Here is a 57,671-nt window from a genome sequence, read left to right as displayed (position 1 = left end):
TCCATCAGCACCGCGGGCACGCCGTCCAGCCGCCGGTTGACCAGGACGAACGGCACCTGGCGGCGCAGCCGGGCCAGGGTCCGGTCGCCCAGGCGCGGCGCGCACAGCAGCACCCCGTCCACCTGTTTGGTGAACGCCTGGATGAGCTCCTCCTCCACCCGCGGGTCCTCGTCGGTGTCGGCGACGAACACGTGGTAGTCGCGGGCGCGGGCGTGCGCCTGGGCGGCCTTGATCAGCGGCGGGAAGAACGGGTTGGCGATGTCGGCGACGATCAGGCCGAGGTTGTGGGTGCGGCCCGTGGTCAGCCCGCGCGCCGCGCGGTTGGGCCGGTAGCCGAGCTGCTCGGCCACCGCCAGCACGCGGTTGCGCGTGTCGGCGTTGACCAGGTGGGGGGCCGAGAAGGTGCGCGACACCGTGGAGACGTGCACGCCGCTGGCGCGCGCGACGTCCCGGATCGTTACGGCCACGCTCTCCCCTTCCTGGGCGTTTGACGCCTCATTAATACAAACGATTGCAGGTCCGTCAACCGCAGCCGTCAGGGGAAGATCGCTAGCCGTCCCCCAGCATCGGCCCGGTCATCTGCGTTTTATCAGGCGCGACGCATCTGGGTCACGCCGACCCCTTGACGTTTCGTCCGGATGACGCGAGTGTTTCTGCAACCGGTTGCTGTGTGACCGGTAGCACATCACCGCGACCCCCAGCCCACCCCGACCCGGCGGCGGCCGGCGGCGTGCGGACAGGCGGTAAGCGCTTTCACCTCTGCCTGCGCGTGCCGTCCCCAGCCCGATCGCCCCCATCCCTAACGACCCATCCCGCACGACCCCGACGACCCGAACGACCGACCCGTAAGGAGGCGCTCGTGGCCATCGCCGAGGCGACCACGGCCGGGCGCGGCACCCCGCGGCCCCGGCGCGGACGGCGCCGCCGGCCCGCCCGCGGGCCGCGCACCCCGTACCTGCTGATCGCGCCGTCGGTGCTGCTGATGCTGGGCTTCCTGGTCTATCCGGTGGCCGGCGTCTTCTACTACAGCCTGCGGCGCTACAACATCACCAAGCCGTGGGACAACGGGTTCGCCGGGCTCGGCAACTTCCGCGACATGCTCGGCGACGACCTGTTCTGGCAGAGCCTCGGCTTCTCCGCCAAGTGGGTCGCCGCGACCGTCGGGTTCCAGCTGCTGCTCGGGCTGGCGCTGGCGCTGCTGGTGAACGAGACGTTCGTCGGCCGCGCGCTGTCGCGGGCGCTGGTGTTCTCGCCGTGGGCGATCTCCGGCGTGCTCACCACCAGCATCTGGATCCTGCTCTACAGCCCGACCACCGGCTTCACCCCGTACCTGGCCGACCTCGGCCTGGTCGAGCACGGCTCGTCGCCGCTGTCGGACACCGGCAGCGTCTTCGCCGCCGCCGTGCTCACCGAGCTGTGGCGCGGCGTGCCGTTCTTCGCGATCCTCCTGCTGGCCGACCTGCAGAGCATCCCCAGGGACCTGTACGAGGCGGCGTCGGTGGACGGCGCCACCCGGCCGCGGCGGTTCTGGCACATCACGCTGCCGCACCTCAAGGACGCCATCATCCTGGCGACCCTGCTGCGGGCGGTGTGGGAGTTCAACAACGTCGACCTGCTCTACACGCTCACCGGCGGCGGCCCGGCGCACCAGACCACCACGCTGCCGCTGTACGTGGCGCAGAAGGCGACGGTCGCGCACGAGTTCGGCTACGGCTCGGCGCTGACCACGGCGGCGTTCCTGATCCTGCTGTTCTTCTCCATCCTCTACCTGCGCCTCAGCAAGTTCGGAGGTGAGCGGTCTTGAGCCGCCGTCCCACCACGACACTGGACGACGACCGCGCGGCCGACGCCCCGGCCGCGCCACCGGCCGGCAGGGGGCCGGACGAGGCGGCCCGGCGCCGCCCCGCCGGGCGCGGGCGGCGCGGCGGCGCGGGCGGCCCGCGCAAGTGGGAGATCTACGTCCCGCTCGGGCTGTACCTGGCGTTCACGCTCGTCCCGTTCTACTGGATGCTGCTGTACGCCTTCCGCCCGGCGGGCAGGACCGGCTTCCTGCCCTGGCCGCTGACGTTCGAGCACTTCACCACCGTGTGGAACAGCGTCGGGTTCGGCGTCTACTTCCAGAACAGCCTCAAGGTCGGCGTGGTCGCGCTGCTCACCACGACGGTGATCGCGCTGGCGGGCGGGTACGCGCTGGCCCGCTACCGGTTCCGCGGCAAGACGCTGTTCATGGTCGCCATGCTGTGCACCCAGTTCATCCCCGGCGCCATGATGCTGATCCCGCTGTTCGAGATCTTCCGCGAACTGCGGCTGGTCAACTCGCTGTGGAGCCTGGTGATCGCCGAGACGGTGTTCCAGCTGCCGCTGTCGCTCATCCTCATCAGCGGGTTCGTCAGGAACGTGCCGGTGGAGCTGGAGGAGGCCGCCTGGGTGGACGGCTGCTCACGGCTGCGCGGCTTCTTCACCGTGGTGCTGCCGCTGCTGCGGCCCGGCCTGGTGGCGGTCGGCTCGTTCGCCTTCATCCACTCCTGGAACAACTTCCTGTTCGCGCTGATGTTCCTCAGCCAGCAGGAGAAGTACACGGTCCCCGTCGGCCTCAACTACATGATCGGCGAGTACGGCGCCGACTTCGGCGCCCTGGCCGCCGGCGGCGTGGTGGCCGCCCTGCCCGTCGTGCTGGTGTTCGCGGTCATCCAGCGCTACCTCGTCCAGGGCCTGAGCGCGGGCGCGGTGAAGGGATGAGCGAGCCGGAGGCAGGGATGAGTGCCGAGGTGACGACGACGATCGCCGGGAGCGCGTTGGAGCCGGGGACGCGGATCCTGGTCACCGGCAGCGCCGGACGGCTGGGACGCAGCGTCGTGACGGCGCTGGCCGAGGCGGGGCACGAGGTGTTCGGCGTGGACCCGGCGCCGGGCACACCGGCCGCCGCGGCCGCCGTCCTGCCCGCCGACCTCACCGACCTCGGCGAGGCGTTCGAGGCGATGGCGCGGTTCCGGCCCCGGGCGGTGGTGCACCTGGCCGCGATCGCCACGCCGTTCAGCCGCACCGACGCCTACACCTACCGGGTCAACACGCAGCTGGCGTTCAACGTGTGCGAGGCGGCGGCGCACTGCGGCGGCGTGGAACGCGTTGTGGTGGCCAGCAGCCCCACCGTCATCGGGTACGGCGCCCCGCACGGCTGGGCGCCGTCGTACCTGCCGCTCGACGAGGACCACCCGGTGGCGCCGTGGAACGCCTACAGCCTGTCCAAGCTGGCCGCCGAGCACACCATGCGGATGTTCGCCGCCGCCCACGGCGACCGCGTCCGGTACGCGGCGCTGCGGCCGTGCTTCGTCGTGGCGCCCGAGGAGTGGCACGGCGCGCCGACGCAGAGCGGCCACCGCATCGGCGAACGTCTCGACCGTCCCGACCTGGGCGGGACGTCGCTGTTCAACTACATCGACGCGCGGGACGCCGCCGAGTTCGTCCGGTGCCTGCTCGACGGGCTGCCCGCGCTGCGCAACGGCGAGGTGTTCTTCGCCGGGGCGGCCGACGCGCTGGCCCGCGAGCCGCTGGCCGAGCTGCTGCCCCGCCACCTGCCCGCCACGGCGCCGCACTGCGCGGCCCTGGACGGCACCGCCCCGGCGTTCTCCTCCGCCAAGGCCGAGGCGCTGCTCGGCTGGCGGCCCAAGCGCAGCTGGCGCACCGAACTGTCCACGGAGGTATGACCATGCGGCTGGACGGAGTGCTGTTCTTCCCGGTGACGCCGTTCGGCGCGGACGGCGCGCTGGACGAGGCCGTGCTCGCCGAGCATCTGCGCGCCGGGCTCGCCCACGGGCCCGGCGGGGTGTTCGTCGCGTGCGGGACGGGCGAGTTCCCGTCGCTGTCGGCCGCCGAGCACGACCGCGCGGTGCGGACGGCGGTGCGGGTCGCCGGCGGAGACGTCCCGGTGGTCGCCGGGGCGGGCGGACCGCTCGGCGCCGCCCTCGACCAGGCCCGGGGCGCGGCGGCGGCCGGCGCCGACGGGCTGCTGCTCATGCCGCCGTACCTGGCCCAGGGGCCGCGGCACGGCCTGCGCGCCTACGTCGAGACGGTCGCGCGGGCCGCCGGGATCCCGGTGATCGTCGCCGCCTACCACCGCGCCCAGCGCGACGACCCCGGGCTGGCCGAACGGCTGCTCGCCGAGTTCTACGCGCCGCTGGTGGAGCTGCGCAGCCGCGTTCCCGGATACGCGGTGTCGCTGGCCAAGGCGGGGGTGCGGCTGCGCGGCCTGGACGCCGGCGCGGTGCGCCCGCCGCTGGCCGAGCCCGCGCCCGAGCACCTGGACGAGCTGTCCCGCCTGGTCAAGACCGGGCTCGCGCTGGTGGAGGCGGCCTCATGAGCGTCATCGCCGAGGTGCGCAGCAGCGTCCACCGGGTCCCGCTGGTGCGGCCGTGGGGACCGAACACCACGCACATCCACCTGGTCGTCACCCGCGTCATCACCGACGACGGGCGGGCCGGCACCGGGTTCAGCTGGGCGCCCAACGTCGGCGGGCGCGCCGCGCACACCCTGCTGGAGTCCGACATCCGCGACGCCGCGATCGGCCTGCCCGCCCATCCGGCCGTCGCCTACGACCGGCTGTGGTGGCACCTGCACGAGGCCGGGCGCGGCGGGCTCACCACGATCGCGCTGGCCGCCGTCGACCTGGCGCTGTGGGACCTGCGCGCCCCGGCCGGCCTGGTCGAGTCGATCGGCCGCCGCCGCGACGCCGTCCCCGTCTACGGCAGCGGCGTCAACCGCCACTACGGCGTGGACGAGCTGGTCGACCAGGCCCGGCGCTGGGTCGAGCGGGGCCTGACCGCCGTGAAGATCAAGGTCGGGCTGGCGGACCTGGACGAGGACGTCGCCCGCGTCGCCGCCGTCCGCCGCGTCGTCGGCCCCGGCGTGCGGCTCATGCTGGACGCCAACCAGCTGTGGGACCTGCCCCGCGCGCTGCACGCCATCGAGGCGTTCCGCCCCCACGACCCGTACTGGATCGAGGAGCCGCTGCCCGCCGACGACGTGCAGGCGTACGCGCGGCTGCGCGAGGGCGCCCCCGGCGTGCCGATCGCGCTCGGCGAGAACACCCACACCCCCTGGCAGTTCCGCGACCTGCTCACCGCGGGCGCCTGCGACATCCTGCAGCCCAACGTGGTGCGCGTCGGCGGCGTCACCCCGTTCCTGCGCATCGTCGACCTGGCCCGCGCGTTCAACGTGCCCGTCCACCCGCACCTGCTGCCCGAGCTGTCCGGGCAGCTGGCGTGCTGCCTGCCGCTGCCCGCGATGGTCGAGGACGTGGAGGACGCCTCGTTCGCCGCGCTCGGCCTGCTCGACACCGCCGCCCCGCCGCCCGTGCGGATCGGGGCCGACGGCCTGCTGCGTCCCGGCGACGGACCCGGACTCGGGCTGCGCTTCGACGTGGACCTGCTGAAAAGCACCCGGCTCGACGACGACGGAGGAAACTCGTGAAGCTCACCGCGACGGTCGTCACGTCCGCCCTCGCCCTCGGCGGCGTCCTCACCGCGCCGGCCGCCCACGCCGCCGCGTCCCGTGCCGCCGTCTCCCAGGGCGGCGGGCACCGCACCGACCTGGGCCGCCAGACGCTCGCGCCGAACGACGGGTGGGCGGCCGCCGAGGGCGGCACCACCGGCGGCGCCGCGGCCGTCCCCGCGAACGTCGTCACCGTCCGCACCCGGGAGGAACTGGCCGCCGCCGTCGCCGGCGACACCCCCAAGGTCGTGTACGTGCGGGGCCACCTCAAGGGCGGCGACGACTGCGCCGCCTACGCCGACCCCGAGTACAGCCTCGACGCCTACCTGCGGGCCTACGACCCGGCGCACTGGAGCGGCCCCGCGTCCGGGCCGCTGGAGGAGGCCCGCAAACGCTCCAACGCCAACCAGCGCCAGGAGGTGATCGTCCGCGTCGGCTCCAACACCACGCTCGTCGGCGCCGGCAGGGGCGCGCGGCTGACCGGCATCAATCTGATGGTGCAGAACGCCGAGAACGTCATCATCCGCAACCTGGACGCGCAGGACGCCTACGACTGCTTCCCCGGCTGGTCGGGGGAGGACTGGAAGACCGAGTTCGACAACATCACCGTCTCCGGCTCCCGGCACGTGTGGGTCGACCACGTCACGCTCGGCGACGGCGACCGTCCCGACTCGGCCGAGCCCGCGTACTTCGGCAAGGTGTGGCTGCACCACGACGGCCTGCTCGACGTGGTGAACGGCAGCGACCTGGTGACCGTCTCCTGGTCGAAGTTCGCCGACCACGACAAGTCGCTGCTGTGGGGCAACAGCGACGGCGCCACCGGCGACCGCGGCAGGCTGCGCGTCACCCTGCACCACAACGAGTTCCGCGGGCTGATCCAGCGGGTGCCGCGTGTGCGGTACGGGCGGGTGCACGTCTACAACAACTCCTACGTGTGGTCGCCGCGGTCCCTGTACGCGTGGGGCGCGGGCAGGGAGTCGGCGATCTACGCGCAGAACAACCACTTCAGCGCCGGCACCCCCGCCGAGAAGATCATCTACAACTGGGGCGGGACCGCGATCCACGCCGAGGGCACCTACGTGGGGCACCGCCCCGTCGACGCCCTGGCCGCCTTCAACGCCGCCAACGACCCCGACCTGTCGGGCGACGTCGGCTGGACGCCCACCCTGCACGGCCGCGTCGACCCCGCCCCCGCCGTCCCGGGCCTGGTGCGCGCCAGGGCCGGAGCGGGCCGCGTCTCATGACGGGCGTCATCCTCGCCGGCGCCCACGGGCACGGACGCCGGCACCTGGACAACCTGCGCCGGGCGGCCGCCACCGGAACCGTCCGCCTGGCGGGCGTCTGCGACCTGCGGCCGGTGGACGAGGCGTCGCTCACCGGGTTCGACCCGGCGCCGGAGCAGTCGCCCGACCTGCCCGGGCTGATCGACCGCACCGGCGCCGAGATCGTCATCGTCGCCACGCCCATCCCCACCCACGCCGACCTGACATTGGCGGCGGTGGCGCGCGGCGCGCACGTCCTGCTGGAGAAGCCGCCCGCCGCCACCTACGCCGACTTCGAACGCATCGCCGCCGGGGTGCGGGACGCCGGACGCGCCTGCCAGATCGGCTTCCAGAGCCTGGGATCCGAGGCGATCCCCGCGGTGCGCGCCCTGATCGCCGACGGGGCGATCGGCCGGGTGCGGGGGATCGGCGCCGCCGGGGCGTGGCAGCGCACGTCCGCCTACTTCGCCCGCGCCCCCTGGGCCGGACGGCGGCGCGTCGACGGCACCGACGTCGTCGACGGCGCGCTGACCAACCCGTTCGCGCACGCCCTGGCCACCGCCCTGGCCGTGGACGGCGCCGAGGGCCCGGACGACGTCGCCGACGTCGAGCTGGAGCTGTTCCACGCCTTCCCGATCGAGAGCGACGACACGTCCTGCCTGCGGCTGCGCACGTCGCACGGCACGGTCGTCACGGTCGCGGTGACGCTGTGCGCCCCCAGGCGCAACGAGCCGTACCTGATCGTGCACGGCGACGAGGGCCGCGTCGTGCTCACCTACACCCGCGACGAGGTGCGCCTGGAACGGCCCGGCCGCGACCCGCTGGTCTCCGTCCACCCGCGCACCGACCTGCTGGACAACCTGCTCGCCCACGTGCGCGGCGGCGCCGGGCTGCTCGTCCCGCCGCAACGCACCGCCGCGTTCATGCGCGTGCTGGACGCCGTGCGCACCGCGCCGGACCCGCTGCCCATCCCCGACGGGCGGCAGCGGGTCAGCGATGTGGACGGGGTGCGGCACCGGGAGCTGCCCGGCATCGAGGCGCTGGTCGCGGCCAGCGCCGAACGACTCGCCCTGTTCTCGGAACTGGACGCGGCGTGGGCCGTGCGCGAGGAGGTGGCGGGATGACCGCCGCACCGGTGGAGCTTGCCTGCGCGGGCCGCACGGTCGCCGAGTACGTGACGCGGCCGGACCTGGAGGCCGCCCTCTCGCCCCGCCCGTACTTCCACCCGGTGCGCACGTTCGCCGGGACCGAGGTCACCGAGCTGACGCCCGCCGACCACCGGCACCACCTCGGCGTCAGCATCGCCGTGCCCGACGTGGGCGGACGCAACTTCTGGGGCGGCCGCACGTTCGTCCGCGACCAGGGCCCCACCTGGCTGGACGACCACGGCGTGCAGAGGCACCTGAGCTGGACCGGCCGCGCCGCCGGCGCCTTCACCGAGACCCTCGCCTGGATCGGCGCCGACGGCGAGACGGCCCTGCGCGAACGGCGGGACGTGCGCGCGGTCGCGGCGGGCGACCACTGGGCGCTGGACGTGGCGTTCACGCTCACCAACGTCACCCGCGAGCCGCTGCGGATCGGCAGCCCCGCCACCAACGGACGGCCCGGCGCCGGATACGGCGGGTTCTTCTGGCGGGCGCCCGGCACGTCCACCGGCATCCGGGTGCGCACGCCGCACGCCGAGGGCGAGCGGGCCGTGCACGGCGCCCGCGCCGGCTGGCTGGCGATGACCGGCACCGCACCCGACGGCCGCGCGTGGACGCTCGCCTTCGTCCCCGCCGACGCCGCCACCGCCGCCGACCCGTGGTTCGTGCGGGTCGGCGAGTACCCGGGGGTGGGCTCCTCGCTGGCCTGGGAGCGCTCCCTCGACGTGCCCCCGGGCGGCCGCGTGACCCGGCGCGTCGTGACGGTCGTCGCCGACGGGCACCTGCCGGCCGCCGAGATCGACAAGCTGCGGGAGGCCCCGTGGCCGGCTCCCTGACCCCGCTGCCGTGGACCGCCGACCTGGGCGACGGCACGTACCGCAACCCGGTGCTGAACGCCGACTGGTCCGACCCCGACGCCATCCGCGTCGGCCGCGACTACTACCTGACCGCCTCCAGCTTCCACCGCGTGCCGGGCCTGCCCGTGCTGCACTCCCGCGACCTGGTCAACTGGACGATCATCGGGCACGCGCTGCCCGAACCCGAACCGGCCGAGGCGTACGCGGCGCCGCGCTGGGGCTGCGGCGTGTGGGCGCCGGCGCTGCGCCACCACGCGGGCCGGTTCTGGATCTTCTACCCGGACCCCGACCACGGCATCCATGTCGTCACCGCCGACGACCCCGCCGGGCCGTGGACGAGGCCGCGCCTGCTCAAGCCCGGACGCGGCCTCATCGACCCCTGCCCGCTGTGGGACGAGGACGGCTCGGCCTACCTCGTGCACGCCTGGGCCAAGAGCCGCGCCGGTTTCAACAACCGGCTCACCCTGCACCGGATGAGCCCGGACGCCACGCGCCTGCTGGACGACGGCACGGTCGTCGTGGACGGCGACGCGATCCCCGGCTGCCGCACCCTGGAGGGCCCCAAGCTGTACCGGCACGGCGGCCACTACTGGATCTTCGCGCCGGCCGGGGGAGTGGCCACCGGCCGGCAGTACGCCTTCCGCGCGCCCGGCGTGTTCGGCCCGTACGAGCACCGCGTCGTCCTCGAACAGGGCGACAGCGACGTCAACGGCCCGCACCAGGGCGCCTGGGTGGACGCCCCCGGCGGCGGGCACTGGTTCCTGCACTTCCAGGACCGGGGCGCCTACGGCCGCGTCGTCCACCTGCAACCCATGCGCTGGCGGGAAGAGGACGGCTGGCCCGTGCTCGGCGCGCACGGCACGCCCGTCGCGCGTCACCGCAAACCCGTGACGGGCGAGCCGCCCTCAGCCCCCGCCTCAAGCGACGACTTCACCGGCGGGCGCTTCGGCCCGCAGTGGACCTGGCAGGGCGTCCCCGACCCGGCGTGGACCGGGCGGGCGACCGGCGGCGGGCTCCGCCTGGCCTGCGTGCGCCACGCCGACGCCGACGACCTGCGCCGCCTGCCCAACGTGCTCGGCCAGCGGCTGCCCGCCGAGACCTTCACCGCCACCACCGACCTCACCCTGACCGGCGGCGAGCCGGGCGCCCGCGCGGGCCTGGCGGTGCTCGGCGACGCCTACGCCTGGATCGGCCTGGAACGCACCGCCACGGGCGTCGACCTGGTGTACCGCGTCGCCCACCCGGACGGCGCGGAGAAGGACGCGGCCGCGCGGCGCCCGCTGCCCGACCCGGGGCGTTCCGTCCGGCTGGCCGTGCACGTCGGCGCCGGAGCCGAGTGCCGCTTCACCGCCGACGCCTCCGGTGAACCGGGGGGGCGCGGGGGGTCGTCCCCCCGCGAGAACAGGGCCGGGCCGCGGCGGTTCGGCGACCCGTTCACCGCGACCGGGGCGCGCTGGGTCGGCGCCACCCTCGGCCTCTTCGCGGCCGCCCCGCCCGGCGCGGGCCCGGCCGCCGGTCACGCCGACTTCGGGGGCTTCCACGTCGACGGAGAGGAGCACCCATGACGACCCCACCCCAGACGAGAAGGGCAGGAACGACGATGACGCGACGCGGTCCCGAACCGGGGTGGAGAACCCCGAGAGTGTCGCTGGCGGCCACCGCGATCGTCGCGGGCGGCGCGCTGGTGCTCGGCGCATGCGGCGGCGGCGACTCCGGGTCGTCCGGCGGCACCACCACGATCACCTACTGGGACACCAACGCCAGCGCCGCCAACAACCCCCGGTGGAACCACACCATCGCCGAGTTCGAGAAGCGCAACCCCACGATCAAGGTCAAGTACGTCGGCATCCCCATCGCCCAGGTGCAGCAGAAGCTCGACACCGCCATCGCCACCGGCGGGCTGCCGGACGCGGGCGGCATGACCACCGCGCTGCTGGCCGGGGTGGCGGGCCAGGGCGCCCTGGAACCGCTGGACGAGCGCCTGGCCAAGAGCCCGCTCAACGGGAAGATCAACAACACCTTCCTGCAGCTCACCAAGCAGGCCGGGCCGGACGGCAAGCTGTACGAGCTGCCCAGCAACGCCAACATGGGCGTGCTGTGGTACCGGCCCGACTGGTTCAAGGACAAGGGCCTCAAGCCGCCGGAGACCTGGGACGACTTCTACACCGCGGCCGAGCGGCTCACCGACGCCGGCGACAACCGCTACGGCTACACCATCCGCGGCGGCGCCGGGTCGATCGCGCAGGTGCTGGAGTTCATGTACGCCCAGTCCGGCATCACCCAGATCTTCGACGCGCAGGGCAAGGCCACCCTCAACGACCCGCGCAACGTCGCCGCCCTGCAGAAGACCGTCGCGCTCTACAAGAAGAACACCCCGAGCGCCGACGTCAACAACGACTACATCAAGATGACCGCCCAGTTCGACGGCGGCACGATCGGCATGATGCAGCACAACCTCGGCTCCTACGGCGACCACAAGAAGGCGCTGGGCGAGGGCAAGTTCGCCGGCGTGCCGATCCCCGCGCTGCCCGACGGGACCCGCGTGGTGATCTCCAACCCGATCGGCGGGACGGCGGTGTTCAAGTCCAGCAAGCACAAGGACGCCGCCTGGAAGTTCGCCGAGTTCGTCTCCTCCAAGGAGATGACGTCCTACTGGAGCCGGCAGCAGGGGCAGATCCCGGCCAACACCGACGCGGCGGCCGAGCCGTGGATCAAGGAGAACCCCACCCTGGAGAACGCGATCAGGGCGACGAACGACCCCAAGACCAGGATCGTCCAGCTGCCGTACCACCTGCCCGAGTTCAACGCCATGACCAAGGCCGAGGCCGAGCCGCAGTTCCAGAAGGTGCTGCTCGGGCAGCTCACGCCGCAGGCGTTCCTGGACGAGCTGGCCAAGAAGTTCACCGAGGCCGAGGCCGAGTTCCGCGAACGCAAGGGCAACTGAGGCCCCACGGTCGCGTCAACGGCCCGAGGCGGGAGAGAGCGTCGACGACAGCCACCCGAACGCCTGCTCCTGCATCACCACGTCGAAGGCGTGCCCCACCGGGTGGAACGTCCCGGTGTAGGCGTCCGGACGCCCGGCTGCTCCGTACGACCGGCGCAGCCGGGCGTCCGCGTGCCGCATGCCCGCCGGAGGGAACAGCGGGTCGCGCTCCCCGTACAGCACCAGCAGAGGGGACGGGGCGCCCAGCGCCACGATGTCGGGCCAGTCGCCCACCGCCGCCAGGCCGGGCGGCCACGACACCCACGAATGGGCGTCCACGTGCTCGCCCAGCATGTGCGGGAGGGCGGCCATCATCGCCACCACCACCGACGCCCGCACCTGCGGGCACAGCGCGTGCAGCATCCCCGCGCGCAGGCCGCCGCCCGACAGGCCGACGCAGCCCAGCGCGTCCGCCCGTACGCCCGGCAGTCCGGCCAGCACGCGCGCCGCGATGAGGTCCTCGCGGGCGACCAGGCCGAGCAGGGACGTGCCCAGCAGGTTGCAGTACTTGGCGACGACCGGCTCGTGATGGCGCGCGGCGGTGTCGTAGTGCCGCCGCCCGGTCATGGACCCGCCGCGTCGTTCGGCCAGCTCGCGCAGGTCGTCGGCGAGGACGCGGACGCGTTCGGGCATCGTCTCCAGCGGGAAGCGGCGGCTGCCCCACAGGAACACGTCATGGCACAGCACCGCGAAACCGCGCCGCGCCAGTTCCACCGCGAACGCCCGGCCGCCGTAAATCTCCTCGCGCAGCGCGCGTATCTCGGGCGGCACCTCGCGGGACGGGCCGTCGGCGATCTTCTCCTTGCCCCAGTACTTCATCCCGGCGTGGCAGTGCAGCGCCAGCACGCCCGGCAGCGGCCGCCCGGCACTGGCCGGGCGCAGCACCCAGGCACGGGTGCGCGGCCCGAAGCCGGGCGACCACGACAGCTCCTCACCGTCGATCCCGCCGGCCGACCAGACGCGTTCGGTGCGCACGCCGACGTCCTCGCCGTACGGGGGCATGCCCAGCGACTCGTCCAGGCGGGCGCGCAGGGACGCGTCGGGGCCGGGCCACAGCGGACGCCGGCGTCCCGCCAGCTCCACCAGCCCGCCGAAGTCTCCGAGATGCCGCATGGGTCAGCACCCCTAGAAGCTGAACTGCCCGCCCCAGGGGCCGGCGGGGCGGGCAGACGGAACGCCGGGAGTGTTGGGCGGAGTCCCCGGCTCGTCGTTCCACCTGGAAGTCGCCGGGGCGGACGCGAAAGGTTGCCGCGTCCCCCGAAATATCTGTGAGAGATGTGAAAGACCGTCTTCCGGGTCCGTACGGGGGCCGGATACCTTCGGCGCCGTGTGGGAGCGCACCCAGGGGCCGGGACCCGTCCGCACCCTGTTCGTCCGAGGAAGGTCATGTCGATGAGGTTCCGTCCAGCGCTGGCCGTCGCCGGCGGCCTGCTCGCCGCCGCGGCGGCCGTCGCGCCCGCGCCGCCGGCGTCCGCGGCGGCGGCGCCCGGCACACCGGCGCACGCCACGAACACCGCGGCGTCCGTCGCGGCGTCCGCCGCCGAGCCCACGCTCGGCGAGCTCGCCGCCGCCAAGAACCGCTACTTCGGGTCGGCCACCGACAATCCCGAGCTGAGCGACGCCCCGTACGTGTCCATCCTCAGCAGCGAGTTCAACTCCATCACCCCCGGCAACTCGATGAAGTGGGACGCCACCGAACCGCAGCGGGGGCAGTTCAACTTCAGCGGCGGAGACGCCATCGTGGACCTCGCCCAGCGCAACGGGCAGCAGGTGCGCGGGCACACGCTCGTCTGGCACAGCCAGCTGCCGGGCTGGGTGTCCAACGGCAACTTCTCCGCCGCCGAGCTGCGCTCGATCCTGCAGAACCACGTCACCACCGTCGCGTCCCACTACAAGGGCGAGGTCGTGCACTGGGACGTGGTGAACGAGGCGCTGAACGAGGACGGCACCTTCCGCGACAGCGTCTTCTACCGCACGCTGGGGGAGAGCTACATCGCCGACGCCTTCCGCGCCGCCCGCGCCGCCGACCCCGGCGCCAAGCTCTACATCAACGACTACAACATCGACGGATTCGGCGCCAAGAGCGACGGCATGTACCGGCTCGTCAAGTCGCTCAAGGACCAGGGCGTGCCCATCGACGGCGTCGGCTTCCAGGGGCACCTGGCGCTGCAGTACGGCTTCCCGTCCCGCATGCAGGAGAACCTGCAGCGCTTCGCCGACCTCGGCCTGGACGTGGCCATCACCGAGCTGGACATCCGCATGCAGCTGCCCGCCGACAGCACCAAGCTCGCCACCCAGGCCACCTGGTACTCCGACGTGACCAAGGCGTGCCTGGCCGTGTCCCGCTGCGTCGGCGTCACCATCTGGGACTACACCGACAAGTACTCCTGGATCCCCGGCGTGTTCCCCGGAGAGGGCGCCGCGCTGCCCTGGGACGAGAACCTGCGGCCCAAGCCCGCCTACGACGCGCTGCGCGTGGCCCTGGGCGGCACCCCCGGCGGCGGCGACCCCGACCCGCCGACGGCCTCCTGCAAGGTCGCCTACGCGGTCACCGCCAAGTGGAACACCGGCTTCACCGCGGCCGTCACCATCACCAACACCGGCAACACCGCGATCAACGGCTGGACCCTGACGTTCGACCTGCCCGCCGGGCAGCGCGTGAGCCAGGGCTGGAGCGCCCAGTGGTCGCAGTCCGGGGCGACCGTCACCGCCAAGAACGCCTCCTGGAACGGCGCGCTCGCCCCCGGCGCGGCCACGTCCATCGGATTCAACGGCACCCACGGCGGTGAGGCGCCCTCGCCCACCGCGTTCACCCTCAACGGCAGTTCCTGCACGACCGCCTAGAAGAACCGGCGGCCCCCGAACCGGGCGCCGCGGCCCGTTCGCGACGGTGACCCCTCTCCGCAGCGGCCCGCGGCGCCCTTCCACGTCCGCGCATCCTCGCCCCCGGATCCGTGCCGCCTCCGGGCGGCCCCGCCCGGCCTCAGCGCTGGACGGGATCGATGCGGTGACCGTCCTGGCCGAAGAACAGCGCCCGCGACACGTCGAGCGCCAGCCGCACCGGCGCGCCGATCTCCTGCCCGTGCCCGGACCTCAGCCGCACCACCAGGTCCGACCGGCGGTGCGCGCCCACGTGGTCGGTCGCCGGCTCGGGCTCGGCGCGGCGCTGCCCCCGCCGCAGCATCGAACGGACCCGGTCCAGCACCGCCGACTCGGCGCGCGGCGCCGCGTCCTCCTCCCGCCGCTCCGCGCCGAGCACGTCACGGTCGATCACCGGCACGTCCGTCTCCACGTGCGCCAGCCACTCGTGCCCGTGGTACTCCAGCGCGCGCAGCCGCCCCGACAGCTCGGCGCCCTCGTCCGGCTCGTCCACGGGCCGCAGCGCGTCGGCGCGCACCCCCACGATGACAGGCAGGCCGTGGTGGCGCGCCAGGTGCTCCACGCGCGGATCCGTCCAGGGCAGCCGCACCTCCTGGCCGCCCAGGTCGACGGTGACGCTGCCCTCGCCCAGCTGCGCGTAGACGGTTCCGGTGAGCAGGTTGATCTGCGGGGCGCCCAGGAACGCGGCGGTGAACGCGGTGGCCGGGTCCTCGTACACCTGGGTGGGGGTGCCGAGGTCCTCCAGGCGCCCGTCGCGCAGCACCGCGATCCGGTCGGCCAGCGTCAGCGCCTCCACCTGGTCGTGGGTGACGTACACGGTGGTCACGCCGAGGCCGCGCACCAGCGCGCCGATCTCCAGCCGCAGGTCGGTGCGCAGCGCCGCGTCCAGGTTGGACAGCGGCTCGTCCATCAGGAACACCGACGGCTCGCGGATGATCGCCCGGCCCATCGCCACCCGCTGCCGCTGCCCGCCCGACAGGCTGCCGGGCAGCCGGTCCAGCGCCTGGTCGATCTGCAGGGCGCGCGACAGCTCGACGACCTTGGCCCGGATCTCGGCCGGGTCCTCGCCCGCCAGCTCCAGCGGGAACGCCAGGTTGCCGTGGATGCTGCGGTGCGGGTAGAGCGCGCCGTTCTGGAACACCATCGCCACGTTGCGCTCGCGCGGCGGCAGGTCGGTGGCCGGCTGGTCGTCCAGCCACAGCTCGCCGCTGCTGGGCTCCTCGAGACCGGCGATGATGCGCAGGATCGTCGACTTGCCGCAGCCGGACGGGCCGAGCAGCACCAGCAGCTCCCCGTCGCGGACATGCAGGCGCAGGTCGCGCACCGCGCGCACCCCGCCCGGATAGACCTTGCTCACCGATTCGAGGGAGACTGCGGCCATCGCTGCACCTAGGGTCGGGGGTCACGGGCGCGGCACACCGCGCCCTCCTGGGGTGGGTCCGGCCGTGCCCCCTCACCGGCGGCGCCCTCGCGTGGCGCATGCGATACGGCGCCCGCCGCACGGACCGAGGTCAACCGCAAGTACACCGTGACGCACGCCACTTTGTCCAGTACGACTCGCGGGTTCACGCAGGTGGCCGCGCGCCCCTGCGGGCGCGCGGCACACTCAGGCCGACTCGCGCAGCACCAGGTGGGTCTGCAGGATCACCACCGGCTCGGCCACGGTCTCGCCCCGGATGCGCGACACCAGCAGCCGCGCCATGCTGCGGCCCATCTCCTCGACCGACTGGTGGACGGTGGTCAGCGGGGGATCGGCCACCGGGGCGCTGGCCGAGTCCTCGAAGCCGATCACCGCCACGTCCTCGGGGATGCGGCGCCCGCGCTTCTTCAGCACCCGCATGGCGCCCAGCGCCATCGGGTCGTCGGCGGCGAACAGCGCGTCCAGGTCCGGGGCGATCTCCAGCAGCTCCTCGGCGGCGGCGACCCCGCTGGCCTCGCTGAAGTCGCCGTACACCACCAGCTCGGGCAGGCCCGCCTCGGCCAGCGCCTCCCGGTACCCGGCGAGCCGGTCGATGCCCACGCCCATGTCCTGCGGGCCGGCGACGGTGGCGATGCGCCGCCGTCCCTGGTCCAGCAGGTACTGCACGGCGCGGCGGGCGCCGTCGCGGTTGTCGACGTCGACGTAGCTGACCGGGGACAGGCCCGGGGGGCGCCCGCCCAGCACGGTGGGCACCCCGTTGGCCTCCAGCTTGGCCGGCAGCGGGTCGTCGGCGTGCAGCGAGGTCAGCAGCACCCCGTCGACGTGCTGCCCGGTCAGGTACTGCTCCAGCCGGGCGTACTCGTCGGGGGACTGCGCCAGTGCCAGCAGCAGCTGCAGCCCGGTGGCGTTCAGCTCCGAGCTGATGCCGCGGGTGATCCCGGCGAAGAACGGCTCGTCGAACACCCGCAGCTCGGACTCGGCCACCACCAGCGCCACCGTGTCGGTCCGCCGCGTCACCAGGGTGCGGGCGGCCCGGTTCGGCACGTACCCCAGCTCGTCGATCGCGCGCAGCACCGCCTCGCGGGCCCGGCGGCTCACCCGCGGCGAGCCGTTGATGACCCGTGACACGGTGCCCCGCCCGACCCCGGCCCGCGCGGCGACCTCCTCCAGCGTGGGCCGGTCCGACGGGCGTCTCATCGCCATGAGCGTCCCGTCGTCTCCGCGGCCTCGCCGAGCCTCTCGCCGAGCCTCTCGCCGAGCCTGCGTCCGAGTCCCCGGCCGGGCTCCCGTCCGGGCGCCCGGCCGAACCCGGTGTCCGATGCCCGTCCGGGCACCCTGGTCTCCCGCATCTGTTCCGGCCCCTTCGTCGCGTGCGACGCCGTCAGCGGTGGTCCGGCAGTCCGCCCTGCCGGATCACCCCCGAGTACCAGCGTGCGCTCTCCTTGGGCACCCTGCGCTGGGTGGCGTAGTCGACGTGCACCAGCCCGAAGCGCTTGGAGTACCCCCATGCCCATTCGAAATTATCCAGAAGCGACCAGGTGAAATAGCCCCGCAGGGGCACGCCGTCGGCGATGGCGTCGTGGCAGGCGCGCAGGTGCGCCTCCAGGTAGGCGATGCGGTCGGCGTCGTTGAGGGGCAGGTCGCCGTTGGGGGTCTCGTCGTAGCCCGCGCCGTTCTCGGTGACGTACAGCGCGACCTCCGGGTACTCGCGGTGCAGCCGCACCAGCAGTTCGTGCAGGCCGCTCTCGTCGATCTCCCAGCCCATGCCGGTGACCGGACGGCCGCCGTCGACGAACCGCACGAACTCGCTGCCCACCCAGGGGGAGTGGCTGGAGAACGGCGACGACACCGCCTGCGTGGCGTCGCCCGGCGTGCCCGCCACCGTGAACCGGGAGTAGTAGTTGACGCCGAGCTGGTCGAGCCGCTGGTTGATCACCGCCAGGTCGCCGTCCCGGACGCACGCCTCGAAGTCGTGCCCCTCCAGGTCGGCCAGCACGTCGGCCGGGTAGGAGCCGCGCAGCAGCGGGTCCAGGAAGAAGCGGTTCTGCATCCCGTCGATGCGGCGCGCCGCGTCCTGGTCGGCCTCGGACTGGCTCGCCGGGGAGATGGCGTACAGGTTGACGGCGGCGCCGAACCGGTTCTGCGGGCGGCGCGCGCGCATCGCCTCGACCGCCAGCCCGTGCCCGAGCATCAGGTGGTGCGCGGCGCGCAGCGCGGCGGCCGGCTCCCTTCGACCGGGCGCATGCTCTCCCGAGGCGTACCCCAGGAACGCCGCGCACCACGGCTCGTTGATCGTCATCCACTGCGACACCCGGTCGCCGAGCGCCGCGTGCACCTCCCCGGCGTAGTCGGCGAACCGGTGCGCGGTGTCGCGCTCGGGCCAGCCGCCGGCGTCCTCCAGCGGCTGCGGCAGGTCCCAGTGGTAGAGGGTCGGCCACGGCTCGACGCCCGCCTCCAGCAGGGCGTCCACCAGGCGCCGGTAGAAGTCCAGGCCCGCGGGGTTGAGCGGCCCGGCGCCGGACGGCTGCACGCGCGGCCAGGACACCGAGAACCGGTAGGCGGTCAGGCCCAGGTCGGCCATGAGCGCCACGTCCTCGCGGAACCGGTGGTAGTGGTCGACGGCCACGTCGCCGGTGTCGCCGCCCAGCACCTTGCCGGGCGTGCGGCAGAAGGTGTCCCAGATGGACGGCCCGCGGCCGTCCTCGGCGGCGGCGCCCTCGATCTGGTAGGCGGCGGTGGCGGCGCCCCAGCGGAACCCCGCGGGGAACGCGACGACGGGTGCGGGCTCGGAGCTGTGCTGTACGGAGGTCACGCCTTGATCGCACCTTCCATGATTCCGCCGATGATCTGGCGGCCGAACAGGACGAAGACGATGAGAAGCGGAAGGATGGCCAGCGTCGTCCCGGCGAACATGAGCGTGTAGTCCTTGAAGTAGGCGTTCGCCAGGTTGTTGATGGACAGCTGGACGGTCGGGTTCTCGGGGTTGAGCACCGCCAGCGGCCACATGAACTCGTTCCAGGTCTGCATGAACGTGAACAGGCCCAGCACGCCCGCCGCGGGCCGCAGCGCGGGCAGCACGACGCGCCAGTAGAGGCCGAAGGTGGTGCAGCCGTCGACCCGGGCGGCCTCGATCAGCTCGTCGGGCACGGCCTGGTCGGCGTACTGGCGCATCATGAACACGCCGAACCCGGTGACCAGGAACGGCACGATGACCGCCTGCAGCCGGTTCTGCCAGCCCAGCTCCACCATGATCATGTAGAGCGGGATGATGCCCATCTGCACCGGGATCATCATGGTCGCGATGATCACCAGCAGCAGCGCGTTCTTGCCGCGGAAGCGCAGCTTGGCGAAGGCGAACCCGGCCAGCGAGGCGAAGAACACCGTGGAGATCGTGACCACCGACGACACGATCGCCGAGTTGACCAGGCCCTTGGCGAAGTAGGCGTCGGGGTTGTCGAACAGGCGGCCCACGTTGTCGCCGAAGTTGCCGCCCGGCGTCATCGGCGGCGGCACGGCGCCGACCACCTCGTTGCCGCGGGTCGCGACGATGATCATCCAGTAGATCGGGAAGATCGACAGCGCCAGCGCGGCGACCAGCGTGATGTAGGTCAGCGGGCTGGCGTCCCACAGCCCCCGCATCCGCCCGGGGCGGCGCCTCCCGCCGCCGGGGCGGCGCGGTCGGGACAGGACGGCGGTCATCGCGAGCCTCCCGCGCGCCGGACGAACAGGAAGTTGAACAGCGAGAAGACGATGATCATCAGGAAGAGCATCCAGGCGATCGCCGCGCCGTAGCCGTAGGCGTCGCTACGGAACGCGTTGTCGAACATGTACATGGCGACGGTCTGGTACTGGTGCACCGGACCGCCGTCCATCCGGCCGCTGCCGAACAGCACCGGCTCGGTGAACAGCTGCAGGCCGCCGATCGTGGAGATGATGACGGTGAAGATGATCGTGGGCCGCAGCATCGGCACGGTGATCTGCCAGAACTGGCGCAGCCGGGAGGCGCCGTCGATGGCCGCCGCCTCGTACAGGTCCTTGGGGATGGCCTGCATGGCGGCCAGGTAGATCAGCGCGTTGTAGCCCGTCCACCGCCAGTCGACCATCGCCGAGATCGCCACCCAGGACCAGCCGCGGGACGCCTGCCAGTCGATCGGGTCGACGCCGACCTGGCCGAGCACCCAGTTGACCATCCCGTAGTCGCGGGCGAACAGCTGGGCGAACACGATCGCCACCGCCGCGGTCGAGGTCACCATCGGGGCGACCATGCCGATGCGGTAGAAGGTGCTGGCGCGCAGCCGCCGGTTCAGCAGGTTGGCCACCCACAGCGCCAGCAGCAGCTGCGGCACGGTGGACAGGGCGAAGATCCCGAGCGTGTTGACGACCGAGTGCCAGAACGCCTCGTCGGCGAGCAGGTCGCCGTAGTTCCGCAGCCCGACGAACTCCCGCACGCCCGAGGCCAGCTCCCAGTCGTGCAGGGACACCCAGACGGTGAAGACCAGCGGGAACGCCCCGAAGATCAGGAAGACGACGTAGAACGGCGAGATGAACAGGTAGGGCGAGGCCCGCATGTCGAGCCGCGCGAGACGGGTCCGCCAGCCGCGGCGGGGCGCGCCGGGCGGGGCGGACCGCCGCGCGCGGCCCGCCCGGTTGCGCCCGGAGCTCGCCGGGCGCACGTCGACGCTCATGAAATGTCCTTTCTGGGCGTCGGAAGAGTTCGGATGGTGCGGCGCGCCTTCGACGCGTCGGTGTGGCGCCCGCCTCCCCGCGGGGGCGGACGCCGGGCGGGGCCGGGGGAGGCGGCGGCGGTGCCTGGGGCGGTTGTCAGCGGCACCGCCGCCGCGGTCCCCGGGGCCGGCGCGCTCCCGGGAGGCCGGGCGTGGTCCGGGGCCTCCGGGCCGACACGGCCTCCGGGAGGCGCGGGCGTTACCGGGCCGCCTTGGTGGCGGCGTCGACGGCGCGGGTCCAGGCGTCGGACGCCTTGATCTGGCCCTGGCCGACGCCGAGGAACACGTCCTCGACGTCCTCACGCACGTCCTCGTTCTTCGGGCCGAGGTGCAGCGGCTTGACCGCGCCCGACATCTCGCTGAAGATCTTGCCGATCGGCGCGTCCCCGAAGTAGGGGTTGGTCTTGCCGGTCACGGCCGGGTCCTGCTGGGCCTGCGGCGAGGACGGGAAGGTGTTCTTGTCCTTGAACGCGGCGAGCTGGCCCTGCGGGCTGGTCAGGAACTTGGCCAGCTCGGCGGCCTCCTTCTGGTGCTTGGACTGCTTGGGCACCGCCAGCCAGGAGCCGCCCCACACGCCGGCGCCGCCGGGCACCTTGGCCACGTCCCACTTGCCCTTGCCGAAGTCGCCGGAGAACTCCTCGATGCCGCCGAGCATCCAGGCGGGACAGGGCAGCGTGGCGAAGGTGTCGCGCTTGAGGGCGGTCTGCCACTCGGGCGTGAAGATCCGCATGTTGGCGGTCAGGTTCTCGGTCTGGAAGCGCATCGTGGTGTCGAACGCCGTCCTGACCGCCGCGTTGCTGTCGAACACCAGCTTGTCGCTGTTGTCGAAGTAGGTGTAGCCGACGGTCTTGCCGCCCTCCTGGGACACGGTGGTGCGCCAGATCGCGGTCGGGCCGTCCAGCCACTTGGTCTTGGGCATCTTCGACTGGAATTTCTTGCCCGCCTCCAGGAAGCCGTTCCAGTCCGGCCACAGGTTGGACACCTCGTCGCGGTCCGTGGGCAGCCCGGCCTGCTTGAACAGGTCCTTGCGGTAGCACATGCCCATGGGGCCGATGTCGGTGCCGAGGCCGACCAGCTGCTTGCCGTCGGCGGTGATGCCCATCTTCCACTTCCAGGCCAGGAAGTTCTTCTCCAGCGACGCGCCGCCGTGGTCGAACAGGTTGACGAAGCGGTTGGCCTGCTGCATGTAGGTGGGGAGGATGCCCTCCTCCAGCGCGACCACGTCGCCCGCGCCGCTGCCGGTGGCCATCCACTGCTGCAGGCGCGGCTTGTACTGGTCGAGCTCGGCGACCTTGCGCTGCCGGATCTTGACGTTGGGGTGGGACGCCTCGTACTGCTTGTACAGCCCCTCGTAGCCGAACTCGCCGAAGACGTCGACGGTGAGCTCGACCGTGCCGCCGGACGAGCCGTTGTCGTCGTCCCCGCCTCCGCAGGCGGAGGTGGCGGCGAGGATCCCGGCGAGCACGGCGGCCAGGCCCGTTCTCAGTCCCCTGCCGCCGGGTACGCGGCGCGTGGTGGCCCTCATGGGGGACCCCTCTCGTTCGTGTCGGGTGTGGGAGCGCTCCCACGAAGGAAAGACTGTGCTTCACGTCACTGTCAATGGTCCGCAACACAACCGTTACGTTGCGGCGAAAGGTGCTGGTCCGCGACGTGTGGGAGCGCTCCCATCACTTTGCGTAAGTAACCCCTGGCAGGGGCCGCGCGGGCGTGCGCGCGCGGGTGGCCGGAGGTTGACAGGCGGCGCGCGGCCCGCGAACCTCGTGCTATGGGAGCGCTCCCAAGCCGAGGAGACTTGAGGAGCACGCATGAGAGCACGCATCGGCCCCGTCGCGGTGGCGCTCGCCGCGGTCACGGGCACGGTGGTGACGGGCACGGCCGCGTCCGCGCAGGCCACGGGGTCGCCTGCGCGGGACGTCACGACGGCCGCGGTCGCCGCGCCCGCCGCCGGGACGCGCACCGCCGGCCATGCCGCCCGTCCCGGCAACCCGCTGGACGGCCCCGCCCGCTTCTACGTCGAGCCGGACACCAACGCCGGACGGCAGGCGAAGGTCTGGGCGCGCGAGGGCCGGACCCAGGACGCGGCGCACATGCGCGCGCTGTCGCGCGTCTCCCAGGCGGTGTGGTTCACCGACGGCACGCCGGACGAGGTGCGCAAGGCCGTCCGCGCCACGATGCGCGACGCCGCGCGGCAGAAGTCGGTGCCGGTGCTGGTCGCCTACTACGTGCCGGGCCGCGACTGCTCCCAGTACTCGGCGGGCGGCGCCCCGAGCGAGCAGGCGTACCGCGCGTGGATCAAGGCGTTCGCCGAGGGCGTCGGCGGCGGCGAGGCCGTGGTGATCGTCGAGCCGGACGGCCTGGCGCTGCTGTCCAGCGAGCCGTGGTGCAACGAGGGCGGCGGCGGGTCCACCGGACAGCCCGAGGACATGGCCCTGGTCGAGCAGCGGTTCCGCGAGATCGGCCACGCGGTGGACACCCTCACCCGGCTGCCGCGCACCGGCGTCTACGTCGACGCCGGGCACTCGGCCTGGCAGTCGATCAACGACTACGACGCCGGGTACGGGGAGCCGCGCGCCCAGCTCGGCATCGTCAGCCGCCTGCTCCGGGGCGGCGTCGCCAAGGCCGACGGGTTCTTCCTCAACGTCTCCAACTACCGCGCCGACGCCGAGCTGGTGTCCTACGGCACCGACGTGGCCAAGTGCATCCGGTTCCGGCAGCGCACGGGCGCGGCGTCCTGCGCGCCGGACGACCTGGCCGCCGAGCCCGCCGACCCGCGCCGGCTCACCCACTTCGTGATCGACACCAGCCGCAACGGGCAGGGGCCGTGGACCGCCCCGCCCGGCAAGTACACCGACCCGCAGGAGTGGTGCAACCCGCCCGGCCGCGGCCTGGGCGCGCGTCCCTCGACCCGCACCGGCAACGAGCTGGTGGACGCCTTCCTGTGGGTGAAGCGGCCCGGCGAGTCCGACGGGCAGTGCACCCGCGGCACGCCCGGCCCCGCCGACCCCGAGTACGGATCGGTCGACCCGGCCGCCGGACAGTGGTGGCCGGAGTACGCCCTCGGGTTGGCTCAGCGGGCGGCACCTCCCCTGCGCTGAGCCCGGCCTCCCCGGGGACGGGGAGGGGCGCGGGGCATGGGCCGCGCCCCTCCCCCCTCACGTTCCGGCGGTCAGTCGCGCGGGCCGGCGGAGGCGTCGGCCACCACCGGCAGGCGCGCCGGCGCGGGCGCGGTGGAACGGCGCACGACCAGCTCCGGCCGGTACAGCAGCTCGGTGCGCGGGACCCGGCTGCCGCCGATCTCCTCCAGCAGGGTGCTCACCACCGCCAGCCCCATCTCGCGGACGGGCTGGCGGATGGTGGTCAGCGGCGGGTCCAGGTACGGGGTGAGCGGCGAGTCGTCGAACCCCACCACCGACACGTCCTCGGGCACCCGCAGGCCCCGGCCGCGCGCCCCGCGGATCGCGCCGATCGCGATGATGTCGCTGCCGCAGCAGATGGCGGTGCAGCCGAGGTCCAGCAGGCGCTGCGCGGCGGCCTGCCCGCCCTCCACCGTGAACAGCGTGTTGACGATCAGGTCGCCCACGTCGGTGACGCCCAGGTGCTCGGCCATGCCGCGGCGGAACCCCTCGGTCTTGCGGATCGAGGGGACGAACCGGTCCTGCCCGACGGCCAGGCCGATGCGCCGGTGCCCGAGCGAGGCCAGGTGCGCCACCGCCATCTCCAGCGACGCCACGTCGTCGTTGGAGATGAACGGCGCCTCGACGTCCTCGCGGTACCCGTTGACCAGCACGATCGGCAGGCCGCGCTCGATCAGCCGCAGGTAGCGGGTGCGGTCGGAGCGCGAGTCGGCGTGCTCGCCGTTGACGAAGATGATCCCCGACACGCCGCGTTCCAGCAGCAGTTCGGTGTAGTCGTCCTCGCGGATGCCGCCCGGGGTCATCGCGCACAGCACCGCCGTGTACCCCGACAGCGCCAGGGCGTTCTCGATGACCTGGGCGAACGCCGGGAAGATGGGGTTGGTCAGCTCCGGCACGATCAACCCGATCAGGCCGGTGCGCTGCTGGCGCAGCCGCGGCGGCCGCTCGTAGCCGAGCACGTCCAGCGCGGTGAGCACCGCCTGCCGGGTGGCCGGGGCCACGCCCGCCCGGCCGTTGAGCACGCGGCTCACGGTCGCCTCGCTCACGCCCGCGTGGGCGGCGATGTCGGCCAGGCGCATCGTCATGGCCACAACTTACCTGCCCCGGGCGCCGTTGCCCCCTGTCGCCGGGGTGACCTCGCACCACACGGCGGTGTCCGGCGGCAGGACGACGCAGTCGCCGTCCGGGCGGATCGGCCCGCTGGCCAGCAGCACCCGCCCGTACGCGGGGATCCGCACGGTGCGGCTCCCCATGTTCACCGCGCAGGTCAGGCGGGGCGCGTCCGGGTCGGCGGGGTCGCGGGAGAACACCAGCGCGCCGGGCTGGCCGACCAGCCAGCGCAGCTCCCCGTCGCCGAGCGCGGGGTGCTCGCGGCGGATCCGCAGGGCCGTGCGGTACAGCGCCAGCATCGAGTCGGGGTCGGCGGACTGCCGCTCGACGGTCAGGTCCTTCCACGCCGGCGGGATGGGCAGCCAGCTGCCGCCCGCGCCGAACCCGAACGGCGGCTCGTCGCCGGACCACGGCAGCGGCACCCGGCAGCCGTCGCGCCCCGACTCGGGGTCGCGGGCGCGCTGCGGGTCCTGCAGGTACTGCTCGGGCAGGTCGAGCACCTCGTTCAGGCCCAGTTCCTCGCCCTGGTAGATGTAGGCCGAACCGGGCAGCGCCAGCATCAGCAGCGCCGCCGCGCGCGCCCGGCGCAGCCCGACCTCGCCGTCGCCGTAGCGGGTGACGTGCCGCTTGACGTCGTGGTTGGACAGCACCCACGTGGCCGGGGCGCCGACCATGCCGTTGGTGCGCAGCGACTCATCGATGATCTCGCGCTTGACGCCGGCGTCCCAGTCGGCCGTCAGGTAGTGGAAGTTGAACGCCTGGTGCAGCTCGTCGGGCCGCACGTACATGGCCAGCCGCTCCTGCGTCGGCGCCCACGCCTCGGCGACCGCGATGCGCTCGCCGTCGTAGGAGTCCAGCAGGCGCCGCCAGGAGCGGTGGATCTCGTGCACGCCGTCCTGGTCGAAGTACGGCAGCACCTGCCGGCCGAGCATGGTCACCTGACCGGTGTGGCCCACGTCGGGCAGGCCGGGCGCCTTGACCATGCCGTGCGCCACGTCCACGCGGAACCCGTCCACGCCGATGTCCAGCCAGAACCGCAGCACGTCCGCGAAGTCGGCGCGGACCTCGGGGTTCTCCCAGTTCAGGTCGGGCTGCTCGGGCGCGAACAGGTGCAGGTACCACTGGCCGTCCGGGACGCGCGTCCAGGCCGGGCCGCCGAACACCGACTCCCAGTCGTTGGGCGGCAGGGCGCCGTCGTCGCCGCGCCCGTCGCGGAAGATGTACCGGGCGCGGGCGGCGCTGCCCGCCGGGGCCTCCAGGGCCTCCTGGAACCACGCGTGCCGGTCGGAGGTGTGGTTCGGCACCACGTCCACGATGACCCGCAGCCCCAGCTCGTGGGCCTCGCCGACCAGCGCCCGCGCGTCGTCGAGGGTGCCGAAGATCGGGTCGACGTCGCGGTGGTCGGCCACGTCGTAGCCGAAGTCGGCCATCGGGGAGGTGTAGAACGGGGTGATCCACAACGCGTCCACGCCGAGCCCGGCCAGGTAGGGCAGCCGGGCGCGGATTCCGGACAGGTCCCCGATGCCGTCCCCGTCGCCGTCGGCGAAGCTGCGGACGTACACCTGGTAGATCACCGCGTCGCGCCACCAGGCGGTGGAGCCGGCGGGACGGGTGGCGGGCGCGGCCTCGACGATGTGCTGCGTCATCAACATCCTTATCGGTGTGCGTGCGTTGTCGGTGCTGGTCCCGGTGCGGGCGCGGGGGACGCGCCGCGCGCGGCCCTCACTTGATGCCGCCGGCGGTGAGCCCGGCGACGATCCGCCGCTGGAAGACCAGCACCACGACCACCAGCGGCACGGTGACGACCACCCCGGCCGCCATCTGCGTGCCGAACGGCTGGTCGAACCCGGACACGCCGGTGAACTTGGAGATCGCCACCGTGGCGGTCTGCATCCGCTTCTCGTTCACCACCGACAGCGCGATGATGAACTCGTTCCACGCCGCGATGAACGTGACGATCGCGGTGGTGAACACCCCCGGCGCGGCCAGCGGCACGATGACCCGGCGGAACGCCTGCCCCCGGGTGCAGCCGTCCACCATGGCGGCCTGTTCCAGCTCGAACGGCAGCTGCCGGAAGAACGCGGTCAGCAGCCACACCGTCAGCGGCAGCGCGAACCCGAGGCTCGGCACGACCATCGCCTGGTAGGTGTTGATCCATCCGATGTCGGTGAACAGTTTCAGCAGCGGGACGAGCTGGGAGATGCCCGGGAACATGGTGGTGGCCACGATCAGGCCCAGCACCGCGTTCTTGAACGGGAACGTGAGCCGGGCCAGAGCATATGCGGTGAACACGCCGACCACCAGCGTGAGCACGGTGGTGAGCCCGGCCACGACCAGGCTGTTGACCAGCGCACGGCCGAATCCGTTGCCGCCGGAGAACACCGCTGTGAAATTCTCCACAGACCAGCGGGTGGGGACGATCGCGTTGTCGAACTGGTCCTGCGGCCGCCGGAACGCCGAGATCACCATCCAGTAGAACGGCGCCAGGCAGAACGCCACCACCGCCGCGACGCCCGCGTACGGCGCCAGCCCGCGCACCCTCGCCGCGATCATGCCTTCCCCTTCCTGCGGGCCTGGCGGGCCTCGCCGATGATGTCGGCGCCCAGCAGCTTGACGAACAGGTACGCGATCAGCGCGATGTAGGCGAACAGGATGGTGGCGTACGCGGCGGCCGACCCGTAGCGCAGGTTGCTCGCCTCGAACCACGACAGCATCGTCAGCGTCTCCACCGACCGCTTGTTGACCCCGATCAGCACGGCGGGCAGGTCGAACATGCGCAGCACGTCCAGCATCCGGAACAGCACCGCCACCAGCAGCGCCGGCCGCACCAGCGGCAGCGTGATCCGCCAGAACTGCTGGAGGGCGCCCGCGCCGTCCACCCGGGCCGCCTCGTACACGTCACGGGGGATCAGCTGCAGCCCGGCCAGCACCAGCAGCCCGATGAACGGCGAGGTCTTCCACACCTCGGCGATGACGACGGCCAGCCGGGACGGCCACCCGTCCGCGGTCCACAGCACCTGGCGGCCGAGGACCGCGTTGAACGCCCCGTCCGCCTGGAAGATCCACCGCCACAGCAGGCCGGAGATCGCCGTGGGGATCGCCCAGGGCACCAGCACGCTGGCGCGCACGAGGCCGCGCCCCCGGAACGCCCAGTGCATGATCAGCGCCATGCACACGCCGAGCAGCGTCTCCAGCGTCACGGTGGTGACGGTGAAGAAGGTGGTGTTGCCGAAGGCGTTCCAGAACACCTCGGCGCGGTCCCCGGAGAAGATCGCGGTGTAGTTGTCCAGGCCGACGAACCGGTCGCCCTCCACGACGAACCCGTCGGCGTCCAGGCCCTGCCCGCGGGCGAACAGCGACTCGCGGAAGCCGGCGAGCACGGGGTAGCCGACGACGAGCGCCAGCACCAGCAGCGTCGGCGACAGCAGCAGCGCGGCCAGGCGCCGCGACCCGTCGCGGCCGCCCCGGCGGCGGCGCTCGCGGCGGGCGGCGGGCGGCGCGGCCCTGGTCTGGTCGAGTGTGGTGGCCATGTGGGTCTCTTCCTGCGTCCGGCGCGGCGGTTACGACGTGGCGAGCTGGGCGAGCCTGGTCTGCAGGTCGGCCAGGGCCTTGTCGCTGGTCGCCCTGCCGCCGAGCGCGTCGTACACCGCACCCTGGATCGCGGCGGTGACGTCCCCGTACCGGACCGCCGCCGGACGCGGCTTGGCGGTCTCGATCGCGGTCTTCAGCGTCGGCAGGAACGGGAACTTCTTGACCATCTCGGGGTCGTCGTAGAGCGCGGCGACCGTGGGGGCCTTGCCGGTGGCCAGGGAGTCGGCCTTCTGCTGCTTCGCGTCGGCCATGTACCGGATGAAGTCGAGCGCGGTCGCCTTGTTCTTGGCGAACGCCGAGATCGCGTAGTTGTGGCCGCCCAGGTTGGCCGTGCCGGGCCCGTTCTGCCCGGGGATGGGGGCGACGGCGAACTTCCCGGCGACCTTGGACGACCCGTCGTCGGCGTTGGCCAGCTCGTACTGGTACGGCCACTGGCGGTGGAACAGCAGCTTGCCCGCCTGGAAGTGACGGCGGCCGCCCTCGCCGTCCAGGGTGAGGGCGGCGCGCGGCATGCGCCCGTCCTTCATGGCGCCGACCAGGAACTCCACCCCCGCCCTGGCCTGGGGGGAGGTGACGGCCGGCTTGCCGGAGGCGTCGACGATCGTGCCGCCGGCGCTGGCCACGGCCTCGGCGGTGGACACGGTCAGCCCCTCGGTCTTGCCGACCTCGGTGAGGAAGCAGTCGACGTTCCTGCCCTCCGGCAGCGCCCTGACCTTGTCGCACGCCGCCCACATCTCGGCCCACGTCTTCGGCGGCCCGGCCACGCCCGCCTTCTTCAGCAGGTCGGTGCGGTAGTACAGCAGCCCGGCGTCGGAGTTCAGCGGCATCGCGTACAGACGGCCGCGGTACTGCCCGGTGGGCACCGTGGCCGGGAGCAGCGCCTTGAGGTCGAGCTTGTCCTCGGGCAGCTCGACCAGCCAGCGGTTGGCGGCGAACTCGGCGGTCCACACCACGTCCAGGTTGAGCACGGTGTACGCGTCGGACCTGGTGGTGGCGTTCTGGATCATCTGCTGCCGCTGGTCGTTGGGCTCGTCGGGCAGCTCGATGACGCGGACCTTCTCCTGCGGGTGCGCGGCGTTCCACGCGTCGATCATCTTCTGCATGTTGCCGGAGCGGTCCTTGCCGGTCGCGATCGTGATGGGGCCGCGCCCGGTGAGCCCGCCCTCGGCGTTCCCGCCGCCGTTCCCGTCGCCGTCGCCGCCGCACGCGGCCAGGGTCAGCGCGACTCCGGCGAGCATGCCGATCAGGGGTGTGCGCCGCATGGGACCTCCTCGGTCAGGGGCCGCGCGGGCGGCCCGCCGTGCTGCCGTCCCGTCCGCCGGCGGGGCGCCGGGACGTGGGTCGGTCGCTGCCGGACGCTAGCAACGACTTTGCAGAACGGTAAAGAGATTGCAGAAATTTTCTGCAAGAAGCTGGCCCTGTTCGGTGGTGGATCGGATGCGGGGTCACCTGCTGCGCTCTGATGTCGCGTCCCCATCCGGACGGGCGCTCGTGGCCGGTGGCCGCTTGCTGCAACTTCTTGCGGGACTCTTGCAAGGAACCGCCGGGCTTTGTAACTTCCCGGCAACCACCCCGACACGCTTCACCCGCCTGGGAGGCCCGCGTGGTCCGCTCTCCCCGACGTCGTTCCGCCGTCCGGCGGGGCACGGCCGCGGTCACCGCCGCCGTCGTCGCGTCCTCGCTCGTCCCCGCCCTCGCCCCGGCCGCCGTCGCCGCGCCCGGCGCGCCCGCCGACCGGCTGCTCGCCCGCACCTCGGTACGGCCCGCGCTCAGCCGCGAACGCTTCTACTTCGCCATGACCGACCGGTTCGCCAACGGCGATCGCCGCAACGACACCGGCGGGCTGTCCGGCGACCGCCTCGCCACCGGCTACGACCCCACCGACATCGGCTTCTACCACGGCGGCGACCTCACCGGCCTGATCTCCAGGCTCGACTACGTCAAGGGCCTCGGCACCACCGCCGTCTGGATCACCCCGGCGTTCCAGAACCGGCCCGTGCAGGGGGAGGGCGCGAACGCCTCGGCGGGCTACCACGGCTACTGGATCACCGACTTCACCCGCATCGACCCGCATCTGGGCACCAACCAGGACATGAAGCGGCTGGTGCGGGAGGCGCACAAGCGCGGGATGAAGGTCTTCTTCGACATCATCACCAACCACACCGCCGACGGCATCGACTACGCCGAGAAGCAGTACGCCTACCGCTCCAAGGCCGAGCACCCCTACCGCGACGCCGCCGGACGCCCCTTCGACGACCGCGACTACGCCCGCGGCGACCGGCCCTTCCCCGAGATCGGGCCCGGCTCGTTCCCGTACACGCCGGTGCCGATCAAGGGCGTCACCAAGAACCCGTCCTGGCTCAACGACGTGCGCATGTACCACAACCGCGGCGACTCGACCTGGGAGGGCGAGAGCAACGAGTACGGCGACTTCGTCGGCCTGGACGACCTGTGGACCGAGCGTCCCGAGGTCGTCCGCGGCATGATCGACATCTACCGGACGTGGGTGCGCGACGCCGGGATCGACGGCTTCCGCATCGACACCGCCAAGCACGTCAACATGGAGTTCTGGCAGCGCTTCGCGCCCGAGGTGCGCGCCCACGCCCGCCGCGCCGGCACGAAGGACTTCTTCATGTTCGGCGAGGCCTACAGCGACGACCCGTCGTTCATCTCCCGCTACTCCACCACCGGCCGCATGGACGCGGTGCTGGACTTCCCCTTCCAGTCCGCCGCCCGCGCCTACGCCTCGCAGGGCGCCGGGGCCGAGGTGCTCGGCCGCCTCTACCGCGCCGACGACGTCTACACCGACGCCGACTCCAACGCCTACTCGCTGCCGACCTTCCTCGGCAACCACGACATGGGCCGCATCGGGTACTTCCTCAAGCAGGACAACCCGGGCGCGTCGGACGCCGAGCTGCTGCGGCGCGACCTCCTCGCGCACGAGCTGATGTACCTGACGCGCGGCCAGCCGGTCGTCTACTACGGCGACGAGCAGGGCTTCACCGGCCAGGGCGGCGACCGCGCCGCCCGCGCCCCGATGTTCGCCGCCAGGGCCGGCCAGTACCTGACCGACGACCTGATCGGCACCGACGCCACCCACGCCCGGGACAACTTCGTCACCGGCCACCCGCTCTACCGGGGCATCCGGACGCTCGCCGACCTCACCGCCCGGCACCCGGCGCTGCGCGACGGCGCCCAGATCGAACGGCTCGCACAGGGCGGCGTGTACGCCTTCTCCCGCATCGACGCCCGTGACCAGGTGGAATACGTCGTCGCGCTCAACAACGGCGCCGCGCCGCAGCGGGTCGCCATCCCGACGTACTCGGCGGGCATGGCGTTCACCCCCCTCTACCCGGCGCCCGGCGCCCGGGTGACCAGCGGCGCCGACAAGCGGCTGACCGTCACCGTCCCGGCCCGCTCGGCCGTCGTCCACCGGGCCGCCGGCCGCCTGGCCGCGCCCGCCGCCCGGCCCTCGATCTCCCTGCGGCTCCCCGGAACGCTCGGCGGCCGCGCGGAGATCGCCGCGACCGTTCCCGGGGACGGGTTCGACCAGGTGACCTTCGCCGCCAAGGTCGGCAAGGGGCCGTGGCGGGTGCTGGGCACCGACGACGCCCGGCCCTTCCGCGTCTTCCACTACCTCACCGGCGTCCCCGCCGGAACACCCGTCGCCTACAAGGCCGTCGTCCGCGACTCCGCCGGCCGCACCGCCTCCGCCCAGACCCGCGCCACCGTCGCCGGGCGGTGATCCGCCGTGCGAACCGGGCAGAGGTTCCTGCGGACGGCGCGGTGGGTCGTGGCCGCGCTGATGCTGGCAGGGGGAGTGGTGGCGGTGCCCGGACCGGTCGCCGCGGACGTCGATCTGTCGCGTGCGCGGGCCCACTGGGTCGATCGCGGCACGCTGGCGTGGCAGCCGGGGGACGGGCGCCGGCACGAGCTGGTGTACTCGCCGTCCGGTGATCTCCGGGTCGAGGACGGCGAGCTGGCCGGTGACCGTCATGTCGTTCCGCTCAAGCCCGTCCCGGGCGGGCTGACCGAGGCGCAACGGGCCAAATGGCCGCACCTGGCGTCGTACGGGGCGTTCCGCGTGGCCGTCCGCGACGTCGGCCCGGTGCTGCGCGGGCAGGTCGTGGCGGTCGAACGCGACGGCGACGGCCGGCTGCTGAACGCCACCGGCGTCCAGATCCCGGGCGTGCTCGACGACGTGTACGGGCGGGCGGCGTCCCGCGCCGGGCTCGGGCCGGTGTGGCGGGACGGCGTGCCGACGCTGTCGGTGTGGGCGCCGACCGCGCGGCACGTCGCGCTCGACCTCGGCGGCCGGACGGTCGCGATGCGCCGCGACGACGCCACCGGCGTGTGGTCGGTGACCGGGACGCCCTCGTGGAAGGGGCGCCGGTACGCCTTCCGGGTGACGGTGTTCGCGCCGTCCGCCGGACGCGTCGTCACCAACGTGGTCACCGACCCCTACAGCCTCGGCCTGACCGCCGACTCCCAACGCAGCCTGCTGGTCGACCTGGACGACCCGTCGCTCGCCCCCGCCGGATGGGACGCGCTGCGCAAGCCCGCGCCGCCGCGCCGCCCGTCCGTCTACGAGCTGCACGTCCGCGACTTCTCCGCCTCCGACCGCACCGTCCCCGAGCGGCTGCGCGGCACCTACGGCGCGTTCACGGTGCGGGACTCGGCGGGCATGCGGGCGCTGCGCGGCCTGGCCGGCGACGGGGTGTCCCACGTCCACCTGCTGCCGGTGTTCGACTTCGCCACCGTCCCGGAACGCCGCGCCGACCAGCGGGCACCCGCCTGCGACCTGGCGGCGCTGCCCGCCGACTCCGACGGGCAGCAGAAATGCGTGGCGGCCGTCCGCGACTCCGACGCGTTCAACTGGGGCTACGACCCGCTGCACTACACGGCCCCCGAGGGCTCCTATGCCTCCGACCCCGACGGCCCCGCCCGGACCAGAGAGTTCCGTGAGATGGTCGCCGGGCTCAACCGCTCCGGCCTGCGCGTGGTGATGGACGTCGTCTACAACCACACCTTCGCGTCCGGGCAGGACCCCCGATCCGTCCTCGACCGGATCGTCCCCGGCTACTACCACCGGCTGCTGGAGGACGGCACCGTCGCCGCCTCCACGTGCTGCGCCGGCACCGCGCCCGAGCACACGATGATGGACAAGCTCGTCGTCGACTCGGTCGTCACCTGGGCCCGGCAGTACAAGGTCGACGGGTTCCGGTTCGACCTGATGGGCCACCACCCCAAGGCGGGCATGCTGCGGGTCCGGCAGGCGCTCGACCGCCTCACCCGCGAACGCGACGGCGTGGACGGCCGCTCGATCATCCTGTACGGGGAGGGCTGGGACTTCGGCGAGGTCGCCGGCGGCGCCCGCTTCGAGCAGGCCACGCAGGCCAACCTGGCGGGCACCGGCATCGGCACGTTCAACGACCGGCTCCGCGACGCCGTGCGCGGCGGCGGCCCGTTCGACCCCGACCCGCGCGTGCAGGGCTTCGGGTCCGGCCTGTGGACGGCGCCCAACGGCGCACCGGCCAACGGCACGGACGCCGAGCAGCGCGCCCGCCTGCTGCGCTCCGCCGACCAGATCAAGGTCGGGCTCACCGGCAACCTGCGCGACTACCGGTTCACCGCCTCCGACGGACGCACGGTCACCGGCGCGCAGGTCGACTACAACGGCGCGCCCACCGGCTACACGGCCGCCCCGCACGAGGCCGTCACCTACGTGGACGCGCACGACAACGAGACGCTGTACGACGCGCTCGCCTACAAGCTGCCGCCGTCCACGCCGATGGCCGACCGCGTGCGCATGCACGTGGTGTCGTTGTCGACGGCGCTGCTGAGCCAGGGCGTCCCGTTCGTGCACGCCGGGACGGAACGGCTGCGCTCCAAGTCCCTCGACCGCAACTCCTACGACTCCGGCGACTGGTTCAACCGCCTCCTGTGGGACTGCCGCGACGGCAACGGCTTCGGCGCCGGGCTGCCCCCGGCCGCCGACAACCGGGACAAGTGGCCGTACGCCCGCCCGCTCCTCGCCGACCCGGCCCTGCGGCCGTCGTGCGCCGACATCGGCGCCGCCCGCGCCCGCACCGGCGAGCTGCTGCGCGTCAAGGAGTCCTCGCCGCTGTTCTCCCTGCCCACGGCCGCGGACGTGCAGCGGCGGCTGTCCTTCCCGCTCAGCGGCCCGGGCGAGACGCCCGGCGTCATCACCATGCGGCTGGACGGCCGCGGCCTCGACCCGCGCTGGAAGTCGATCACTGTGGTCTTCAACGCCACCCCCGAGCCCCGGGCGCAGACCGTGCCCGCGCTCAAGGACGCCGCCGTCACCCTGCACCCCGTCCAGGCCGCGTCCGCCGACCCCGTCGTCCGCCGGTCCTCCTTCGACCCCGACACCGGCACCCTGCACGTTCCCGCCCGCACCACAGCCGTCTTCGTCGAATCCTGACCAGAGCCTCATCGGGGGGACCCCGCCCCGCCCACTCCCAGGAGGCACGTGATGCGACCACCCCGCTCGACCCTGCTCGCCGCACTCACCCTGACCGCGGCGTTCGTCCCCGCCCTGACCGTCCCCTCGCCCGCCGCCGCGGCACCGCCCGGCGACAGGAAGGTCATCGTCCAGCTCTTCCAGTGGAAGTGGAGCGACGTGGCCGAGGAGTGCGAGAACGTCCTCGGCCCCAAGGGCTTCGGCGCCGTGCAGATCTCACCGCCGCAGGAGCACGTCGTCCTGCCGAACGCCGGGCAGGGCGGCTACCCGTGGTGGCAGGACTACCAGCCGGTCAGCTACCCCAAGGGCGACTTCGCCAAGCTCACCACCCGCCGCGGCGACGTCAACGCGTTCCGCGACATGATCGCCCGCTGCCACGCCAGCGGCGTCAAGGTGTACGCCGACGCGGTCATCAACCACACGACCGGTTCCGCCGGCGGCACCGGCAGCGCCGGGACCCGCTTCACCGGCAAGTACACCTACCCCGGCACCTTCTCCGACGCCGACTTCCACACCTGCCGCCGCGACATCGGCGACTACCAGGACCGCTGGGAGGTGCAGAACTGCGAACTGGCGAGCCTGGCCGACCTGAAGACCGAGGACGCCGGATACGTCCGCCCCACCCTCGGCGGCTACCTCAAGGACCTGGCGTCCCTCGGCGTGGACGGCTTCCGCATCGACGCGGCCAAGCACATCCCGGCCGCCGACATCGCCGCCATCCTCGGCGAGATGCGCAGGCAGATCGCCGCCGACCCCGCCTTCCCCGGCACCGGCACCCGCGACCCCTACGTCTACCAGGAGGTCCTCTACGGCGCCGGCGAGCCGATCAGGCCGTCGGAGTACCGGGCCAACGGCGACCTCAAGGAGGTCCAGGCCATGAACTTCCTGTCGATGAAGTTCTGGACGGCCGGCGACCCGAACAACCGGCTGCACCAGCTGCACGCCTTCCCCGTCAACTGGGGCGACGGCATGGAGCCGAGCGACAAGGCGATCGTCATGGTCGACAACCACGACAGCCAGCGCGACGCCCTGTCCGGCCGCCGCATCCTCACCTACAAGAACGGCGCCGCGTACCGGCTGGCCAACGTGTTCCTGCTCGCCTGGGACTACGGCACGCCCCTGGTGATGTCCAGCTTCGGGTTCACCCAGCGCGACACCAGCCCGCCCACCGACGGCGGCGGCACCACCAAGGACGTCACCTGCGACGGCACCGAATGGATCTGCGAGCACCGCCTCCCCGAGATGGCCGACATGGTCGGCTTCCGCAACGCGGTGGGGAACACCCCGGTCAACAAGGCGGACAACGCGCCCGAGCAGGACTGGTACACCGACTACACCGAGGGCGGCCCCGGCAACAAGATCGCCTTCAGCCGGGGCGACCGCGGCTACGTCGTCATCAACCGCGACGAGTCCACCGACTGGAACCGCACCTACCGCACCCGCCTGGCCCCCGGCCGGTACTGCAACGTCATCGGCGGCGGCTACGACCCCGTGTCAAAGTCCTGCGCCCCTTCCCACGTCATCACGGTCGCAGGTGACGGCACCTTCACCGCCAACGTCCCCAGGATGACCGCCCTGGCCATCCATGTGAACGCCAAGCTCTGAGGTCAGCACCGATTGAGGGCCGCGTCCATGACGCGGTCCTCACCGCGGTCGATGCTCAGCCACTGGCCGGGAGCGGGCAGCTTCACCCCGTGGCGTTCCAGGCATGTCTGGAACGCGCTGCCCTTCACCACCGGAATCCGGACGGTCTCCCCCGGCGTGAGCAGCGAGGCGCAGGCTTCGATGGCCGTGCGCATCCGCTCCTCGTTGCCGCTCTTGTGCTCGTCCTCGGGCAGCCGGATGCCCTGCCCTTGCAGGCACCCCCTGAAAGTGTTCGCCTCCGGTGCCTCGGGGGCGGTCGCCGCCCCTACGGGTGAGGAGGCCACCGGAGGCGACGCAACTCGGGATGCAGCGGCGGGAGGGGAGTCCGACTCGCCGCTGCATCCCGCGAGAACCCCCACCGCGAGCACGAGGCCCGCCCAGGTACCGAAACGCATGCCGTCACCCGACCACGCCGCCGCACCCCCAGGGAAGCCGGTGACCGGCGTAGGTCAATATCGGTTTGGCATCGCTCCCGCCATCGACCAGGCTCGTCCTGTGGACGATCTCGGTGTGCGGCTGGTGCGCGACCACACGATCCTTTCGGTGGTCGTGGGGTCGCGTGCGTACGGGCTGGCGGTCGACGGCAGCGACGTGGACCGGCGCGGGGTGTTCGCGGCGCCGACGCCGCTGTTCTGGCGTTTCGACAAGCCGCCCACGCACGTCGACGGCCCCTTGCCCGAGCAGTTCTCCTGGGAGGTCGAGCGGTTCTGCCGGCTGGCGCTGGACGCCAACCCGACCGTCCTGGAGTGCCTGTGGTCGCCGGTGGTGGAGCGGATCACCCCCATCGGCGAGGAGCTGCTCGGCCTGCGGGCCGCGTTCCTCTCCCTGCGGGGGCACCGCACGTTCCTCCGCTACGCCGAGAGCCAGTTCCGCAAGCTGGAGGGCGACCTGCGCAACCGGGGCGAACCGCAGTGGAAGCACGTGATGCACATGCTCCGCCTGATGATCAGCGGGCGGCATCTCGTCCGGCACGGCGAGCCGCTCGTCGACGTCGGCGACCACCGCGAGGTGCTGCTCGCCGTCCGCCGCGGCGAGATGCCGTGGGACGACATCACCGCTCGCCGTGCCGAACTGACCGCCGACATGGACAAGGCCCTGGCCACCAGCCCGCTCCCCGCCGAGCCCGACCGCGCCCGCGTGGAGGAGTTCCTGATCTCCGTACGGCGCAGAGGAGTGCAATGAACCTCCCCGAAGGCATGGCCGAGCGCATGGCTGAGGGCCACCCGTACCCGCGCGTTCGTCACCGTCAGCGGCGCCCACCTGGGCGCCCTCCCCGCCGGCGCCCCCACCCGCGAACACCTGGCCGCCGACGTCGCAGCCCTCACCCAACGCCTGGAGGAGGAACGCGACCGCTCATCCCTCCCGGCACAACCCACCGCCCACCGCCCCCTCCACGACCTGCTGGTCCGCACCCGCCTCACGCGCTGAACCTTCGTGCTCGGTTGTGATCGAAAGTCGGCGAACTGATCGACCGTGGCGCTCGTCATACGCTGCGTGACAGGGGCCGGGCGGCCGTGCGGCCGCGGCCCGGTGGTGAGAAGGACAAGACAATAGAGGGGAGACACGGGCGGCGATGGCTTGGGGACCTCAGGAGCATCAGGACGGCCTGACGGCGGGCGGGAACCTGTTCCGGCATCTGATGTCCGGAGGGGCGCTCAATCCTCTGCACGCGGGGGGAGTCGTCCTGCGGCGGGGCGAACGCGCCTACGCCGATCTGCCGCTGGAGTACTCCAGGTTCTACGGCACGGCCGTCCAGCACCAGTCGGTGGTGGCGATCGGCTCGCCGGCGCTCATGCTGGGGACGATGGCGGGCAACGTCATCGCCCGCAAACGTGCCGAGTCGGCCGCGGCCCCGCAGTGGCGCGAGCACCAGATCGCCCGCACCGTCCTCACCGACCAGCGGATCATGATCGCGGTGCGGACCGGGTGGCTGATGTTCTGGCACGGGGGACTGGTGGAGTTCGTCCCCACCCCCGACACGTTCACCATGGTGCTCAGCTACGCGGACACCGAACCGGTCATGCTGCGCGGCCCTGGGGTGCCGTGGGTGGCGGTGTCCATGGCGAGCCTGCTCTATGACGCCGAGCAGATGTCGCGCATTCCCGGATTCGCGAGCATGGCCGCCTGGTATCGGAGCCAGACCCAGCGGGAATACCAGCTGAACCGGCAGCGCGAACTGGAGGCCGCGGCCGCTTCGGCGCACGATCAGGCGTCCCCAGCGCAGCAGGGCCTTCCCGTCATCCAGGCGAAAGTCCAGGAGGCGTCGGACGAGTCGTCCTGAGGGGCACGGCCCTGAACGGCGCGCCGAACGCCGTGGGGCGAGAGCATCCCTCACCCCCCAACGACCGGCGTGATCGAGCCGGGCACGTCGGGTCGCACTCCGCAGAGGAATGGATGCGGGCCCCTTTCCAGGGGCCCGCCGCCTGATCGGCTGCGATCTCGCCATACGCGCGCGCGTCGATCGGCGAGGTGCGGTGACGAACGGTGTTCGTAGATCGGCGAAGAGAAAACGCCGAGCGGGACTTTCCGGTTGCCCGCCGATGGTTCCTCTTGAAGTGAAGTTTTCTCGGTTTTGGGGGTATTTGTCGGCATCTCTCCGCTTTGTAGTGGAAGGTTCATTGGTGTTCGAGATCAGATCTCGTCTCCAAGGGGGTGCGGACCATGTCCGGGAAGCGACGACTGATGGTGTTCACGCCGGTGCTCTTCACCGCTCTGGCCATCGGGCCCGCGGGGGTGTCCCAGCAATCGTCGGCCGCCGCCGCGTGCGCGAAATCGGCGTCGATCGGCAGCGCCGCGACGGTGACGGCGGTCCACGCCCAGCGCTGTCGCGGGCGTGAATTCAGGCGCTATCAGCGGGGATATCGCAACGGGTTCCGGCAGGGTTACCGGGACGGCCACAGGGACTGCCGCATGCGGCACAAGCGCTATTTCAGGTACACCCGCGACTGCTACACGCGCGGCTGGACCAACGGGTACGACGACGGATTCCGGCGGGGCTGCCGCCGGTAACGATTCGCGGGGAACACGGGGGACATGCCGCCGCGTCTCCCTCTTCGCGCAGGTGCCGTCGCGGGTGCCGGGATGAGGGGGGCCGGCGGGGGGTCTTCCGGCCCGGTCAGGACGGGGCGGTGGTGAGGGCGGCGTCGACGGTCTCGGGGGCGAGGAGGTGGTCGAGGGTCATGACGGCGCAGCCGATGAGGCCCGCGGTGTCGCCCAGGCGGCTGGGCTCGATGCGCAGCCGGCCGGTGGCCAGGGCCGTGGCGCGCCGGTAGACGACCTCGCGGACGCCCGCGATGAGCGGCTCGTAGGCGCCCGTGAGGTCGCCGCCGAGGACGACCACGGCCGGGTTGAGCAGGTTCACCGCGGTGGCGATCACCTCGCCGAGCCGGCGGCCCGCGTCGCGGACCAGGCCGACGACGGCGGGGTCGCCCGCGCGGGCGCGTTCGGACAGCTCGGCCAGGTCGCGGGCGCCGGAGCGGGCCAGCAGGGCCGCGCCGCCCGCGATGGCCTCCAGGCAGCCCAGGTTGCCGCAGCGGCAGGGGGACTCCTCGGCGCCCGGGACGGGCACGTGCCCGATCTCACCGGCCGCGCCGAGCGCGCCGCGCTGGATCCGGCCGCCCATGATCAGCCCGCCGCCGATGCCGGTGGAGACCTTGACGAACAGCAGGTCGGCCAGGTCGGCGAAGCGGGTGCGGTGCTCGCCGAGGGCGGCGGCGTTGACGTCGTTGTCGAGCAGGACGGGCACGTCGAACCGTTCGGCGACCAGCGGGCCGACCTCGACGCCGTCCCACGCCTCGGGGGTCAGGCCGACCGGGTCGGGGACGGCCAGGCCCGCGCCGCGCACCGTCGCGGGGGACTGGCCCGCCTTGCCCAGCAGTTCGCTCCAGCGGTCCAGCAGGCGGGGCAGCACCGCGCCGGGGGACAGGTCGGCGGGCAGGTCCACGTCGGCCTGCACGATGAGCGCGCCGGCCAGGTCGCACACGGCCGCCTGGCCCCGGGACCGGCCGAGGTTGGCGACCAGCACGGCCCCGCCGGCGGCGTTGAACGCCAGCCGCGCCGGAGGGCGCCCCCCGGTGGACGCGCCGTCGGCCCGCTCGACCAGCAGCCCGTGCGCGATCAGCTCGTTGACCCGCGCCGCCACGGCGGGACGGGACAGGCCGGTGAGCCGTCCCAGCTCGGCGCGGGTGGACACGCCCTCCTCCCGGACGAGCCGGAGCACCTCGCCGCTGGTGGACGGGCTTCTGCGCATTCCGTCAGTGAAGCACGGGTGTCTTGCGGATGTCCACATGGCACAACCATGGAACTTTTGTCATCAAAAATGCCTAAGTCCGTTGTCTCGGTTTTCCTTACCGCGATAGGTTGTGAAGCGATCGTCCCCCCGGTTCTGGAGCGTTCTATGAGCACCACGCCGCATCCCGTCGTGGCGCGCGTCACCCGGCGTGTCGCCGAACGCAGCGCCGGACGCCGCGCCGCGTACCTGCGCCGCGTCGCCGAGGCCAAGGCCGCCGGCCCGGCCCGTACCGCGCTCGGCTGCGCGAACCTGGCGCACGGGTTCGCCGCCTGCGGCCCGCTGGACAAGCTGCGGCTGCGCGGCGACGTCACCCCCAACATCGCGATCGTGTCCGCCTACAACGACATGCTGTCGGCGCACCAGCCGCTCAAGGACTACCCCGACCGGATCAAGGCCGCGGTCGCGGCGGCGGGCGGCACCGCCCAGTTCGCCGGGGGCGTGCCCGCCATGTGCGACGGCATCACCCAGGGCCGCGCCGGGATGGAGCTGTCGCTGTTCAGCCGTGACGTGGTCGCCATGGCCACCGCCGTCGCGCTGTCGCACGACATGTTCGACGGGGCGCTGCTGCTCGGCGTCTGCGACAAGATCGTCCCCGGGCTGGTCATCGGGGCGCTGTCGTTCGGGCACCTGCCGGTGATCCTGGTCCCGGCCGGGCCGATGCCGTCGGGGCTGCCCAACGCCGAGAAGGCCAAGGTGCGCAAGCGGTACGCGGCGGGCGAGATCGGCCGCGACGAGCTGCTGGAGGCCGAGGCCGGGTCCTACCACGCGCCCGGCACCTGCACGTTCTACGGCACCGCCAACTCCAACCAGCTGCTCATGGAGGCGATGGGCCTGCACCTGCCGGGCGCCAGCTTCGTCCCGCCCGGCACCGAACTGCGCGACGCCCTCACCGACGCCGCCGCCCGCCGCGTCCTGGAACTGACGGCGCTGAACGGCGACGACGCCTACACCCCGATCGGGGAGATGCTGGACGAGCGCGCGTTCGTCAACGGCGTCGTGGCGCTGCTGGCCACCGGCGGGTCCACCAACCACACGCTGCACCTGGTGGCGATGGCCGCGGCCGCCGGGATCGAGCTGACCTGGGACGACTTCGACGAGCTTTCGGCCGTCACGCCGCTGCTCACCCGCCTGTACCCCAACGGCACCGCCGACGTGAACCACTTCCACGCCGCGGGCGGCACCGCCTTCCTCATCGGCGAGCTGCTGGACGCCGGGCTCCTGCACGAGGACGCCCGCACCGTCGGCGGCGGCACCCTGGCCGCCTACCGCGAGGCGCCGAAGCTGACCCCCGACGGCCTGACCTGGGAGCCCGCCCCGGAGACCTCCGGCGACACCGGCGTCCTGCGCCCGGTGGACGAGCCGTTCGACCAGCAGGGCGGGCTGCGCACCGTCCGCGGCAACCTGGGCCGCGCCGTCATCAAGGTGTCGGCGGTCCGGCCGGAGCACCGCGCGATCGAGGCGCCCGCGCGGGTGTTCGGCTCGCAGGAGGAGCTGCAGCGCGCGTTCGCCGCCGGGGAGCTGAACCGCGACGTCGTCGTGGTCGTCCGCCACCAGGGTCCGCGCGCCAACGGCATGCCCGAGCTGCACCGTCTCACCCCGCCGCTGTCGGTGCTGCAGGACCGCGGCCACCGCGTCGCGCTCGTCACCGACGGCCGGATGTCGGGGGCGTCCGGGACGGTGCCCGCCGCGATCCACCTGTCTCCGGAGGCCGCGGCGGACGGCCCGCTGGCCCGGCTGCGCGACGGCGACGTCGTCCGCCTCGACGCCGACAAGGGCCTGCTGGAAGCGCTGGTGCCCGACGAGGAGCTCGCCGCGCGGGAGCCGCACGGGGGCGCCCCCGCCCAGGGCGAGTGGTCGGGCACCGGCCGCGAGCTGTTCGACGCCTTCCGCCTGGCCGTCGGCCCGGCCGAGCGCGGCGCCGGGGTGGTCGTGTGACCGCGGAGGGCGCCGGCCCGTGGCTGGTCGGCGACGTCGGCGGCACCAACGCCCGGTTCGCGCTGGTCGGGACACCGGGCGCCGCGCCGACCCGGGTGCGCGTTCTGCCGACCCGCGACTTCACCGGGTTGGGCGAGGCCGCGGCCGCGTACCTGGCCGACGAGACCGTCCGGCCCGCCGCCGCGTGCCTGGCGGTGGCCGGTCCCGTCGGCGGCGGCCGCTACCACCTCACCAACGCCGACTGGAGGCCGGGCGAAGTCGCGGACGTCCGCGAACGCCTCGGCCTGCCCGTGGTCGAGGTCGTCAACGACTTCGCCGCGCTGGCGGCGTCGCTGCCCTCGCTCGGCCCGGACGACGTGCGCCCCGTCGGCGGCGACACGGCGCCCGCGCCGGACGGCACCGCCCCGCTGGCGGTGCTCGGCCCCGGCACGGGCATGGGCGTGGCCGGGCTCGTCCCCGTGCCGGGCGGCCAGTGGATCCCCACGCCGGGGGAGGGCGGGCACGTCGACGCGCCCGCCGCCACCGACGAGGAGATCGAGGTGGCGCGGCTGCTGCGGGACGAGTGCGGCGTCGCCAGCGCCGAGCTGCTGCTGTCGGGCGACGGCCTGGCACGCCTGCACCGGCTGCTGGGCGCCGTGCGCGGCACGCCCGCCGAACCGCTGACCGCCGCGCAGATCGTCGCCGGGCTCGACGACCCGCTGTGCGCGGACGCGGTGGCCGTGTTCTGCGCGCTGCTCGGGTCGTTCGCCGGGAACGTGGCGCTCACGCTGGGCGCGCGCGGCGGCGTCTACCTGGGCGGCGGCATCCTGCCCCGGATCACGGACGCGCTGGAGGCCAGCGACTTCCGCGCCCGCTTCGAGGCCAAGCCGCCGGTCGAGGGCTACCTGCGCGCGATCCCGACCGCGCTGGTCGTCCACCCCTACCCGGCCCTGCTCGGCGCCGCCGCCCACCTGGCCCGGACGCACCCGGCCCAGGGCGCGGCCGCCCCTACCCTGGAGACCGTATGAGAACCGAGGAACTGTTCGACCTGGCCCCCGTCGTGCCGGTGGTGGTGCTGGACGACCCCGACGCCGCCGTCCCGCTGGCGCGGGCGCTGGTCGCGGGCGGGCTGCCGGTCATCGAGGTGACGCTGCGCACCGCCGCCGCGCTCGCCGCGATCGAGCGGATCGCCGCCGAGGTGCCGGACGCCGTCGTCGGCGCGGGCACCATCGTGCGGCCCGAGGACGCCGTGCGCGCCGCCGAGGCGGGGGCGCGTTTCCTGGTCAGCCCCGGCTGCACCGACCGGCTGCGCGAGGCGATGGCCGCGACCGGGCTGGCGGTGCTGCCCGGCGTGTCCAGCGCCTCGGAGGCGATGGCGCTGCTGGAGCACGGCATCACCGCGATGAAGTTCTTCCCGGCCGAGGCCGCGGGCGGCGCCGCCTACCTCAAGGCGCTCGGCGGGCCGCTGCCGCAGGTGCGGTTCTGCCCGACGGGCGGCGTCACCACCGACAACGCGTCCCGCTACCTGGCGCTGCCCAACGTCGGCTGCGTCGGCGGCACGTGGCTCACCCCGGCCGACGCCGTCCGCGCGGGCGACTGGGACCGCATCGAGGAGCTCGCCGCCAAGGCGGCCGCCCTGCGTCCCTGACCGGGCCGCGTGCGGCGTTCCACCGAGGATGCCGCGGTCGTGGGCGGTCGCCACGGCCGCGGCACAGTCGTTCACGCCGGGCACGCCGTGGGCGTGCGCGTCAGTGGAGGGCCAGGGCGCGGGCCACGGACTCGGTGAGGCGGGCGGCGTCGGCCACGCAGCCGTAGTCGACGTGTTCGGGAACGTCGGTCGGCAGGTGGTAGTGGGGGACGAGCCCGTCCTCGTCCACCGACGACAGGGACACGGCGGGGAAACCGTGCCGTTGCGGGACGACGGCGTCGGTGCTGGTGTGCGAGCGCACGCCGCGGCCCAGGGGGATGCCCTGTTCGACGGCGCAGCGGGCCACCAGGTCGCCGAACGCGGCGTCGTACGGGGCGGCGCGCAGCGGCCCCTCGGCGTCGAGCAGCACCAGCCGTCCCGAGCCGACCGCGGCCGCGTTCAGGAACCAGGTCGCGCCGTGCGTCAGGTCGTGGAAATGCGCATGGGCGAATCCGCGCATGCCCTCGTGCAGCGATTCGGCCGCCCCGGTGGACAGCAGGACGACCCGCACCCCGGGCAGGGGCCGCCGCGACAGCGACTCGGCCAGCGCGACCAGCACCGCCACCCCGCTCAGGCCGTCGTTGGCCCCCGGCACGGCGCGGCGTGCGCTGATGTCGGCCATGGCGGCGGCGGTGAGCGCCGCCAGGGCGGCGCCCGTACGGCGGGCTCTGGGCATCCCAGCGGCGCTGCCCAGCGCGACCAGCGCGGGCCCGGCGACGACCGGCCACCACAGGGGCAGGTTGACCGGTGGCCGGGGGACGCGGCGCGCCAGCGGGCGCACCACCGTCTGGCCGAACACCCTCCCCGACGGGGCGGCGTCGTGGTGGGCCATGACGACGAGCGTCCGCGGGGCCGAGCGCGGCCCCAGATCGGCGACCACGTTGCACGCAGTGCGGCGGCGGCCCAGCAGCGTGCGGGCGACATGGCGGCCGTAGTCGATCTCGTCGACGAGCCCGGCCGCCGCCACCGCGCCGCCGAGCGTCCCGAGCGCGCGCGACCGCCCTCCCGCGACACCCGCCAGCGCCGCCAGACCGGCCAGCGCTCCCACGGGCCAGGCGTACGAGCCGTACGCGGGGACCTCCTCCACCCGCGCCACCGCCCCCAGCGCCCGCAGCCGGTCGGCGATCAGGTGCGCGACCTCCCGCTCACCCGGGGAGCACGGCGGACGCTCGACGGCGGCGAGCCGTTCGACCGTCGCGCGTAATGCCGCCTCGTCGGGCGGGACCACCGGCGAGACCGGCCGAAGGAACCGCTCGGGGCCGGAGGAGGGGGGCATAGCCGAGACGGTTTCATGATTTCCGTCCCGGGGTCTACGCCCCCCGCGTGGCCACCGGAGGTCAGGGGCCGGTCAGAGGTTCTTGCCGGGGCGGTGGACGCGGCGCCACCGCACGGTGAGGACCACGGCACGGATCACCCACACCAGCAGGGCCAGTTGCAGCACCGCCAGCAGGCCCGCTCCCACGCCCACGGTGAACGTCGTCACCAGGAAGACGGCCAGCAGCAGGGGGAAGGCCGGGAAGTGGTGCCGGTGGCCGTGCGCCGGGTGGCGGTGGTGGGCGTGCGCCGGATGCGGCCCCCAGCCCGGCCCCCACGCGGGCGCGGGGGCCGGGCGCGGTGCCGGCGGCCGGGGCAGCCCGTTGGGCTCGGGCAGGTCGTGGACGATGGCGCCGAGGTCGCCGCGCGTCCTGGCGGCCAGCGTCGCGTCCAGCCGTTCGTCGAGCTCCTCGCGGGTCAGCCGCCCGGCCGCGAAGTGGTCGTGCAGGGCCACGGCGACCGCGTCGCGTTCGGTGTCGCCGATGCGCAGCCGGTCGGGGGCGGGACGGGGCACGGAACCCTCACTCCTCACGATCGTCGGGAACGTCCTCGCCGTCCTCGGCCAGGATCCGGTAAAGGTCGCGCCGCGCCCGGGCCAGGACGTCGCGCGCCCGGGCGACCTGGTCGGGCGACCCCGAGTGGACGATCTGCATCAGCGCCGCACCGGTCTGCGCGGCCTGCTTGAACACCTCCGGGACGCCCTCGCCGAAGTCGGGCGTCATCGCCGCCCACGGCTCGCGCAGCTCGCCGGCGTGCTCGTCGACGTAGGCGCGGCCCTCGTCGGTGAGGTGGTGGACGCGGCGGCCCGCGCCCTCCTCGGCGCGGATCAGGCCCTCGTCGGCCAGCTGCTGCAGCGCCGGGTACACGGCCCCGGGGCTGGGCCGCCAGGCGCCGCCGCTGCGCTCGTCGATCTCCTGGATGATCTGGTAGCCGTTGCGCGGCTCCTCGGCCAGCAACGCCAGGATCGCCGCGCGCACGTTGCCCTTGCGCGCCTTGCCCTTGGCCCACGGCCCGCCGCGTCCCCAAGGCCCGCCGCGTCCCCAAGGCCCGCGGCCCCCCGGACCGGGCGGCCCCCACGGCCCGCCCCCGGGGCCGAAGAACCCGCCGAAGCCCGGGAACTCCCCGCGCGCCGACGGCCCGCAGCCGGGGCCCCTGCCGTGCGACGCGGCGTGCGACGCGGCGTGCGACGCGGCGTGCGCGGCCGCGCGGGCCGCCGTGGCGCCGATCCTGGCCGCCGCGAACGCCGCCCACGGCCACTCGGACTCGTATCTGGCACCCATGTTCTGCACCGCCTTCCGAGATCGTTCGTTGACCTCTCGCGATACGACAACGATATATCGAAGACGTACGGAACGGCCAGCGGGTTCCCGGTCCCGGATTCCACAACGAGATGCAAGTAGCTCGATGTCGAGATAAATTAGGAGATGGCTTGACGTCGAGAGAAAAAGCCGCGGAAGTTAGGCGGCCCCGGGTCTCGGTCAGATCCGCCCCTAGGGCAGGATTCTGGGAGGGACCGTGCGCCCCGCCGCCCCGGACCGCGAACCGGGACCCTGCCGCTCCGACACCCGGATCGGCACGCGTCCCCGGCCCCGGCCGGGAGCCCGCAGGAACGATTGAAGAGGATTGACGACGCCGCGCAGTCGCGTCCCGGACCGGACGCGCGGCGGTGACGGAGGAGGAGTCCGTGTCCGCGAACAGCTTCGGCAGCCGCAGTACGCTGCGGGTTGGCGACAAGTCGTATGAGATCTACCGGCTGGACGCCGTCGAGGGCTCGGCCCGGCTCCCGTACAGCCTCAAGGTGCTGCTGGAGAACCTGCTGCGCACCGAGGACGGCGCCAACGTCACCGCCGACCACATCCGCGCGCTGGCCGGCTGGGACCCGGCCGCGCAGCCGAGCCGGGAGATCCAGTTCACCCCGGCCCGCGTGATCATGCAGGACTTCACCGGCGTGCCCTGCGTGGTCGACCTGGCCACCATGCGCGAGGCCGTGCGCGACCTCGGCGGCGACCCGTCCCGGATCAACCCGCTGGCCCCGGCCGAGATGGTGATCGACCACTCCGTCATCGTCGACTACTTCGGCTCGCCGGACGCCTTCGAGCGCAACGTCCAGCGCGAGTACGAGCGCAACCGGGAGCGGTACCAGTTCCTGCGCTGGGGCCAGACCGCGTTCGACGAGTTCAAGGTGGTCCCGCCGGGCACCGGCATCGTCCACCAGGTCAACATCGAGCACCTGGCCCGCGTGGTGTTCGACCGCGACGGCGTGGCCTACCCCGACACCTGCGTCGGCACCGACTCCCACACCACCATGGAGAACGGCATCGGCGTGCTCGGCTGGGGCGTCGGCGGCATCGAGGCCGAGGCCGCCATGCTCGGCCAGCCGATCTCCATGCTCATCCCGCGGGTGGTCGGCTTCAAGCTCACCGGGCAGATGCGCCCCGGGACGACCGCCACCGACCTCGTGCTGACCATCACCGAGATGCTGCGCGAGCACGGCGTCGTCGGCAAGTTCGTCGAGTTCTACGGCGAGGGCGTGGCCGCCCTGCCGGTCGCCGACCGCGCCACCATCGGCAACATGAGCCCCGAGTTCGGCTCCACCTGCGCCATCTTCCCGATCGACGGGCAGACCCTGGACTACCTGCGGCTGACGGGCCGCACCGAGGAGCAGGTCGCGCTGGCCGAGGCGTACGCCAAGGAACAGGGCATGTGGCTGGACCCGGCCGCCCAGCCCGACTTCTCCGAGCACCTCGAACTGGACCTCGGCACCGTCGTGCCGTCCATCGCCGGCCCCAAGCGCCCGCAGGACCGCATCTCCGTCGCCGAGGCCAAGCAGACCTGGCGGCGCGACGTGCGCAACTACGTCTCCGGCGGCGGCAGCATCCAGGGCCCGACCGACCAGTCCTCCGCCGAGTCGTTCCCCGCGTCCGACTCCCCGGCGATCTCCCACGGCGCCAACGGCGACAAGCCGCGTCCGCACGGCGAGGACGGCGCGCCGCGTCCGCACAACCCGGTGCCGGTCACCCTGGCCGACGGCACCAAGTTCGAGCTCGACCACGGCGCCGTCGTCATCGCGGCCATCACCTCCTGCACCAACACCTCCAACCCGTACGTCATGGTCGGGGCGGGGCTGCTGGCCAAGAAGGCGGTGGAGAAGGGCCTGACCCGCAAGCCGTGGGTGAAGACGTCGCTGGCCCCCGGCTCGCAGGTCGTCACCGGCTACCTGGAGCGCTCGGGCCTCGCCCCGTACCTGGACAAGATCGGCTACAACCTGGTCGGGTACGGCTGCACCACCTGCATCGGCAACTCCGGCCCGCTGCAGGAGGAGATCTCCAAGGCGGTCAACGACGCCGACCTGGCCGTGGTGTCGGTGCTGTCGGGCAACCGCAACTTCGAGGGCCGCATCAACCCCGACGTGAAGATGAACTACCTGGCCTCGCCGCCGCTGGTGGTCGCCTACGCGCTCGCGGGCACGATGGACATCGACATCCTCAACGACCCGATCGCCGACGGCGCCGACGGCCCGGTCTACCTGCGCGACATCTGGCCGTCGCTGGAGGAGATCAAGGAGATCGTCGAGGGCTCCATCGGCCAGGAGATGTTCCTGCGGGACTACGCCGACGTCTTCAAGGGCGACGACCGGTGGCGCGAGCTGCCCATCCCCACCGGCGACACCTTCGAGTGGGACCAGAACTCCACCTACGTGCGCAAGGCCCCCTACTTCGAGGGCATGCGCATGGAGCCCGACCCGGTCACCGACATCCACGGCGCCCGCGTGCTGGCCAAGCTCGGCGACTCGGTCACCACCGACCACATCTCCCCGGCCGGGGCGATCAAGGTCGGCACGCCCGCCGCGCAGTACCTGCGGGAGAACGGCGTCGAGGTCCGCGACTTCAACTCCTACGGCTCGCGGCGCGGCAACCACGAGGTGATGATCCGCGGCACGTTCGCCAACATCCGGCTGCGCAACCAGCTGCTGGACGACGTGGAGGGCGGCTACACCCGCGACTTCACCCAGGACGGCGCGCCGCAGGCGTTCATCTACGACGCCGCGCAGAACTACGCCTCCCGCGGCATCCCGCTGGTGGTCCTCGCGGGCAAGGAGTACGGCTCGGGCTCCTCGCGCGACTGGGCCGCCAAGGGCACCGCGCTGCTGGGCGTGCGCGCCGTGATCGCCGAGTCCTACGAGCGCATCCACCGCTCGAACCTCATCGGCATGGGCGTCCTGCCGCTGCAGTTCAAGGAGGGCGAGTCGGCCGCCTCCCTCGGCCTGACCGGCACCGAGACGTTCGACATCGTCGGGATCGAGAAGCTCAACGAGGGCGAGACCCCGCGCGAGGTCACGGTGAAGGCCGACGGCAAGGAGTTCACCGCGATCGTCCGTCTCGACACCCCGGGCGAGGCCGACTACTACCGCAACGGCGGCATCATGCAGTACGTGCTGCGCAACCTGCTGCGCAAGTAAGCCGTCACGCGCGCGAACGGGCCGTCCCCCCGGCAGCCGGGGGGACGGCCCGTCCGTTCGCCGTGCCCGCGAAAACCCACTGGACGGGTGGGAATGTAACGTTCCAGACATCATGCCTGATCTTGACTTCCTGCTGGTCGGCGGGCTGGCGGCGCTGCTCGGCGCGATCGTGCAGAGCAGCGTCGGGCTCGGCGTGGGACTGGTCGCCACCCCCATCGTGACACTGCTGTTCCCCTCGCTGATGCCCGGCGCGATCCTGGTCGCCGCGGTCGTGCTGCCGGTGGCGACGCTGACGCGCGAGGTGCGCCACGCCGACCTGCGGGGCCTGGGGTGGGCGTTCGGCGGACGGCTGGCCGGGACCCCGCTCGGCGTGTGGGTGGTCGCGGCCGTGCCCGTCGACGCGCTCGGCGCGGTGATCGGCGCGGTGGTGCTGGCCGCGCTCGCCGCGTCCGCCTGGTCGGGGACCGTCCCCCGCAACCCCGCCACCCTCACCACCGCCGGGCTGCTGGCGGGCGCCACCGGCACCGCCTCGGCCATCGGCGGACCCCCGATCGCGCTGCTCTACCAGCGCGAGAGCGGCCCGCGCGTGCGCGCCACCCTGGCCGTCTTCTTCACCGTCGGCGCCATCCTGTCGCTGGTCACCCTGGCCGCCGCGGGACAGCTGCCGCACGAGCAGGTCGTCGCCGGGTTGGCGCTGACCCCGTTCGTGCTCACCGGGTTCGCCGTGGCGGGCCCGCTGCGCCGCTACCTGGACGGCGGGCGCATGCGCAACGCCATCACCGTCGTGGTGGGCGTGTCCGCCCTGTCGCTGATCGTGCGTAGTGTGATCTGACGTGACGACGCGACGTCCCACCAAGGCCGACCTGGAAGCGGCCCGCGACCGCGTGATCCCCGACGTGCTGCCCGCCGACGGCACGCCCCTGCGGGTGCTGTTCTGCGGCATCAACCCCGGCCTGTACTCGGGGGCCACCGGCCACCACTTCGCCCGCCCCGGCAACCGCTTCTGGCCCGCGCTGCACCGCTCCGGCTTCACCGACCGGCTGCTCGCCCCCTCCGAACAGCACCTGCTGCCCTCCTACGGCCTGGGCATCACCAACCTGGCGCCCCGCACCACCGCCCGCGCCGACGAGCTGACCGACGAGGAACTGCGCGAGGGCGGCCGCCGTCTCGTCGCCCTGGTGGAACGCCACCGTCCCGCCTACCTGGCCGTCCAGGGCGTCACCGCCTACCGCACCGCGTTCGGCAGGCCCCGCGCCCAGATCGGCCCACAGAACGACACGATCGGCCCCGCCCGCGTGTGGGTCCTGCCCAACCCCAGCGGCCTCAACGCCGGCTGGCCTCTCGACGGGATCGCCGCCGAGCTCACCCGCCTCCGCCACGCCGCCGAGACGGGGTAGCCCAGGGTCAGCCCCTTGCGGCCCTCTCCGGCCAGATGCTGCGCTACGCGCACCCGCCCCCGCACGCAACGTCCCGATGCCGTACCCGGCGACCGCACCACCAACCCGCCACCTCCGCCCCCACCACCCGTACGCCCACGAAAACCGCCCGGACGAGGGCCGCTCGCGGGGCGGGCTAAAACTCGATCATCACCCGCGGGTCGAACTCCACCGTGAACGCCACGTCCGCCTTGATCTCGGCCGTCAGAACCTCGCCGGCCGTCACCGTTCGATCCAGCCGGTAGGCGTTCGCCCCGTCGTCCAGGAGCAGCACCTGCACCCTGGGACGAGGCTCGAGATCCACGATCCAGTACTGCGCAATGCCGCAGGCGGCATATTCCCGCACCTTGCGCACCCGGTCCCGCCGCTCGCTGCCACTGCCGGGGGAGACGACTTCCACGGCAAGGAGAACTTCCATACCGTGAACCGTCATCGGCTCGCGGTGCACGATGGAGGCCCGCGCCACGCCCTTCGGTACCACGAAGACGTCCGGTTTGCGGATACCGGTCGGCGTGGTGATCTCCCATCCGCCGCCGAAGGCGACGAAGACTTCCGCCTTCGCGTCCTCGGCGGCAGACCTCACCACGTCACTCACGCATTGAGCCGCCCAGTTGTGCGGCGAGCTCAGCGACAACTCGACCAGCCATCCATCCTCAAGCTCGAAACCCTTGCCGTCGTCGTCGCGAGCGTGCAGATCCTCGACCGTGTAGGGGCCGAAGCGGCGGTCATGCGTGATGGTCACGGCCCCCTACTCCCATCGGCGTGTGACGTCTGTCAGTGACTGCGACCTTCGGCGACACAGCGTAGTGGGCTGGTCGCGGTCAGGAAGGGCGGTGGGGGGACGTGGAGGCGGTCATCAGTTCGACGTCGGCGATCAGGGTGGGCTGGGGCTGCCAGAGGCCGGGGCGGCCGAGGGCGACGATGGGGCGGGGGAGGGCCCGGATGTCGGCCAGCCGCCAGTGGTGGGACGACGGGTCGGCCCAGGGGCCGCAGTCGCAGGGGTCGCCGTTCACGGCCGCCGAGCAGACGTCGTCCAGGCGGGCGACGGCGATGACGGCGCCGAGCGTGGCCAGGGGGTCGCGCGGGTTCCAGCCGGCGGCCTGGATCAGCGGGGAGTCGCACGCGCCGAGGTCGACGCGCATGGAGGCGTGTACGAGGAGCGGCCCGCGATAGGCGGTCGGCATCTCCTGGTTGGAGACGGTCTTGCCGCCCCGGGCGATCGCGAAGGCCCAGGGTTGCTGGACGCTTATCGCCTGCACGCGGTCACCTCCCGTGCTCGCTGCTATCCATCTTCACCACGCCGTCCAGAGCGGGACGCCCGGTTTGCAGCGGAGTATCCGGCTCCGCCGGTGGGGTCGCCGCGGGAGCGCCAGGCAAGAATGGCGGCGAGGTCAGATGCGTTCGGGTCACGGTGAGTGTGGGCCGGGGGTGGAAGCGGTCGCGGGCGGGGGTCGGCGTGATGATCGGTTCCTACCATGATTCGCCAACCGGCGCCGGACCGGCAAGCAGGACGGTGAGATTCTCAGGAAACGTCCAGGTGGCGTCAAGCGGTGCGAAGCCCCGAGCGGAGATCTCCCCGGCCGTCAGCCCTTGAGCGCCCCCGCCATCAGGCCGCGCATGAAGAACCGGCCGAGCAGCAGATAGACCAGCAGGGTCGGCAGCGACGCCAGCAGCGCCGAGGCCATCTGCTGGTTGTACTGGACGGCCACCGCGCCCGAGCCCGCGGTGTTGTTCAGCATGACGGTCACGGGCCAGCTGTCCGGCGCGCCCAGGAACACCGCGAACAGGAAGTCGTTCCACATCGAGGTGAACTGCCAGATCAGCGTCACCGCGAACGCCGGGGCCGACACCGGCAGCACGATCGACCAGTAGGTGCGCAGCATGCCCGCGCCGTCCACCCGGGCCGCCTCGATCAGCTCGTCCGGAATGGTGACGTAGTAGTTGCGGAAGATCAGCGTGCAGATCGGAATGCCGTACACCACGTGCGCCAGCACCAGCCCCCGGACGGTGCCGGCCAGTTCCAGGTCGGTCAGCATTCCGGCCAGGGGGATCATCACCGCCTGGTACGGAATGAACATCCCGAAGAGGAACAGCGTGAACACCGCGTCCGCGCCGGGGAAACGCCATTTCGACAGCACGTAGCCGTTCAGCGAGCCGAGCGCCGCCGAGATCAGCGAACCGCTCACCGCGATCTTGACGCTGTTCTCCAGGCCGGGCCGCAGTGCCTCCCAGGCCGCCCGCCAGCCGTCCACGCTCCAGTCCCGCGGCAGGCTCCACGCCGTCGACGGGTCGGCCTCCTGCAGCGACTTGAAGCTGGTCACGACCAGCACGTACACGGGGATCAGGAAGACCACCACGAAGGCGAGCAGGACCGCGAAGCGCACGCCCCGCAGCACCCGCGGCCGGGCCGGGGCGCGCCGCCCCGCGCCGGTGCCCGCGCCGATCCGTTTCCCGACGCTCGTCTGCGCGCTCACCGGTCACGCTCCGCCCGTACCGACCACACCAGATAGGGGATCACCAGCAGCGCCACCGCGAGCAGCAGGTACGTGGCGATGGTGGCGCCGTTGGCCGGGTCGTGCCGGTCGAACACCTCCACGTACGTGGCGATGGCCGGCACGTAGGTGATGATCTGCTTGCCCGCGATCGCCATGATCAGGTCGAACACCTTCAGCGAGATGTGCCCCAGGATGATCAGCGCCGACAGCGTCACCGGCCGCAGCTGCGGGAACACCACGTACCGGTACACCTGCCATTCGGAGGCGCCGTCCACCCGGGCCGCCTCCCGCAGGTCGTCGGGCACCCCGCGGAACCCGGCCAGGTACAGCGCCATGACGTACCCGGTCATCTGCCAGATCGCCGGGACGGCCATGGCCGCCATGCCCCACGACGGGTTCTGCCACCAGTCGTTGGCCAGCGCGCCCAGCCCGATCCGGTCGAACAGCTGGTTGAGGCCGACGGCGCGTTCGGGCGGCGCCGGGTTCATCAGCCACCGCCACACCACCCCGCTGGCGATGAACGAGATCGCCATGGGGAACAGGTAGACGGCACGGAACCCCGCCTCGGCCCTGATCCCCTTCTCCATCAGGAAGGCCAGGAACGCGCCGAGCAGCAGCGCCCCGCCGACGAACACCACCGTGAACAGCAGCGCGTGCCGGACGGCGGGAGGCCAGCTCGGATCGCTCCACAGGGCGACGAAGTTCCTGCCCTTGTCGAAGCCGTACGGGGTGACCTCGTCGTGGCTTCCGCTCACCGCCACCCGCGTGTTCCAGGCGATGAGCCCGTACACGAACACGCCGATCGCCACGATCGACGGGGACACCAGCAGCAGGCCCGGCAGCCACCGTCCGCTGCGCCCCAGCCTCAGCGTCGCCACGCGGGCGTCCTCCCATCGCTCAAAGGGACGGGCGCGAAGCGGTCGCGGGGACGCGCCCCGCGACCGCTCATCGCGCCGTCACTGGCCGCTGTTCTTGGCCGCGTTCACCAGGGCGGCCTGCAGCTTGCCCACGTCCTTGCTCTGCAGGAAAAGGCCCACGGCCGTGTCGATGTCGGTGTGCCACTTCTTGTTGGCGGCCACGCCGTGCCAGAACGAGCCGGCCAGCTTGATGTCCGGCCTGGTCCACTCGTTCAACGCGTACTCCAGGTACCCCTTGTAGAGGCTGCGGTCGGCGTCCTTGCGGGCCGGGATGGACCCCTTCTTGGGGTTGAACAGGTCCTGGCCCTCCTTGCTGGACGCCTCCTTGAGCCAGGCGATCGCGCCGGCGCGGTGCGGGGCGCCGCGCGGCAGCGTGAAGCTGTCCGACAGCCACATGTACGTGCCGTCGGTGCCGGGCGCGGGGGCGTACTTGAAGTCGGTGTCGAGCTTCTTGCCCAGGCCGTTGGGCGCCGGGTTGACGAAGTAGCCGTAGGCCCAGTCGCCCATGATGTTGAACGCGGCCTTGCCGTCGACGACCGCCTTGGCCGCGCCCTGCCAGTCGGTGGACGCCGCCTCGACCGTCGTGTACTTGAGGATCTCGGCGAAGTCGGTCAGCACCCTGGTGACGGCGGGGGTGCTCCAGTCGGCGCCCGGCTTCCACAGGGCGTTGTAGGCGTCGGTGCCGAGGTCGCCCAGCAGGACGTTCTCCAGCAGGTGGTCGGCGGTCCACTGGGCGCCCAGCGACAGCGGCACCTTGCCCGTCCTGTCCTTGACGGCCTTGAGCGCGGCGATGAACTCGGCGATCGTCTTGGGCGGCCCCGACAGCCCGGCGTCCTCGAGGATCCGCGGGTTGTACCAGAGCACGTTGGAGCGGTGGATGTTCACCGGCACCGAGTAGATCTTGCCCTGGTAGGTGATCTGCTGGAGCAGCTGCTGCGGGTAGGCGGCGCGGAGGTTGTTCTCGTCGTAGAAGGAGTCCAGCGGCTCGATCTGCCCGGCCTTGATGTAGTCGAGCAGTTCGGCGCCGGCGTGGCCCTGGAAGGAGTCCGGGGGCTTGCGGTTCTGCAGCCGGCTGGCCAGCACCGCCTGCGCCTGGGTGCCCGAGCCGCCCGCGATGGCGGCGTTGACGAACTTGGTGCCCGGATTCTTCCTCTCGAAGTCGGCCTTCATGGCCTGCAGCCCGTCGGCCTCGCCGGGACCGGTCCACCAGGAGAAGACCTCCACCTGGGAGGCGTCTCCGCCGCCTTCGTCGTTCCCGCCGCAGCCGGACACCGCGAGCATTCCGCCGAGGACCACGGCGGCGACCGCTTTCCACCGTCCACGCATCGTTCGTCCCTTCGGTTACGCCACAACCAAGCGTCCGTTCGAATTGTGGGACGGGTCAACAGTCACGACCGAAAAGTGATCGCCCGGTTATCCGGCCGCGCGCCGGGCGCACCCGCGCGCCGGGTGCGTCCGGCGCGCGGCCGGACGGTCACCAGGGCAGGGCGGGAGGAAGCGCGTCGGTTCCGGCGTCGGGCCAGTCCAGGGGGTCGCCGAGCAGGGCCAGCTCGGCCAGCTGCAGCCGGTACCAGGGGGAGGACTCGGGCCGCTCGGCCAGCTCCAGGCAGCGGTCCCAGCTCCACCACTCGGCCGTCTCGACCTCGTCGGGGTTGGGCGTGACCCGTCCGGACGTCACCGCGCGCACCACGGGGCAGCGCTCGTTCTCCACCACGCCATCGGCCGCGGTGGCCCGGTAGCGGAACGCGGGCAGCACCGGCGTCACCGACTCGGCCGACGCCCCCAGCTCGGTGTCCAGGCGGCGCAGGACCGCCTCGCGCAGCCCCTCGCCCGGCGCGGGATGCCCGCAGCAGCTGCCCGTCCACACCCCCGGGAAGGTCCGCTTGCCCAGCGCCCGCCGCGTGATCAGCACCCGCCCGCGCGGATCGACCAGGAAGCAGGAGAAGGCGAGGTGATACGGGGTGTGGCGATGATGGCTCGCCGTCTTGGGAGCCCGGCCGGCGACCTCGTCGGCCTCGTCGAGCAGCACGATTTCCTCCACCATGCTCTCATTACTACCGCCCCGGGCAGGTGACCAGGAGTGAGTTCCCCCTCACCGGCGCGCCGCCGCGTACCGGGATGACCTGTGACGATTCGGTGCAGATTCGGTGTCGGCGGCGTGCGGGGCGGCGTGCCCCCGGCGCGGCGCGGACGAAGCACCACTAAACTCGGACGGGCCCGGCGAGCAGGGGCAGAGAGGCCCCCGATGGAGGAGTTGACGCGCGTGACCCTGCTGGAGTCGATCACAGGTCCGGCGGAGCTCAGGCGACTGGACGCCGCGCAGCTGCCACGGCTCGCGAGCGAGATCCGGGAGTTCCTGGTCGAGGCGGTGTCCAAGACCGGCGGTCACCTCGGGCCCAACCTGGGCGCGGTGGAGCTGACCATCGCGCTGCACCGG

General features: G+C 72.8%; 49 protein-coding genes (2 of these 49 running past the window's edge). 25 read left to right on the top strand and 24 right to left on the bottom strand.

The window, feature by feature from the left end; all coding sequences use genetic code 11:
• Positions 1-467, bottom strand: the beginning of a protein-coding gene (locus tag ABZ801_RS19365; RefSeq protein WP_360699358.1) for a LacI family DNA-binding transcriptional regulator. The gene continues 556 nt to the left of window position 1, outside the view; the window shows 467 of its 1,023 coding nt (coding positions 1-467); it begins with the start codon at positions 465-467; its stop codon lies off the left edge, out of view.
• 392 nt (positions 468-859) lie between these two features.
• On the opposite strand from ABZ801_RS19365, the gene ABZ801_RS19360 reads away from it, so the two are divergent.
• From ABZ801_RS19360 to ABZ801_RS19315, 10 genes are read left to right on the top strand one after another with little or no spacing between them, the layout of a single operon-like run.
• Positions 860-1,804 (top strand): sugar ABC transporter permease, encoded by a 945-nt coding sequence (locus tag ABZ801_RS19360; protein WP_360699356.1) that lies wholly within the window; start codon positions 860-862, stop codon positions 1,802-1,804.
• Entirely contained in the window at positions 1,801-2,739 is a 939-nt protein-coding gene (locus tag ABZ801_RS19355) for a carbohydrate ABC transporter permease (RefSeq protein ID WP_360699354.1), read from the top strand. The genes ABZ801_RS19360 and ABZ801_RS19355 overlap by 4 nt, the downstream gene beginning before the upstream one ends.
• Before the next feature lie 17 nt (positions 2,740-2,756).
• Positions 2,757-3,704 carry an NAD(P)-dependent oxidoreductase gene (locus ABZ801_RS19350; protein ID WP_360699352.1) on the top strand — a complete coding sequence of 316 codons (948 nt, stop codon included), beginning with the start codon at positions 2,757-2,759 and terminating at the stop codon, positions 3,702-3,704.
• Between the two features lie 2 nt (positions 3,705-3,706).
• Positions 3,707-4,357, top strand: coding sequence for a dihydrodipicolinate synthase family protein (locus ABZ801_RS19345; RefSeq protein WP_360699350.1), 651 nt, complete (start codon positions 3,707-3,709; stop codon positions 4,355-4,357).
• Positions 4,354-5,466 (top strand): mandelate racemase/muconate lactonizing enzyme family protein, encoded by a 1,113-nt coding sequence (locus ABZ801_RS19340; protein WP_360699348.1) that lies wholly within the window; start codon positions 4,354-4,356, stop codon positions 5,464-5,466. Before ABZ801_RS19345 ends, ABZ801_RS19340 begins: the two co-directional genes overlap by 4 nt.
• Positions 5,463-6,731: a hypothetical protein gene (locus ABZ801_RS19335; protein ID WP_360699346.1), complete on the top strand. Its 1,269-nt coding sequence runs from the start codon at positions 5,463-5,465 to the stop codon at positions 6,729-6,731. The genes ABZ801_RS19340 and ABZ801_RS19335 overlap by 4 nt, the downstream gene beginning before the upstream one ends.
• Complete coding sequence (locus tag ABZ801_RS19330; protein WP_360699344.1) at positions 6,728-7,873, top strand: Gfo/Idh/MocA family oxidoreductase; 1,146 nt, start codon at positions 6,728-6,730, stop codon at positions 7,871-7,873. Before ABZ801_RS19335 ends, ABZ801_RS19330 begins: the two co-directional genes overlap by 4 nt.
• Positions 7,870-8,730, top strand: a complete 861-nt coding sequence (locus tag ABZ801_RS19325) for a PmoA family protein (protein WP_360699342.1) — start codon at positions 7,870-7,872, stop codon at positions 8,728-8,730. The genes ABZ801_RS19330 and ABZ801_RS19325 overlap by 4 nt, the downstream gene beginning before the upstream one ends.
• Positions 8,715-10,316 (top strand): family 43 glycosylhydrolase, encoded by a 1,602-nt coding sequence (locus ABZ801_RS19320; RefSeq protein ID WP_360699340.1) that lies wholly within the window; start codon positions 8,715-8,717, stop codon positions 10,314-10,316. Before ABZ801_RS19325 ends, ABZ801_RS19320 begins: the two co-directional genes overlap by 16 nt.
• A gap of 35 nt (positions 10,317-10,351) precedes the next feature.
• Complete coding sequence (locus ABZ801_RS19315) at positions 10,352-11,695, top strand: sugar ABC transporter substrate-binding protein (RefSeq protein WP_360699338.1); 1,344 nt, start codon at positions 10,352-10,354, stop codon at positions 11,693-11,695.
• Positions 11,696-11,710: 15 nt separating this feature from the next.
• Here the strand turns inward: ABZ801_RS19315 and ABZ801_RS19310 are convergent, their stop codons facing one another.
• The gene (locus ABZ801_RS19310) at positions 11,711-12,847 is read right to left on the bottom strand and encodes a hypothetical protein (RefSeq protein WP_360699336.1); all 1,137 of its coding nucleotides are present in this window, start codon (positions 12,845-12,847) and stop codon (positions 11,711-11,713) included.
• Positions 12,848-13,126: 279 nt separating this feature from the next.
• On the opposite strand from ABZ801_RS19310, the gene ABZ801_RS19305 reads away from it, so the two are divergent.
• A complete protein-coding gene (locus ABZ801_RS19305; RefSeq protein WP_360699334.1) occupies positions 13,127-14,578 on the top strand; it encodes an endo-1,4-beta-xylanase in 1,452 nt (483 codons plus the stop codon).
• A gap of 139 nt (positions 14,579-14,717) precedes the next feature.
• Here ABZ801_RS19305 and ABZ801_RS19300 read toward each other — a convergent pair whose 3' ends face one another.
• The 6 genes from ABZ801_RS19300 to ABZ801_RS19275 form a co-directional block, all read right to left on the bottom strand.
• The gene (locus tag ABZ801_RS19300; RefSeq protein WP_360699332.1) at positions 14,718-15,995 is read right to left on the bottom strand and encodes an ABC transporter ATP-binding protein; all 1,278 of its coding nucleotides are present in this window, start codon (positions 15,993-15,995) and stop codon (positions 14,718-14,720) included.
• 225 nt (positions 15,996-16,220) lie between these two features.
• Positions 16,221-17,237 carry a LacI family DNA-binding transcriptional regulator gene (locus ABZ801_RS19295; RefSeq protein ID WP_360699330.1) on the bottom strand — a complete coding sequence of 339 codons (1,017 nt, stop codon included), beginning with the start codon at positions 17,235-17,237 and terminating at the stop codon, positions 16,221-16,223.
• A gap of 178 nt (positions 17,238-17,415) precedes the next feature.
• Positions 17,416-18,846, bottom strand: coding sequence for a GH1 family beta-glucosidase (locus ABZ801_RS19290; RefSeq protein WP_360699328.1), 1,431 nt, complete (start codon positions 18,844-18,846; stop codon positions 17,416-17,418).
• Positions 18,843-19,733: a carbohydrate ABC transporter permease gene (locus ABZ801_RS19285; protein ID WP_360699326.1), complete on the bottom strand. Its 891-nt coding sequence runs from the start codon at positions 19,731-19,733 to the stop codon at positions 18,843-18,845. Before ABZ801_RS19285 ends, ABZ801_RS19290 begins: the two co-directional genes overlap by 4 nt.
• A complete protein-coding gene (locus ABZ801_RS19280) occupies positions 19,730-20,719 on the bottom strand; it encodes a sugar ABC transporter permease (RefSeq protein WP_360699324.1) in 990 nt (329 codons plus the stop codon). Before ABZ801_RS19280 ends, ABZ801_RS19285 begins: the two co-directional genes overlap by 4 nt.
• A gap of 238 nt (positions 20,720-20,957) precedes the next feature.
• The gene (locus ABZ801_RS19275; RefSeq protein WP_344956113.1) at positions 20,958-22,283 is read right to left on the bottom strand and encodes an extracellular solute-binding protein; all 1,326 of its coding nucleotides are present in this window, start codon (positions 22,281-22,283) and stop codon (positions 20,958-20,960) included.
• A 280-nt stretch (positions 22,284-22,563) separates the two neighbouring features.
• Here ABZ801_RS19275 and ABZ801_RS19270 point away from each other — a divergent pair, with 280 nt between their 5' ends.
• On the top strand, positions 22,564-23,853 hold the full coding sequence (locus ABZ801_RS19270) for a glycoside hydrolase family 6 protein (RefSeq protein ID WP_360699322.1): 1,290 nt from the start codon (positions 22,564-22,566) through the stop codon (positions 23,851-23,853).
• 71 nt (positions 23,854-23,924) lie between these two features.
• On the opposite strand, the gene ABZ801_RS19265 is transcribed toward ABZ801_RS19270, so the two are convergent.
• From ABZ801_RS19265 to ABZ801_RS19245, 5 genes are all read right to left on the bottom strand, one after another.
• On the bottom strand, positions 23,925-24,977 hold the full coding sequence (locus tag ABZ801_RS19265) for a LacI family DNA-binding transcriptional regulator (RefSeq protein WP_344956117.1): 1,053 nt from the start codon (positions 24,975-24,977) through the stop codon (positions 23,925-23,927).
• Between the two features lie 9 nt (positions 24,978-24,986).
• Positions 24,987-26,648, bottom strand: a complete 1,662-nt coding sequence (locus ABZ801_RS19260; protein ID WP_360699319.1) for a glycoside hydrolase family 13 protein — start codon at positions 26,646-26,648, stop codon at positions 24,987-24,989.
• Between the two features lie 76 nt (positions 26,649-26,724).
• Positions 26,725-27,555, bottom strand: coding sequence for a carbohydrate ABC transporter permease (locus ABZ801_RS19255; protein WP_360699317.1), 831 nt, complete (start codon positions 27,553-27,555; stop codon positions 26,725-26,727).
• On the bottom strand, positions 27,552-28,532 hold the full coding sequence (locus tag ABZ801_RS19250; RefSeq protein ID WP_360699315.1) for a sugar ABC transporter permease: 981 nt from the start codon (positions 28,530-28,532) through the stop codon (positions 27,552-27,554). Before ABZ801_RS19250 ends, ABZ801_RS19255 begins: the two co-directional genes overlap by 4 nt.
• Positions 28,533-28,562: 30 nt before the next feature.
• Positions 28,563-29,855, bottom strand: coding sequence for an ABC transporter substrate-binding protein (locus tag ABZ801_RS19245; RefSeq protein WP_360699313.1), 1,293 nt, complete (start codon positions 29,853-29,855; stop codon positions 28,563-28,565).
• Between the two features lie 341 nt (positions 29,856-30,196).
• Here ABZ801_RS19245 and ABZ801_RS19240 point away from each other — a divergent pair, with 341 nt between their 5' ends.
• The 3 genes from ABZ801_RS19240 to ABZ801_RS19230 are packed head-to-tail and all read left to right on the top strand — an operon-like array spanning position 30,197 to position 36,682.
• On the top strand, positions 30,197-32,338 hold the full coding sequence (locus tag ABZ801_RS19240) for an alpha-amylase family glycosyl hydrolase (RefSeq protein WP_360699311.1): 2,142 nt from the start codon (positions 30,197-30,199) through the stop codon (positions 32,336-32,338).
• Between the two features lie 6 nt (positions 32,339-32,344).
• Positions 32,345-35,038 carry a pullulanase-type alpha-1,6-glucosidase gene (gene pulA, locus ABZ801_RS19235; RefSeq protein ID WP_360699309.1) on the top strand — a complete coding sequence of 898 codons (2,694 nt, stop codon included), beginning with the start codon at positions 32,345-32,347 and terminating at the stop codon, positions 35,036-35,038.
• A gap of 51 nt (positions 35,039-35,089) precedes the next feature.
• Entirely contained in the window at positions 35,090-36,682 is a 1,593-nt protein-coding gene (locus tag ABZ801_RS19230; RefSeq protein WP_360699307.1) for an alpha-amylase family protein, read from the top strand.
• Positions 36,683-36,684: 2 nt separating this feature from the next.
• Here ABZ801_RS19230 and ABZ801_RS19225 read toward each other — a convergent pair whose 3' ends face one another.
• Positions 36,685-37,005 carry a hypothetical protein gene (locus ABZ801_RS19225; RefSeq protein ID WP_360699305.1) on the bottom strand — a complete coding sequence of 107 codons (321 nt, stop codon included), beginning with the start codon at positions 37,003-37,005 and terminating at the stop codon, positions 36,685-36,687.
• A 211-nt stretch (positions 37,006-37,216) separates the two neighbouring features.
• Here ABZ801_RS19225 and ABZ801_RS19220 point away from each other — a divergent pair, with 211 nt between their 5' ends.
• The 3 genes from ABZ801_RS19220 (at position 37,217) to ABZ801_RS19210 (ending at position 39,730) form a co-directional block, all read left to right on the top strand.
• Entirely contained in the window at positions 37,217-37,903 is a 687-nt protein-coding gene (locus ABZ801_RS19220) for a nucleotidyltransferase domain-containing protein (protein WP_360699303.1), read from the top strand.
• A gap of 391 nt (positions 37,904-38,294) precedes the next feature.
• Positions 38,295-39,002, top strand: a complete 708-nt coding sequence (locus ABZ801_RS19215) for a hypothetical protein (protein ID WP_360699301.1) — start codon at positions 38,295-38,297, stop codon at positions 39,000-39,002.
• Between the two features lie 380 nt (positions 39,003-39,382).
• Positions 39,383-39,730, top strand: coding sequence for a hypothetical protein (locus tag ABZ801_RS19210; protein ID WP_360699299.1), 348 nt, complete (start codon positions 39,383-39,385; stop codon positions 39,728-39,730).
• Positions 39,731-39,836: 106 nt separating this feature from the next.
• Here ABZ801_RS19210 and ABZ801_RS19205 read toward each other — a convergent pair whose 3' ends face one another.
• On the bottom strand, positions 39,837-40,970 hold the full coding sequence (locus ABZ801_RS19205; RefSeq protein WP_360699297.1) for an ROK family transcriptional regulator: 1,134 nt from the start codon (positions 40,968-40,970) through the stop codon (positions 39,837-39,839).
• 147 nt (positions 40,971-41,117) lie between these two features.
• On the opposite strand from ABZ801_RS19205, the gene edd reads away from it, so the two are divergent.
• The 3 genes from edd to eda are packed head-to-tail and all read left to right on the top strand — an operon-like array spanning position 41,118 to position 44,574.
• Positions 41,118-42,947 carry a phosphogluconate dehydratase gene (gene edd / locus ABZ801_RS19200; RefSeq protein WP_360699295.1) on the top strand — a complete coding sequence of 610 codons (1,830 nt, stop codon included), beginning with the start codon at positions 41,118-41,120 and terminating at the stop codon, positions 42,945-42,947.
• Complete coding sequence (gene glk, locus ABZ801_RS19195; protein WP_360699293.1) at positions 42,944-43,954, top strand: glucokinase; 1,011 nt, start codon at positions 42,944-42,946, stop codon at positions 43,952-43,954. The genes edd and glk overlap by 4 nt, the downstream gene beginning before the upstream one ends.
• Complete coding sequence (gene eda / locus ABZ801_RS19190; RefSeq protein ID WP_344956148.1) at positions 43,951-44,574, top strand: bifunctional 4-hydroxy-2-oxoglutarate aldolase/2-dehydro-3-deoxy-phosphogluconate aldolase; 624 nt, start codon at positions 43,951-43,953, stop codon at positions 44,572-44,574. The genes glk and eda overlap by 4 nt, the downstream gene beginning before the upstream one ends.
• Before the next feature lie 100 nt (positions 44,575-44,674).
• On the opposite strand, the gene ABZ801_RS19185 is transcribed toward eda, so the two are convergent.
• The 3 genes from ABZ801_RS19185 to ABZ801_RS19175 form a co-directional block, all read right to left on the bottom strand.
• Positions 44,675-45,889 carry a M28 family peptidase gene (locus ABZ801_RS19185; protein WP_360699290.1) on the bottom strand — a complete coding sequence of 405 codons (1,215 nt, stop codon included), beginning with the start codon at positions 45,887-45,889 and terminating at the stop codon, positions 44,675-44,677.
• A gap of 72 nt (positions 45,890-45,961) precedes the next feature.
• A complete protein-coding gene (locus ABZ801_RS19180) occupies positions 45,962-46,441 on the bottom strand; it encodes a DUF1707 domain-containing protein (protein WP_360699288.1) in 480 nt (159 codons plus the stop codon).
• A 7-nt stretch (positions 46,442-46,448) separates the two neighbouring features.
• Positions 46,449-47,207 carry a PadR family transcriptional regulator gene (locus tag ABZ801_RS19175; RefSeq protein ID WP_360699286.1) on the bottom strand — a complete coding sequence of 253 codons (759 nt, stop codon included), beginning with the start codon at positions 47,205-47,207 and terminating at the stop codon, positions 46,449-46,451.
• Between the two features lie 404 nt (positions 47,208-47,611).
• Here ABZ801_RS19175 and ABZ801_RS19170 point away from each other — a divergent pair, with 404 nt between their 5' ends.
• From ABZ801_RS19170 to mug, 3 genes are all read left to right on the top strand, one after another.
• Positions 47,612-50,386 (top strand): aconitate hydratase, encoded by a 2,775-nt coding sequence (locus ABZ801_RS19170; RefSeq protein WP_344956155.1) that lies wholly within the window; start codon positions 47,612-47,614, stop codon positions 50,384-50,386.
• 112 nt (positions 50,387-50,498) lie between these two features.
• The gene (locus tag ABZ801_RS19165) at positions 50,499-51,218 is read left to right on the top strand and encodes a sulfite exporter TauE/SafE family protein (RefSeq protein WP_344956156.1); all 720 of its coding nucleotides are present in this window, start codon (positions 50,499-50,501) and stop codon (positions 51,216-51,218) included.
• A 1-nt stretch (position 51,219) separates the two neighbouring features.
• Positions 51,220-51,783, top strand: coding sequence for a G/U mismatch-specific DNA glycosylase (gene mug, locus ABZ801_RS19160; protein ID WP_360699283.1), 564 nt, complete (start codon positions 51,220-51,222; stop codon positions 51,781-51,783).
• 175 nt (positions 51,784-51,958) lie between these two features.
• On the opposite strand, the gene ABZ801_RS19155 is transcribed toward mug, so the two are convergent.
• The 6 genes from ABZ801_RS19155 to idi form a co-directional block, all read right to left on the bottom strand.
• Complete coding sequence (locus tag ABZ801_RS19155) at positions 51,959-52,564, bottom strand: Uma2 family endonuclease (protein ID WP_360699281.1); 606 nt, start codon at positions 52,562-52,564, stop codon at positions 51,959-51,961.
• 79 nt (positions 52,565-52,643) lie between these two features.
• Positions 52,644-53,081, bottom strand: a complete 438-nt coding sequence (locus ABZ801_RS19150; protein ID WP_360699279.1) for a hypothetical protein — start codon at positions 53,079-53,081, stop codon at positions 52,644-52,646.
• Between the two features lie 324 nt (positions 53,082-53,405).
• Positions 53,406-54,218, bottom strand: a complete 813-nt coding sequence (locus ABZ801_RS19145; RefSeq protein WP_344956455.1) for a carbohydrate ABC transporter permease — start codon at positions 54,216-54,218, stop codon at positions 53,406-53,408.
• 74 nt (positions 54,219-54,292) lie between these two features.
• The gene (locus tag ABZ801_RS19140; protein WP_360699277.1) at positions 54,293-55,195 is read right to left on the bottom strand and encodes a sugar ABC transporter permease; all 903 of its coding nucleotides are present in this window, start codon (positions 55,193-55,195) and stop codon (positions 54,293-54,295) included.
• A gap of 78 nt (positions 55,196-55,273) precedes the next feature.
• On the bottom strand, positions 55,274-56,560 hold the full coding sequence (locus tag ABZ801_RS19135; RefSeq protein WP_360699275.1) for an ABC transporter substrate-binding protein: 1,287 nt from the start codon (positions 56,558-56,560) through the stop codon (positions 55,274-55,276).
• Between the two features lie 148 nt (positions 56,561-56,708).
• A complete protein-coding gene (gene idi / locus ABZ801_RS19130) occupies positions 56,709-57,278 on the bottom strand; it encodes an isopentenyl-diphosphate Delta-isomerase (RefSeq protein WP_360699273.1) in 570 nt (189 codons plus the stop codon).
• Between the two features lie 219 nt (positions 57,279-57,497).
• Between idi and dxs the strand changes: the two genes are divergently transcribed.
• On the top strand, positions 57,498-57,671 hold the 5' portion of the coding sequence (gene dxs, locus ABZ801_RS19125; RefSeq protein ID WP_360699537.1) for a 1-deoxy-D-xylulose-5-phosphate synthase. Its footprint extends 1,758 nt past the window's final position; the window shows 174 of its 1,932 coding nt (coding positions 1-174); its start codon is at positions 57,498-57,500; its stop codon lies off the right edge, out of view.

The organism is Actinomadura sp. NPDC047616, assembly GCF_040642915.1.
Classification (GTDB): Bacteria; Actinomycetota; Actinomycetes; order Streptosporangiales; family Streptosporangiaceae; genus Spirillospora; species Spirillospora miaoliensis.
The sequence above is the reverse complement of the archived record's forward strand: the minus strand, read 5'-3'. Positions and strand labels throughout refer to the sequence as shown.

Excerpts from the sequence above, each read along its gene's own strand:
- idi (WP_360699273.1), bottom strand. The coding sequence starts at position 57,278 with ATGGTGGAGGAAATCGTGCTGCTCGACGAGGCCGACGAGGTCGCCGGC.
- ABZ801_RS19260 (WP_360699319.1), bottom strand. The coding sequence starts at position 26,648 with ATGACGCAGCACATCGTCGAGGCCGCGCCCGCCACCCGTCCCGCCGGC.
- ABZ801_RS19210 (WP_360699299.1), top strand. The coding sequence starts at position 39,383 with ATGTCCGGGAAGCGACGACTGATGGTGTTCACGCCGGTGCTCTTCACC.
- ABZ801_RS19340 (WP_360699348.1), top strand. The coding sequence starts at position 4,354 with ATGAGCGTCATCGCCGAGGTGCGCAGCAGCGTCCACCGGGTCCCGCTG.
- ABZ801_RS19250 (WP_360699315.1), bottom strand. The coding sequence starts at position 28,532 with ATGGCCACCACACTCGACCAGACCAGGGCCGCGCCGCCCGCCGCCCGC.
- ABZ801_RS19300 (WP_360699332.1), bottom strand. The coding sequence starts at position 15,995 with ATGGCCGCAGTCTCCCTCGAATCGGTGAGCAAGGTCTATCCGGGCGGG.
- ABZ801_RS19185 (WP_360699290.1), bottom strand. The coding sequence starts at position 45,889 with ATGCCCCCCTCCTCCGGCCCCGAGCGGTTCCTTCGGCCGGTCTCGCCG.
- ABZ801_RS19215 (WP_360699301.1), top strand. The coding sequence starts at position 38,295 with ATGGCTTGGGGACCTCAGGAGCATCAGGACGGCCTGACGGCGGGCGGG.
- edd (WP_360699295.1), top strand. The coding sequence starts at position 41,118 with ATGAGCACCACGCCGCATCCCGTCGTGGCGCGCGTCACCCGGCGTGTC.
- ABZ801_RS19280 (WP_360699324.1), bottom strand. The coding sequence starts at position 20,719 with ATGAGCGTCGACGTGCGCCCGGCGAGCTCCGGGCGCAACCGGGCGGGC.
- ABZ801_RS19265 (WP_344956117.1), bottom strand. The coding sequence starts at position 24,977 with ATGACGATGCGCCTGGCCGACATCGCCGCCCACGCGGGCGTGAGCGAG.
- ABZ801_RS19205 (WP_360699297.1), bottom strand. The coding sequence starts at position 40,970 with ATGCGCAGAAGCCCGTCCACCAGCGGCGAGGTGCTCCGGCTCGTCCGG.
- ABZ801_RS19175 (WP_360699286.1), bottom strand. The coding sequence starts at position 47,207 with ATGGGTGCCAGATACGAGTCCGAGTGGCCGTGGGCGGCGTTCGCGGCG.
- ABZ801_RS19315 (WP_360699338.1), top strand. The coding sequence starts at position 10,352 with ATGACGCGACGCGGTCCCGAACCGGGGTGGAGAACCCCGAGAGTGTCG.
- ABZ801_RS19350 (WP_360699352.1), top strand. The coding sequence starts at position 2,757 with ATGAGTGCCGAGGTGACGACGACGATCGCCGGGAGCGCGTTGGAGCCG.
- ABZ801_RS19255 (WP_360699317.1), bottom strand. The coding sequence starts at position 27,555 with ATGATCGCGGCGAGGGTGCGCGGGCTGGCGCCGTACGCGGGCGTCGCG.
- ABZ801_RS19270 (WP_360699322.1), top strand. The coding sequence starts at position 22,564 with ATGAGAGCACGCATCGGCCCCGTCGCGGTGGCGCTCGCCGCGGTCACG.
- ABZ801_RS19295 (WP_360699330.1), bottom strand. The coding sequence starts at position 17,237 with ATGGCGATGAGACGCCCGTCGGACCGGCCCACGCTGGAGGAGGTCGCC.
- ABZ801_RS19245 (WP_360699313.1), bottom strand. The coding sequence starts at position 29,855 with ATGCGGCGCACACCCCTGATCGGCATGCTCGCCGGAGTCGCGCTGACC.
- ABZ801_RS19310 (WP_360699336.1), bottom strand. The coding sequence starts at position 12,847 with ATGCGGCATCTCGGAGACTTCGGCGGGCTGGTGGAGCTGGCGGGACGC.
- ABZ801_RS19345 (WP_360699350.1), top strand. The coding sequence starts at position 3,707 with ATGCGGCTGGACGGAGTGCTGTTCTTCCCGGTGACGCCGTTCGGCGCG.
- ABZ801_RS19135 (WP_360699275.1), bottom strand. The coding sequence starts at position 56,560 with ATGCGTGGACGGTGGAAAGCGGTCGCCGCCGTGGTCCTCGGCGGAATG.
- ABZ801_RS19330 (WP_360699344.1), top strand. The coding sequence starts at position 6,728 with ATGACGGGCGTCATCCTCGCCGGCGCCCACGGGCACGGACGCCGGCAC.
- ABZ801_RS19305 (WP_360699334.1), top strand. The coding sequence starts at position 13,127 with ATGAGGTTCCGTCCAGCGCTGGCCGTCGCCGGCGGCCTGCTCGCCGCC.
- ABZ801_RS19325 (WP_360699342.1), top strand. The coding sequence starts at position 7,870 with ATGACCGCCGCACCGGTGGAGCTTGCCTGCGCGGGCCGCACGGTCGCC.
- ABZ801_RS19230 (WP_360699307.1), top strand. The coding sequence starts at position 35,090 with ATGCGACCACCCCGCTCGACCCTGCTCGCCGCACTCACCCTGACCGCG.
- ABZ801_RS19285 (WP_360699326.1), bottom strand. The coding sequence starts at position 19,733 with ATGACCGCCGTCCTGTCCCGACCGCGCCGCCCCGGCGGCGGGAGGCGC.
- ABZ801_RS19165 (WP_344956156.1), top strand. The coding sequence starts at position 50,499 with ATGCCTGATCTTGACTTCCTGCTGGTCGGCGGGCTGGCGGCGCTGCTC.
- ABZ801_RS19275 (WP_344956113.1), bottom strand. The coding sequence starts at position 22,283 with ATGAGGGCCACCACGCGCCGCGTACCCGGCGGCAGGGGACTGAGAACG.
- eda (WP_344956148.1), top strand. The coding sequence starts at position 43,951 with ATGAGAACCGAGGAACTGTTCGACCTGGCCCCCGTCGTGCCGGTGGTG.